Origin of the sequence: Chelatococcus sp. YT9 (genome assembly GCF_018398315.1) — a bacterium.
In the GTDB taxonomy this organism is placed as follows: Bacteria; Pseudomonadota; Alphaproteobacteria; order Rhizobiales; family Beijerinckiaceae; genus Chelatococcus.
Window position 1 is genome coordinate 3,438,185 of record NZ_JAHBRW010000001.1, and the last position, 52,736, is coordinate 3,490,920.

Consider the following 52,736-nt stretch of genomic DNA (forward strand, 5'->3'; position numbering starts at 1 on the left):
ACTTTCCGCAAGTCATCCTGCTGGAAACGTCACTCAGCTTTCTGGGGCTCGGCATTCGCCCACCTCTGACGAGCCTTGGTCAAATGCTGGGCGCCGGCCGCGCCTATCTCATGACCGCTTGGTGGATAGCTATCCTGCCGGGCACGGCAATCTTTTTGACCACCATGTCCATCTCGATCCTCGGTGATTGGGTGCGCGATCGCCTCGATCCGACGCTGAAGTCGGGCTGAAGGCCGATAAAAGGCCTTCACGCGGGCGGCGAGGTTCCGTCCGCATTGCGCCGCGCCATCAAGCAAAGCCCAGGCCGAAGTCTGGTTGAACGACGGCATCTTCCTACAAGAAAATGTGATGGGACTCGGGTAAGCGTTCTCTCCTTTAAATCGAGTTGTCGGTCTTGGCCGAAGAGATTGAGCGCTATCGGGAGGTCGGGATGGGTATGTTGAGGACATCGGCTCTGGCATGCGGACTGTTGATCGGCGCATTCGGCGCTGCCGCGGAAGCGCAGCAGGCTGACATGACGTTTTTTGTCACGAGCACGGGTTCCGGTCAGGGTGCGAATTTCGGCGGGCTCGAGGGCGCGGACCGCCTTTGCCAAACCCTGGCCCAGGCGGTGGGCGCAGGCGCGAAGACCTGGCGGGCCTATCTGTCGACCCAGGCTGTGAACGGCGCAACCGCCGTCAATGCTCGCGATCGCATCGGCCGGGGGCCATGGCAGAACGTCAAGGGTGTTGTCGTCGCCAAAGACGTCGCGGATCTTCACGGCGGAAGCAACAACCTGACCAAGCAGACCGCGCTCACTGAAAAAGGAACAGTTGTCAACGGACGCGGCGACACGCCGAATATCCATGACGTTCTCACCGGTTCTCAACCGGACGGCACGGCTTTCGCGGTCGGTAACGATATGACTTGCGGGAATTGGACAAAGAGCGGTGCCGAAGGTTCTGCGATGGTCGGCCATCACGATCGCATGGGGCTTAACGAGGAGCCGCCAGCCAAGTCTTGGAATTCGTCGCATCCTTCACGTGGCTGCAGTCAGGATGCGTTGAAGACGACTGGCGGGGCTGGCCTGCTTTACTGCTTTGCAGCCAACTGAGCGCCTCGGCGATTTTTCTGACCAGACATGTTCTTGCCGATCGCTTCGGCTTTCGGCGGGGGCATGTTCCCGCCGGCGCCCGTCGCATCGTTCCGAATGCAATGGACAATATAAGGCCACATGGCTCCGGTCCGATGCGCTCGTTAACTATGTAACGGGCGGATTTTGATCTCACTAGATCGTACCCATACGCGAATCTCTTGTATTTCTCTCGCTACAAGCGATAGTTGTCGTGCGCGCTGCGCACGACGCCGGGAGCGCAATGAGAGCGATGATTGAGGGACGACTTCATGACGACCTGGGTGTGGAACGGGGGCACGGGCAGCTGGTCTGATCAGTCGAACTGGACGGCCGAGGGGAGCGGCGAAAACGGTCTCCCCCAAATTGGTGACACGGTCGTCATCGCGAGCGGAAATCCGCAGGTGGAGGCTATCACCCTTCAGGATATCACCATTATCCTCGGCTCGGCCGACAGGAACAACCCCGCGACGTTGACGGCAGATTCGACGATCTTCGCCGCCGGCACGGTCATCATGAACTACGGCGAGACGGCTTTCGCCCGGCTCGAGGTCAGTGGCGATGTGTCGCTGGCCGGTGCTCTGTCGCCTTACGCGAAGGGTGGCACCCTGACGGTGGATATCGCTGACGGCGCGAGCTTCACAAACACCGGCATTGTCACCAGCGGTGAAGTGGCAGCGATCACGATCCTCGGTGAAGGCACTCTCATCAACAATAAGCTGCTTTCAGCGGTGGGAGCCGGCCACCTCGTTCTTGGCGAGGACCTGTCAATCGGCGGCTCCGGCCGAATTGTGCTTGGCGATGGCGGTTTGATTACTGTCAATGGCGCTGTTCCCGCAAGCCAGCAAGTGACATTCAAGGATGGCGGCACTCTCGTCGTGCAGGACCTCGCAAGCTTTAAGGCCGAGATCGCAGCTTTTGCCAGCGGCAACAAGATCGATTTTCCCGCGTTGACCGCCAACGAATTCCATTTCGATTCCACGACGGGCGTCCTGCAGATCGAGGAGAACGGCGTCGTCGTCGGCCAGATGACGTTCTCAGGCGTTTCAGGGCCGGGCATGTTCGAGCTCGCCCCACTCTCTGGCGGTGGGACTTTGCTTGAAGGCTACGTTCCATCGTCTGTCGTGCCGCCGGAAATTGCCGCGCCTGACCTTTTCCCGACCCTGCCGATCGCGCTGCGCGTCGCGCCGGGAGACACGATCACGCTCGAAGATGCGCTCACCCAGGCCTTCGGCAGTGACTTCGGCGGCTACAAGGAATTCTACATTTACTATGCCGGCCAGGAAGTATGGGTCGAGGATCGCTTCTCCTTTTGGGATCCTAAGAATCCGAGCATGAACGAGTGGCTGGTGAATGGCACGCCGATTGGGCCGGGCGAAAACAATATCACCAAGATCACGGCGGATCAGTTGTCCTCGGTGGAGCTGAAAGCCGGTAACGTTATCGGTGCGAATGCTACCATTCTCGTGCCAATAGCTTACGACGACAATGGGAACGCGATTGAATACGCAAATTATAAGCCGATCGTCGTCAATCCGGACCTGATACCGCCTCCGGTCTCGGGGCGTGCGCCGACCGCCGACGATATTGTCGCGATGGCTGAGGCCTACGCCAAGGTCTACTTCAACATTCCGAATACCAACGATTGCTTCAACATCGGCAAGGCGATCGCTGCCTCGGTGGGCGCAGCGTTGCCCGACACTGCCTATAATCTCGATCCAAGCGAGAATGTCGACGGTGGTTTCTGGCGCGTGGCCTACCGCGGCGATCAGGGAGAGCCGGTTCTTGACTGGTCGACGCTCGTTAAGCCGGGTGACATCGTCCGCATGGCATGGCCCGGTGGTGGTGGTCACACGACAACCGTCATCAAAGGGGTTGGGCCAGAAGGCCAGATCCTCGTCTACGACAATGACTCCTTTGTTCCAGGTTTCGAGTCCATCGGCGAGCATTATGCGAACTACGCGCCGGAGACCCTCGCTACGGGCATCACCATTTTTAGGCTTGCCGAGGACGCGCGTTATCTCATCACGGCGACAGATCTGACTGAAACGCTGCAAGGCACGATCCATGATGACGACATACGCCCCAACGGTGGTGCGGACAGCATAACCGGCGGGCCCGGTGATGATCTTGTCCAGGGCCTCACGGCGCAGATGAATGGCATCACCTTCACCGACTTCACGTTCGGCGATACGCTTGGTTTCAACGATCTTTCGTCGCAGAACCTCGTCGTGAACTATACACGAAACGCTGGTGAGATTGTCATTTCCAGCGAAGGTGAAGAGGTGGCGACCGTTACGATCGGCCAGGGGCTCGATGCTCCGATCTTCACCGTTACGAATGATGGCGCGGGAGGCTCGATCATCGGCGTCGTGTCGGGACAGGACCCTGCCGCCGCCGAAATCGCCCCCCTCTACGATGTGCTCGGCCGTCAGCCGGACGCGCCGGGTCTCGATTTCTGGCGGACTGGCATCGAATCCGGCTTGTTGCTCGATGACGTTGCGATGACATTTCTGGAGAGCGCCGAGTTCAAATCAGAGCATGGCGAGCTCAGCGACGGCGGCTTCGTTGAGCTGCTCTACAACACCTATTTCAATCGCCCGCCAGATGTCGAGGGCTATGCCTTTTGGATTGAGGCTCTCGAAGACGGTGCCATTGATCGTGGTACTCTGCTGGTGGGGTTCACGCAGAGCGCCGAATACCACGATCTTCATCAGGTTTAGGGAAGGGTAGCCAACGGCTATGCTGAAGCTGCGCATGCGGGGCGGCGCGGCTTCAGTACGAGGCAGGTTTGGGTTCGCGCAGCATCGCGCCGAATGCGCTGATGAGCGCCTCCGCTGGGCCCCGATGGCCGATGATGCCGACCTCGCGCCCGTGGCGGCCATCATCGTCCACGGGTTTGATGTCCAGTGCGCGTCCAACCGGCGGCACGATGCCCCAGTCTGGCAGCAATGAGACGCCGAGGCCTTCCGCTGCCAGGATGACGATGGTCTCGGGCGCATCGAGCTCGAAAAGTTCGCGTAATTCGAGCTTCCGCTCCGCGAGAAACTTGCTAACGATCTGACCAGTCCAGGCATTGCGATCCATGCGGATGAAGGGGCCTCCTCGCAAGCGCGCGGCGATGCTCAGGCTGGGATCGCTTGGCGGCGCGACGAACACGAGCGGTTCGTTGCGCACGCTCTGCCATGAGAGCGTCTTCGGCAGCTTGAAGGGCGGCCTCACGGCCAGGGCACAGTCGATCTCGCCATAGTCGAGCATCGTGAGAAGCCCCGCCGATGTACCTGGCACCACCTTCATTTCAATGTCAGGATGCTCGTCCGCGAGGCGCTGCAGGGCACGCGGCATCAGCGAGATCAGGGCGGTCGAAATGGCCCCAACCCGCAGTCGTCCGCGCAGCGAGCCGGCCTGCGCGACCTGGTGGAGATCGTCCGCCTGGGCCACGATCTGCCGCGCGCTGCCGAGCACCGCTTGGCCAGCGTCGGTCAAAGCAATGCCCTGTCCACGGCGCACCGTCAACGTGGCGCCGAGGGTTTTCTCAAGGGCGCGGATTTGTTCGGCCACCGAGGCATTGGCCAAGCCGAGATGGCGCGCTGCCGCCGCCAGAGATCCCTTGTCCGCAACGACGCAAAATGTGCGGAGAAAGCGAATGTTCATCAGAGTCCCGTGTTGAAACCGCGCGCGGAAGGCCTCTAGATATGACGGAAATTCCGACATTTGAATACGGAAGTCCTGCGGTTCCTCCGATTGCTGGGGTTGTGTATCGAGCAGATGAGACAAGGAGATATCGATCATGAAACTCGAGGCATCCGCTAAGGGGCTCTTCCCCATCGCCCCCACCCCGTTCAGCCCCGATGGGGCTATCGATTTCAACTCCATCGACAAGCTGACCGATTTTTATGTGGAATGCGGCAGCACGGGCATGACAGTGCTTGGTGTGATGGGAGAGGCGCCCAAGCTCGATGGCGCGGAGGCTATCGACGTCGCCAAGCGTTATATCAAGCGCGCGCCCCAGCTGCCGGTGATCGTTGGCGTGTCCGCGCCGGGCTTCGCGGCGATGCGGAGGTTGAGCCTCGCGGCGATGGATGCGGGCGCGGCCGGTGTCATGATCGCCCCGCCGAACACGCTGCGCACGGACGATCAGATCGTCACGTACTACAGCCAGGCTATTGAGGCGATCGGCTCGGACATCCCGTTCTGCATCCAGGACTTTCCGCTGACCTTCACGGTCGTGATGACACCGGGTGTCATCCGCCGGATCATCACGGACAATCCCTCCTGCGTGATGCTGAAGCATGAGGATTGGCCGGGCCTGGAGAAAATCTCGACCCTGCGCAAGTGGGAGGCCGAGGGTGCGCTGCGCCATGTCTCCATTCTTTGCGGCAACGGCGGACTGTTCCTCGACTTCGAGACCGAGCGCGGCGCCGATGGCGCCATGACCGGCTATGCCTTTCCAGACATGCTGGCTGATCTCGTGCGCCTGACGGTGGCGGGCGAGCGCGATGCGGCGCATGATCTCTTCGATGCGCATCTGCCGCTCTTGCGTTATGAGCAGCAGCCTGGCGTCGGCCTTGCGGTCCGCAAATATGTGATGGCGCGCCGTGGCCTCATCGCCTCCGATGCGCAACGTGCTCCTGCCGGCGGCATGTCCGCGACCGCCAAGGCCGAGGTTGAGTATCTGCTGGCGCGTCTTGCCGCCAAGGACAAGCGCGCGGCTGTCGCCTGAGCCAGAGGAGAGCGATATGGATCTCGGTATCGAGGGGCGCCCGGCGCTCGTCCTAGGCGGTGGTGGTGGCCTCGGCCGCGCGAGCGCCGTCGCGCTGGCCCGTGAGGGAGCCCTGGTGGCGATCGCTGATATTGATCCCGCCGCTGTCAAGGCCTCCTGCGCGGCCGTGGAACGCGTTGGCGGCAAGGCACATGGCATCGTATGGGATCTCGCCGATATCGCCTCCATCGACGGTCATGTGGCAGAGGCGGAGAAGGCCCTCGGCCCGGTGCAGATCCTTGTGAGCTACACCGGCGGCCCGCCGCCGACGCTCGTATCCGGACAGAGCGCCGACGCCTGGCGCAAGTTCTTCGACATGATGGTGGTGTCAGTCATCGGCGTCGCGGACCGGGTGCTGCCGGGCATGCGCGCTGCCAAATGGGGGCGCATCATCACCAGCACGTCGTCGGGTGTCGTCGCGCCGATTCCCAACCTCGGCCTGTCTAACGCACTCCGGCTCTCACTTGTCGGCTGGTCGAAGACGCTGGCGCGGGAAGTGGCAAAGGACGGAATCACGACGAACATCATCGTGCCCGGCCGGATCGCGACAGACCGTATCCGCTTCCTGGACGAGGCCAAGGCCAAGCGCGAAAACCGCTCGGTCGACGAGGTCTCTGTCGAGAGCGTTGGCACCATCCCGGCGGGACGCTATGGCAAACCCGAGGAATACGCCGACGCGGTCGCTTTCCTGGCCAGCGACCGCGCGTCCTACATCACCGGTACCGTTTTGCGGGTGGACGGTGGGCTGATCGGCAGCGTTTGACGGGGCCCGCTTCATCGTCTGAGCTGCAACTCATCCAAACCGCGATGTCCGCATTATGATCTGAGCGGGAGGAGGGGGAACCTCCTCCCGCTTACCTATCCGAGCCCGATCGCGGCCCCTTCGGACGCTACTGCCGTGCGTCGAAGACCATGTTGAACGGTGTTTCCACGGCCACTTTTACATGGTTGAAGCCGCCTTCCTTCATCACGTTGCTCAGGCGCTTCCGGCCGGCTTGCGCGCCGAGCGCAAGCCCCACTTCCTGCGCCATGGATGCGGGCGTGCAGACCATGGTCGAGGCCGCATAGAAAATCCGCCCCACTGGGTTCAGGTTGTCCGCAACGCTGTCACCAGCCTGCGGTTCCACCACCATCCAGACGCCGTCGCGCTTGAGCTCCTTCTTGACATGCGCCGCCGCGCCGGCCGGATCCCCCATGTCGTGCAGGCAATCGAAGAAGCAGACAAGATCATAGGGGCCGCCCGTGAAATCCTTCGCGGTGGCGCGCTCGAAATGGACACGGTCGGCCATTCCGGCGTCGGCCGCGGCCTCCCGCGCCGCGAGAATGGACGGCATGTGATAGTCGAAACCGAAGAAATGTGATTTCGGGAAGGCTTCAGCCATGATCAAGGTCGAAGCGCCGTGGCCGCAGCCCACATCTGCCACGCGCGCTCCGGCTTCAAGCCGCGCCCGAACCCCATCGAGGCTCGGTATCCATTCCGAGACGAGGTGGGCCTTGTAGCCGGTTTTGAAGAAGCGCTCTGTGCCGCGGAACAGGCACATATGGTGTTCATGCCAGCCGAGTCCACGCCCGGTCTTGAAGGCCTCCCTGACGCGGGGCTCGTCACGATATCCGGCCGCGACGATGTCATAAGCGCTCGCCAAAAAGGCTGGCCCATCCTCGTCGGCAAAGACCATGGCCTGTTCCGGATCGAGCGCATAGGTTCCCGCGACCGGATCGAAGTTCACATAGCCCGCGGCGGCTTGGGCCGCGAGCCATTCTTGCACCATCCGTGCGTTGGTTGCGGTGAGCTTCGCGAGCTCATAGGCATTGATCGGTCCGGCTTCCGCCATTGCCCGATAGAATCCGAGTTCGTCTCCGAGCATGACCAGCGAGCCGGTCATGGCGGCGCCGACGTCATCCAGCATCTTGTTCACGAACGCTTGCAGTTTGGTGCCGTCGACTTCGCGTGGTGGTTGGTGAGTTGAACTATCCTGCCTTGCCTCCATCAGAACCTCCCGTGTCTGGGTCTGGAGACCTGTTCGTCAGGAGGCGCCTGGCCGAAGGACGCGTCAAGCGTGAGCAAAGCAATCGCCATCGCGCGCTCGGAGAAGCCGATCGTGACGCAGGAGTTTCGGAGGCCGCGTCGCCTAGGCGGCTGTTCCTCCACGAGCGGTCGGATCAAAGACCCGGTGCTGCCCTCCGTGGTGAACGCATGGAGAACAGATGTGCCACTTTCTGTGTCGGCGGGCTGTGCGTATGTTGGCTAAAGATGGAGTGGGGGAATTGACCTCAACTGCTGAATCTGCAAAGAAACAGCCGCCGGAGACGTGGCCGAGAGGCTGAAGGCGGCGGTTTGCTAAACCGTTATAGGGTTGTAAAGCCCTATCGAGGGTTCGAATCCCTCCGTCTCCGCCATTCCCCTTTTTTGCGCTGTCCGATATTGTCCGAAACGCCTTGCAAAATAAGGCGTTCTGCGCGATCCATCTTCCGAGATAGGCCGCCGTTTTCCGCTCCAAGCCGGAAAAATTCCGGGTAGTTTTCCGGGTATCGGATTCCGGCGACCGGGTATTTCGGGAAACGGCATGCTCACGGACGTCCAGATACGGAAGGCCAAACCCGCCGAGAAGGGTTATAAGCTCACGGATGGAGCCGGACTACATCTGTTTGTTTCGCCTGCTGGCGGGAAGCTCTGGCGCTATCGATATGAGATTGGTGGCAAGGAAAAGCTGCTTTCCCTCGGCCCCTATCCGTCACTGTCCTTATCCGATGCCCGCGAGATAGCGGTTAGGGCCAAGGCGGCTCTCCGCGACGGGAAGGATCCCGCCCTTCTCAAGCGCGAACAGAAGTTGGCGCTGCGGCATGATCCCACTTTAACCTTCCAGGCGCTCGCCGAAGAATGGCACACGCTGCAAAAGCCGCAGTGGGCGCCCATCCACGCGGCCGACGTCCTTCGCAGCTTGGAGCGGGATGTGTTCCCGACGCTGGGTGCGCGGCCGCTCCGCGACATCTCGACGCCCGAAGTGCTTGAGTTGCTACGTGGTGTCGAGAAGCGGGGATCCGGTGAAACCGCGCGGCGCATCCGGCAACGGATCTCGGCCGTCTTTGTGTATGCCATCGCCACCGGACGCGGGGAGACGGATCCCGCTGGAATCGTGCGCGGGGCAATGGCGCCGGTGATCAAGCGTCGCCAGCCGGCTATCACGGACCTCGCTGAAGCGAGGGTCATGCTACAGCGGGTCGACGAAACACCTGGTCATCCCGTCACAAAGCTCGCCATCCGTCTGCTCGCGCTCACGGCGGTTCGACCCGGCACGTTGGCGACAACGCCGTGGTACGAGTTCAATGCTTTGGAGGCCGACGATCCGATCTGGCAGATCCCCTCGGCGCGGATGAAGTTGCTCAAGCAGTTTAAGGATGACGAGGCGCGGGACCATCTCGTGCCGCTATCGCGGCAGGCAGTCGAGACGATCGGGGCGCTCCGCGCGCTGACCGGGCGTGGCCCCTTCGTCTTTCCGAATGGTCGGCATGCGCATAAGCCGATGAGCGAGAATGCAATGGGCTACATGCTCAATCGGGCAGGCTATCATCAGCGGCATGTACCGCATGGATGGCGCTCGACGTTCTCGACGGTGATGAATGAGCGAAACCGGGCGGATCGCCCGGTGATCGATCTCATGTTGGCCCATGTGGCCAAGGATCGGGTCGAGGGTGCCTATAACAGGGCAGAGCACCTGGAGCGGCGTCGGGAGATCGCCCAGGAATGGGCGGATCTGATCATGGCGGGACAGCGGGCGCCAGCCGATCTGCTGGCGCTCCCGCGGAAGATCCTCAAGCGGCCGGCTGTTGCGCCTGAGGGGCGCAGGGGGCAAGCGGAAGGGAATTGATCCAGGCATCAATCTCGCTCTCGCGCCAGCGCACCGCGTTGGGCGCGAGCGCCAGGGGCGCGGGAAACCGACCTTCGCCGATGCGCTTATAGATCGTCGAGCTGCTGAGGCCGGTCTTTTGCTTAACCTCCGCGAGTTTCATCAGCCGGTCGCCGCTAGAAGGGTATGTCATCGTTCAGATCCTCGGAATAGGAGCCGCCCTTGCGATCGGCATAGGCGTTGCTTTTGGGGGAGCTTTCGCGCGTGGTCGTGGTGCCGTACTGGTCAGGATCATCCGCCGCCGGCGGGCCGTTACGCTGGGAATCGAGCAGGGTCAGAGTGCCGCGGAAGCGCGCAAGCACGATCTCGGTCGTATATCGGTCATGGCCGTCGCGGTCCTGCCATTTGCGCGTTTGCAGCTGGCCTTCGATATAGGCCTTTGAGCCCTTGCGGAGGTACTGCTCGGCGATCGTGGCAAGGGCCTCGTTGAAAATCACGACGCTGTGCCACTCAGTACGCTCGCGGCGTTCGCCGGTCGCCTTGTCGCGCCAGGTTTCAGACGTAGCAATTCGCAAGCTGACAATGGGGTTGCCGTCGTTGCTGCGGCGGGTTTCAGGATCCCGACCCAAGTTGCCGACGATAATGACCTTGTTGACTGATCCGGCCATTATGCAGGCTCTCCTTTCTTGATTGCTCGAATCTGTTTGCGGATCCGTTTTGCAGTCCGGCGCAGGCGGCTCGCGTCGCTTTGCAGCGTGGCTGCTGCGGCCTCTTTCTCCGCGGCGGATCGGGTGATGAGCTGCGCGCGGCGCTCAAGATCGGACGCGGCGTCCATCAGGCGGGATCCTTGTTCGCGAGTTTGAGAAGAATGTCAGCGTGGCAGGGCTGGTCGGGCGTGCACCAGCACGCGAGGTTCTTGCCGCGCAAGGCGAGACGAGCACGATCTTTCAGGCTGTCGGTCGCCGTGGCCGCGAATGCTCTCACAGAGGCTGCCTGAGCGTCCGCCTTAGTCTTGAATCGCCACGCCGCGGTGTCGGTTTCAACCCACCATTCCTTCGTGCCTGCCTGTTCACCGGCCGCGATCGTCGCAGGCACCACGCGGAATGGGTTTCCGAAGCCTGACGACCGATCGACCTTCGCTGTGTTCGGCGGCATGCGCCATCCTTTGGTGCGCCGCAGTTGGACACGTTCAGGCATAGTCTCCCTCCCGTGGCGGCGCGGCGGTCAGCCGAACGATTGCAAGCGCCTTGACCAAGCCGTCGCCATCTGGTTCGGAGACCACGGCGCCATGGCTCGGCTCATAGTTCGCCAGCGCATAGGCCGCCGCGATCAGGCGATCATCGGGAACGACGCGAACCGTTTGTTTGCCGTCGATCGGGGCCTTTCCATTCTCGGCCTTAACCAGCCGCGTCGCCTCGATCATCTCGGCCAGGGATACGCCCTGAAGCTCTTCGACTAACGCTGCCATCCCCATCGCGTGGAAACTGCGCTCGCAGATGGCCGCGACGATGGAAAGCGCGCGGGCGTTAGGCATCGCGGGCTGCGGCGCGGCGCCTCGCATTGCATCCAAGGCGCGCTGCATCGCAGTATGGCTCGGCGGCATCTCGGCCGTGTCGCTGGTCGTGGCCACTTTTTCGTCTGCTTTGCCCTTGGCAAAGTCGATGCCGGCATACCATCCACGCGCGGCCGCGCGGATGTTGCTGTTCCGATAATCCTTCTGGATCAGGTCCGCAAAGAAATCGCCATTTTTGGACACGAAGTCTGCGAAGGCGGTCTTTTCTGATAGATCCGCAGGCGGTTTGGGCTGCGGCGCGGCGGCGCTCGCGCGGAGCTGCCCTTCTACGGCGATCATTTGAAAGCCCTGTGGCTCGACATCGACGACATACCGGGGCTTGCCGCGCGTGGTCAGATAAGCGCTAACGACGGTCCCGTGCCAGAGAGCTTCGCCTTTATATTTCTCAACGCGATCACCAGCCTCGAACGCAAAGAGATCCGCCGCGGTCATGGGCGTTTCTCCCGCTTGACGATGATGGCCTCAACCTCCGGCTCTCCGATAATCCTCGCGTTGATCCTGGCTCCCGCGAGAACGCCTCGCAGATTCTGGGTCGTCTCTCGCGAAGCTTGATCGTAGATCTGATCGAGCTTGCATTCATTTCCCCAAGAGCTGGGGCATTCGATTTCGAGGAGAACCCTCACTCGCGCGTGGGCCATCGTCACACTCTCATCGGCATGAGGACGAGCAGCAGGCTGTCATCGTCCGGGGTTGCGATCAGTGTCGGGGAGCCGGCGTCGGCCATGGCGACGGTGACTTTGTGGCTGTCGAGGCTGCCGAGCAGCTCGGCGACATATTTGGCGTTGAAGCCTATGGCGATCGGGTCGGCGGCATAGTCCGCCTCCATCTCCTCGTGCGCATCGCCATTGTCCGGGCTCGTCACGCTCATGGCGACGCGGCCGGCTTCGAACTCGAATTTGACAGCCCGGCCGCGCTCGCTTGAGACTGTCGCCACGCGGTCTGTCGCTTGCGCCATGGCCTCGCGATCGAGCGTCGCGATCTTGTCGTTGCCCTGGGGAATGACCCGCAGATAATCGGGATAGGTGCCGTCGATCAGCTTCGAGGTCAGCACCTCGTCGCCGATGGCGAAGCGGATCTTCGCCGATGACAGCGACACGGCGACATCGCCCGTCGTGTCGAGCATCCGCACCAACTCGCCAACCGTCTTGCGTGGTACGATGACGCCGGGCATGCCAGCGGCGCCTTCGGGCGCGGGTGCCCGGGCACGCGCCAGGCGATGGCCGTCCGTCGCCACGGCCGTGAGCCAGGGCGTTTCGCCGGCCGCGACGTGAAAGAAGATGCCATTCAGGTAATAGCGGGTCTCCTCGGTCGAGATGGCGAAGCGCGTCTGCTCGATCAGCCGCGCCAGAGACTTCGCCGGCATCGAGAAGCTGTGCGGCAACTCGCCGGCGGAGAGGTCGGGGAAGTCTGCCGGCGGCAGCGCAACGACGTGAAACCGCGAGCGGCCGGATTTGACGGTGACGCGTGTGCCATCGGCGTTCACCTCGATGCTTATGCGGGCGCCCTCCGGCATCTTGCGGGCGATATCGTGCAGGGTGGCTGATGGCACCGTGATGGCGCCGGGCGCCTCGATCTCGGAGGCGACGCCTGCGGTTGCCTCCATGTCGAGGTCGGTCGCCTGCAGGGTCAGCCGGCCATCGGCCGCCTTCAGGAGGATGTTGGAGAGGATCGGAATCGTCGTGCGTTTCTCGACGATGCGGTTGAGCGCGGCGAGAGGCTTGAGCAGGGCCGCGCGATCGAGGGTGAGTTTCATTGTGCTCCAGCCTTCGGGAAATGGTGCCGGGTTGCTCTCCCCCCGGCGAAGTCGCGTCCATAAACTCAGACGTTGCAGGCAGGGTCCGCCCCCTGCCGGGCCGACTCACGCGCTCCACGGGCAGCCGTTCGGTCTTGTTGGCGGCCGGCTTCGTCACGCGCATTCGCGCGGGCTGCCGTTAGGCGCGCGCTTCTGGCGTGCCCTCGAAAACGGGTAGCTTGGTGTCGAACTCGACCTGCTCGAGATCGAGTTTCACGCGCTCTCGCAGCACCTGCTCCCATTGGTAGAGTGCGTAGGCCCACATGATATCGCCGCCCTTGACGCGGTAGCGCAGCCGCACCGGGATGCGCACCGCCTCGCCGTCGATGAAGGCGGGCACCTGCAGGATGAACAGCCCCGGCACGACGATCGGTTCGCCCTTGTCGTTGGTGTGCTGCTCATTGAAGACGAGCTGGCTTTCGCCACTCTGGATCTTCACGTGGTTCGCGACCTTCATATCGACGCGCACTGAGAGCCCGCGCGCCAGGTCAAACACTTCGTTGGGCGATGCGACGCGCGTCTTGAACAGCTTCGTGTACTTGTCGATCTCGATTTCAGTGGGCTCGGCAAGGTCAGGCGCACGCTCTTCGAGGAATTCGGCGAAGTCGGCCTGCGAGAGCCCCTTGCCGTTGTTATTGATCCACGCCTCGAATTCCTGGGTGACCGGGTACGGATAATAGATGCGGTGCTCGCCATGCCGGGGGGCATTGTCGAGGGTGTGATAGTCGACGACGGCGGTGAGGCCTGGGCTGGGCCATTCGGTGCGGGCAAAGACGGCGGAACCGTCATCCTTGTGCCGATTGACCAGCTCGACGAAGGCGCGGAGCGTGGTGACCCGCGCCGTCCCTTTGCGGCGTTCCGGGTTGATACGATACCGCTCGATCTCATCGCGCAATGTCGAGATCTTGCCGCCCTGACGACGGTCGATCAGCAAGGGCACAGCTTTGGGCAATCCCTCGCCCATACCGTCCGTCGAAAGCCAGTCGATTTCCAGCGGCCGTCCGCTCGCTTCCAGGGCGAGGCGGGCAATTCTTTCGACGCCTTCACCGCCATCGGGAATGCGGCGTGCGCCCAGCGATGCGAGCGCGGCACTGATCTCGTCGGCGGCCTCGGCCGCCTTGTTTTCGGTCGTCTCTGACATGGAAAAGTATCCTCGGTGGCAGGGAAAGGTCAGGCGCCGGCGCGCTCGCGTTCACGCTCGCTTGCGTCGCGCGGGAACATGTCGTGCTGGCTGGGATGGGAGACGCTGAGGCCGCCGTCGATTGCCCAGAAGGGCGTTGCGGCGAAGGCCTTGTCTTCGGGAAGCTTGGATTTCACGGTCGGCTTGAGATCGAGCCGGCCGCTCTCATAATTGATCGTCAGGGTGACGGTGATGGTCGCCGTGCCCTTTTCGGACGGCAGAGCCTCCAAGGTCTCGACAGCCTTGGTCAAATGCTCGTCACAGGTTTCGGCAAATTTGCCGCGGTTCAAAAGGCCAAGCGTCTCGTCGAAACGACGGATGGTGCGCACGGACAAGGGCAGTCTCCCAGGGTCAGGCCGCAAGCGCGGCAGGGCAAAGACGGTTGAGGCGGTCGCGCCATTCGTCGGCGGCGCGTGCCCAGGGCCAGACGACGATGGCGCCGCGGTTGAGGCGCACCGGCTCGGCCTGCTCGACGATGGGATTCCATGGTCGAGGTGGTGTGGTGAGCAGCTGCCGCCGCTCGGTGGCGAGCATGCGGATATCCATGAGATGAACCGCCGCGACGACTTCCGGCGCCAGCGGCCATGGGACTCCGGCAGCGGCATAGATCGCCGCGTCGGCGCGGAGTTTCAGGCGCTTGATTGCCATGAGCACCGCCGAGCCGCCGAAATGCCCGGCGGTGACGATGCGGGCGGCTTCGGCCAAGGCTTCGGCCATGGGCGATGAGATGTCGCCGAGGTAGGCCTCGTGTGCGTCGTGCAGCAAGAACGCGGCGGCGATATCGCGCCGGCCCGTTTCTGCCAGGACAGCATCAGCGCCGATACAGGAGTGTTGCGCCACCGAATACGGCCCGGTCGGGGTATGCCCAGTGAAACGCGCGATGCGGCCGAGCGCGTCGGGCACGTCACGGCGCAGGTCCACCATGTCCGGCGTCGGATTAAGGAGATCAAAGGCGATGCCGGATCCGGTCTGAAGCCACGGCGAGGTCATCGGCGCCCCCGACCAAAGAGGCGCACAAGAGCGACCACGATCAGGGCGACGATTGTTGCGGCGACTGCATAGCCTGCTGTCGCCATCACCATAGCCGCGAGCACGGGGCGTGCCTCCATGGGTCAGCTTCCGATCAGCGAGGCATAGCCGGTGAGAACGGTGCCGAGGCCGAGGATAAAGGCGATCGCCGCGAATTCGGCGGCCTGCTCGATCCGGCGGGCGATGTTGACGGGAACGCCTGGCGCCTCGGCCTCGTCCGGGAGGGAGGAAACCCGCGGTTCTGGCAGGCAATAGCGCGGTCCGGCGCGATAGGCGGCGTCACAGCCGAGATGATGGATCTCCTGCTGCGAGAAGCCCTGGGCGATCAGGTCCTTTTCGGTGCAGCAGCCCGCGAGAGCGGTGCGCTCGCGCATGACATTGGCCATGGCCTGGGCGCGCGTGGCACGCCATGCGGGGTCGCGAAAATTGAAATTGGGAGAAAGCATACGGGTATCTCCATCAAAGCGGTGTTAGCTCGCACTGATGAAATACCGAATTGGTATATTTCGTCAATACCAAATTGTCATAAAAAACGATTCGACAAACCTTATCGTACCTGCTTTGTTCTCAAACATTAAAGATCAGTGAAGCTTATGGAGCGTGCCAGAATGATCAGCAGTAGCCCACGGCGGACCTTGTTCATGGTAGTTCCCTGCGACAGGGACGTGCGCGGGAATGTGGTGGCTGGGCACCCTATCGAGGCGCCAGACAGCCAAACGGCTGTGAGGCGAGCAGAGCGCCTTGCGAGTCGTCGCGCTGGCGCGGTCGCTTTCGCGCGCACTGGAGACACGGTTTTCGGCGAGTGGGACGAGGCCGTCGTTCTCGGTCGCTTTGGTCGCGTGCCAGATGAGATCGTGGAACGATTGAAAGCAGCTTAGAGCTTTATCTCACCTCGGGCGGATCCAGCTGACAGGCGAGGCCCAATGCACCACTTGATCTCGCATCGTGGGTGCATTCGTGGATTCAAGATCGTAGCGATCCGCTAACTTTCCTGCGACTAGGCGCTTTATTAAAACTCGACCATCATCCAGGCCGACAACGCAAAGCCGGCCTGTCATTGTGGCGTCGGGCGCACGGGGTTCGTCGTCGTAGTAGACGAGCCATCCATGATCTGCGACGCCATACATGCTGTCGCCTTTAATCTCCAAAGCGACAGTCTGATCGCTGGCGCCCGGCGGACGCTCGACTTCCTCCATGAGGCCGTCCCCCGCCTCATAAAAATGCGCCTCCGCACCCGCGCCCACGAAGCCGACCAGCCTCGCCGTACGGGGTCCGAAGAGCAGGGTTACAGGGTCAAGGCCCAAGATGGGCGCCAAGCGCTCTGCCCATTCCCGGGTCATCTCGCGATCGCCTTTTTCGAGCCGCTGAATCTGAGGCTGCGATGTGCCCGCTTGCTCGGCCAACGCCGCTTGGGAGAGGCCTTTGTTGCGGCGCGCTTTAGCAAGATAGCTCATACCAGTTTGGTAAGACGGGACCGTTCGCGCGTCTAATGCCAAAATGGCATTTTTTGGCTTGCGCAAATAATACCGAATTGGCATATTCGGGGACATGAGGCTTCTCGCTTATCTCCAAACTAAGAAGATCAGCGGCGCGGATTTCGCGCGGTTGATTGGTGCGTCGCAGGCGGCCGTAAATCGGTACTGCAACGGACGGCGGATGCCGCATGCCGCTATGCTCTTGAAAATCCATGAGATTACCGGTGGGCAAGTTACGCCTAACGATTTTCTCTTCGAGACCACCGCGCCCCCAACGGTGGCGTCGGCCTCGCCGTCCGCGCTCCCCCAGTCCCGTGCGGGCGGCGAGGTCAACTGCCGAGAGGTGGTGTGATGGGTCTGCATTGCCGCGCTCCGCCGTGATCTGACGCTGGGCACTCAACCACACAATTGTCGTTCCCCCTCCGGGAAAACCCGACGTGTTTTCCCGGCACGGGAACGCGTTTGACCTTGACGAAGGTTCGCCATGTCCACGATCAACCGTGCTGCCTCCGAAGAGTGGTTTCACCGCATCAAGTCCGCGACCCGCGACCTCGTCCGCCTTTGCGGCGGCGTCGTGCGCGCCGGCGAAATCACCAACACATCGAAGTCCGAAGTCTCGCGCTGGCAGTCGGCGAATGACACGGACATCATCCCGATATCGGCGGTGCTTGCGCTGCAAGCCGAATGCGGCGTGCCCATGATCACCACCGTGATGGCGGATCTCGAAGGGCGCCGCCTGTCCGACCCGGAATCAGAGGGGATCGCCGCGTCCACCTCGTGCTTCCGCACCCATCATGCCGAGTTCCTGCGAGCCTCGGCGGATGTCTCGGTCGCGACGGCCACGGCGCTCGCCGATGGGGAGGTATCGGCGGCAGAAGCCGAGATCGTCGACCGCGAGTTGGCGGACCTTGAGCGCGTGGTGGCCACCAAGCGGCAGATGCTGGCCGGCATCAAGGCGCGCAACCTGCGCGCGGTGAGCTGAGCGAATGGACCAGATCCCCACGCGTTTCGCGATAGAGCGGATGCTCGCATCCCGGAAGCAACGTGCGATCACTGTGCGATTTCTGAGAGAGCGGGCGCTGAAACTTTCCGGCGCCGAGCGCGCCAGCGTCGAGAGCCTGGCGGATCTCTTCCAGCATGCCGACAAGCCCTATCCCGAGGTCGTGGATCCGTGGTGGGAACTGGTTCCGTACCGCTGGCAGAAAGACGTCGAGGCCCGCGGCGGCGTGGGCTCTGCGGGCCAGCAATGTGTGGAGAATTGACGTGCGCCGGCGCTTCGCTGTCGTGCGGCTCTGCCATCCCCGCCGTCACCGGATCGCGCGCAGAATGCGGGCAGTCGGCTGGCCGATCTTCGCGATTGCCCGTGCGCTGCGCATGCCGCGCGAGCGTGTCGAATCCGCAATCGGTGGATCCCGTCTCTGGGACGCGGCGACTGTCGCCTTCTTCCGGGAGGCATTGTGATTTCCCTGATTTCTGACGCAGCGCTCGACGAGCTCAAGCGGCGCAATCCATGTGACATGGTCGCGGCAAAATGGGTGAACCTGCGCACCTCCGCGGGCAAGATGGTCGGCCCCTGTCCGATCTGTTCGTCCAACCGCTTCTCGAAATCCGCGGCCCGTTTCGAGGCCTGCGCTGAGAGCTGGGTCTGCGCCGTCTGCCAGGATGGTGGCGACGTCATTCGTCTTGTTCGCCTTGTCGAGGGCAAGGATTTTCGTGGCGCGGTCGAATGGCTGGGCGGGGCGCAGGAACCGGATCCGGCTGCGGCCGCTCGCCATGCCAAGGAACGGGCTGACAGGAAGGCCAAGGCCGAACAGGACGCGGTTAAGTTTCGCGAGCAGGAACGCGCGCGGCTGCATCGCATCTGGGAACATGGCGAACCGCTCGTCGGCTCCCTTGCCGCCGACTATCTCGCTGGCCGCGGTATCGTGGCGCCACCTGGCGCCCGCCTGCGCTGCCATCCAGAGATGTACTATTTCCACGGCGAGACCCGTGACGAGAACGGCCGGCGCAACCCGCGCATGATCCACAAGGGGCCCGCCATGGTGGCGGCCATCGTGGGGCCGGATGGCCGCTTTTCCGGCATCCACATCACCTATCTGGATGCGGCGACGGCGAAAAAGGCCGTCATCATCGACCCGGACTCGGGCGAGATCCTTCCGGCGAAAAAGGTGCGGGGCTCGAAGCGCGGCGGTTACATCCACCTTGGCGGCGACGTGACGCGCGCCCGCACGCTCGATATCGGCGAAGGCATTGAGACGGTGTTGTCCGTGCGCCAGGCGCTCGTGCAGGCCGGGCGGGGTATCGACGATTGCCTGTTCTGGTCCTCGATCGACCTCGGCAATCTCGGCGGCAAGGCCACCCAGACGGTCCCGCATCCGACCCTGACATGGCGCAATGAGCTTGGGCACGTACGACGTCAGCGCTTGCCGGGCCCGGTTCCCGATCTCGACGAGCCATCCATCCCCGTGCCGGACAGGATCGACAACGTGATCCTGCTTGGGGATGGCGACAGTGACCGCGAGCTGACCAAAAATGCCCTGCTGCGCGCCGCCCGTCGCTTCCGCAAGCCCGGCCGCGCGATCCGCGCCGCCTGGGCGGATGCAGGCAAGGATTTCAACGACATGCTGCAAGAGGAGATGGCGGGGTGAGCCCGATCAATCTGCCGCTCTTTGCCTTCGACCTCGTGATGGCTGACCCGCCTTGGCCTTGGGAAGCCTATTCGAGCAAGGGCCTGGAGAAGTCACCCGAAGCGCAATACGCGACTATGAGCTTCTCCGAAATTGAGGCTTTACGGCTCGGCGATCTGCTCGCGCCGGGCGGCGTCATGTTCCTGTGGTGCACTTGGCCGCTCATCGGCCGGCAGGAAGCCCTGATGCGTGCCTGGGGCATCGAGCCGAAAACGGGCGGCGTCTGGGCCAAGCGCACGGCGAGCGGCAAGCTGCGGTGGGGCACGGGCTATGTGCTGCGCAGCGTCTGCGAGCCTTTCCTGATTGGGACCTTGCCCAGATCCGGCGCGCGCGGCGCGTCGCTCGCAAACCTATTCGAGACGATCGAAAATGCCGTTGTTGACGGCCTCGCTCGCGAGCATTCCCGCAAACCCGACGAAGCTTATGCGCTCCTCGAGGCCCTCACGCCGGGTGCCCGCCGCGCCGACATCTTCGCGCGCCAGCGGCGGCCCGGCTGGGATGGTTGGGGCAACGAGCTCGATAAATTCGAGAGCGCAGTATGAGCTTGCTAAGCCGCATTTGCCAGCATGCGCTTCGCCATCCATTCGATGAAGGCGGAACGGGTCAGCTTTTGACGCGCCGCCTCCTCATCGATGGCGGCGAGAATGCCGGCATCAATGGAAAGATTGGCTTTGGCCGGCCGTCCAGATTCGCGGATCAGCGGAACGCTTGCCAAGGTGGCACCTTCAGCGAGCGCCTCCCGTACATCCGCGTCCCGGCGCAGATCCTCAACCGCGCGCGGTGCCGGAACGGCATTGCCGCGAGCCTCGCTCACCTCCGTCCAATCACGCATGGCTTCGCCCGCATTCGCCAAGGCTTCCTCGATGGTCTCGCCCATTGCCGAGCAGCCCGGAAGATCGGGCACGACGACGCCATAGGCGCCCGCTTCACCGTCGATCAGAACTGTATAGCGCGCCATTATCTTCTTCCTTCCTGCCGCGAGGCTGGCTCAGCGCCAGCCCGCGATGTTTGCGATATTGCGGCCAACGCCCGGAGACAAGGTGCGGTGGCGGGGAACCGAGATGATGCCGGCCTTCGACGGGTGCACGTAAATGTCGTGCTGCGCGCCGTGGCGGTCGAGAACCCAGCCTTCCCGCTCCAGCTTGCGGATGATCTTGGCCCGGTTCGTTTCAACATTCGACATCGTCTCGCCTCTCTCTATGCGCCTATATTGGCGCATGAGCCTGCGAACGTCCACGAAAAATGCGCATATATAGGCGCAAAAAGATACGAAAAGGGCTCGCCATGACCGACACTCCGCGGCGGACAGCCGACCTGATCGACAATGCTGAGGTCATTGATGACGAGTGCGAGATCGACGGCGAGGAAGAGACAGGGCAGAAAGGGGTAGAAAGCCATTCGGGCAATAAGCCGCCTCCCACGCCGCGTGCGCTCGGCTATGACATCGAGCGGATGAATGAGGAATTCGCCCTTGTTCTGATGGGCTCCAAGGCAGTCGTTTTTCTTGAGCAGCCAAATGCGCCAATCGAGGACGTGCAACGCGTCCTGACGCTCGATGCTCTGCGCGCATGGTTTGCCAATCGATGGACCGAGATCGTCTCTAACGACGGCAAGATCAAGGCGATTACCTGGGCGACGGCGTGGCTCTCCGACCGCAAGCGTCGCAGCTATCGCGGGATAGAATTTCATCCTGACAAGGATAACGCTCCGGGTACGAAAGATTATCTCAATCTCTGGTCCGGCTTCTCGGTCACACCCCGAAAAAAGAAGGACGGTTACGCGGTCCTGCGCGACCATATGCTCAATAACGTCTGCGACGGGAACGAGACGATCTTCCGGTGGCTTTTCGGATTCTTCGCGCACATGTTGCAGCGACCGCGCGAGAGGCTAGGCGTGGCAATCGTGTTGCGCGGCCTCATGGGATCGGGCAAGACCAAACTCGGTGAGGTCATGGGCTCGCTGATCCAGCGGCATTACTTCCTCGTTGATGACCCCCGCTATGTCACGGGGCAATTCAACGCTCATATGGCGACCTGTCTTTTGCTCCAGGCTGACGAGGCGGTCTGGGCGGGCGACAAGACAGCCGAAGGCAGGCTTAAAGGGCTGGTCACGTCGCCGATACAGCAGATCGAAGCGAAGGGAGTGGATCCTATCAGGCTGAAGAATTATCTGCGCCTGATTATGACCTCAAACAATGATTGGGTCGTGCCGGCTGGCAAGGATGAGCGACGATTTTGCGTGCTCGACATCAATCCGCGCTGTGCACAAAACCATGATTATTTTCGCGAGATGGATGCGGAGCTTGACAGCGGCGGCCGTGAGGCGCTGCTGTACGATCTCTTGCATTTCGACCTATCCTCGGTCGATTTACGCAAGATCCCCCGCACTTCAGCCTTGTTAGAGCAGAAGATCCGCTCGCTCGATTCGGTCGAAATGTGGTGGTTCGAACGTCTCATGTCGGGCACAAGTACGCGCGGTGGCGAGAGTTGGCTGCGCGTTATCCCTAAATCGGTGCTCGCTGATGACTATATTGCCGTCTCCGATCGCGTTGGTGTCAAGCGAAGAGCGGCTGACACGGAAGTCGGCATGAAGTTGGCAAAGCTTGTGCCAGGCATCATCACTGAGCGCAGTTCCTGGGACGGCGCAGACGGATCTCAGCGGCGGGTTTGGTGTTGGCGATTGCCTTCGGTCGAGGATTGTCGAGCCAGTTTCGAGGAAGCCCTGCAACAACGCGTGGACTGGCCGTGAACCTCGCCGCGAGAGAGACAGGGTGCTCGGGGTAGAAGCAGATTTCGTGAAGGTCCAACCTAGGTTGGACAGGATTGAGCAGGTTGGACAGGAATAGACGATATTTATCAATGTGTTGCCAACCTGTCCAACCTGTCCAACCCATTTCCTTACGTGCGCGCAGGCATGCGCGCGAGGCATGGCTAGCCGACGCTCCCTGTCTCGCGGGCTAATTTTCACAAACCTCAAAACCGGTTGGACAGGTTGGACAGGTTGGACAAAGCATTCGCGAGTAATGCTTTCAGGGTTGTCCAACCTTCTTCTTTTTACTTCTTAAGGTTGGACTGGTTGGACAGCGGAGATCGGTCGATGACAAAGCGAACCATGGATATCGAGGCTGTGCTGCGTTGGGCCTATCAGGATGAACTTCCCAAAGCCGTGCTGGGTGATGACCGGCAGTTCCCGGATGGAGTGCGGTCGGGATGGGCCGGCATTGCGAGCTATGCGCAGCTGCTCACCCTGATCGACTATAACGCCTATGGCGTCTTGCCTGACCTCGCCGCAGTCGGCGAGCCGCACCCGGACGCCTTACGTGTGGCGGATGCCGTCGAGGCGCTGGTGTCGTGCTCTGTGGCGATCCCCGATGGATGGTCGCCGTTGGCCGACATGGGCGACCTCGGCGCCGAGGGTGACCGCGTTGTCGAGATCGCGGCGCTATGGGCGCAGGCACGGGCATCTGCCTCGGCTCTGGTCGTGACCCGGGCGATCCTCGGAGGGGAGCCCTGTTGGCAGGGCGACGTGCCGGAACGCAAGGTGCGGTGCGGTGCGAACGGCCGTCCGATGTGGTTTCGCAAGTCGCTCGTCATGATCAGCGAGGGAGACCCGGCACTCGGGATCGAGCCGGAATATGTGGAAGCGGTCGTTGATGGCTTCAACGCGAAGCGGCGGCGTCCGTATGCTGATGCCTATCAGGAAACGTTTCTCGATCCAGATCCTCAGCCGCTTGCCATATCGCGGGCGGAATATGAGATCTGGCACGCGGCACTGCGGCTCCTCTTCGATTCGCTCGTGGGTACGCTCGGAAGCATAGAGGTGACGCCATCTCGTCGATCAGCGCGCCCCTGGGAGCCATCCAGCGCTCGCGACGTAACGGCCCGCCCGCAGATTTTTTCCGTTGATTCGGTAGGCGTTGTAGCGACCTCCGAAAGAAAGTTTCCTTGCGTGGCTTGACGTGCGACTGGAACTTGACTCAATACTTGTCACGCTGAAAAAGATCAGAGAAACCCGGTGCCGAACGCGCCGGGTTTTTTCGTTCTCGCAGGAGGTGGTGATGTAATGCCGTCTCGCCCGCAAGTCTTTCGGCCATCAACCTACAAGGGCAAACAGCAGCGCGACCGCGAGCACGATGCCAAGCGCAGAGACGAGAAGCCATGGCGCGCTTGGTACAAGACGGCGGCATGGCAGGCCGCCCGCAATGCCCAGCTCAACAGCCAGCCGTTGTGCGAGCGCTGCCTGCCGAGGGATGAGATCGTGCCCGCCACCGTCGTGAACCATCGCCGCGCGCATCAGGGTGACTGGTCGCTGTTCATCGACCCGAGCAACCATGAGAGCGTCTGCAAGCCCTGCCACGACGGTGAAATTCAGCGCGAGGAGCGGCGATGTCTCCGATCGTCCGCCACCACCTAACCCGGCGGCGGATAGAGATCATTCCCGTAAGTCCACTCAGTCCGGAAGCGATTGTTCTGCCCTTGGACTAGGACCTGTGCGTCGTGGCCATTCTTTCCAGACACGTGAGCCGCATCGACCGCACTGCGGATAGCTTCCCTCTGTGTCCTATAAGGGCCGTAATGCTTGCCCTCGAAGCTGACTTTCCATTCACCCTGATGGAGAACGACGAAGTACTGAGCTCGAGCCATTTCCCCCCCCTCTCTCATTCCCGGCGGCAATATTACCACAAACAGCCGCAACGTCAGGGGGGGCATCAAAAGTCTGGGTGCCTCGACATCCGGACCGGCGCCCTAGTCACACGCATCTCGTCGCAGGTTTCCGAAAACTTTTTTGTGAGAGGCACTTATGGCGCGTAGAGGACCGAAGCCCGAGCCCGCGAGCGTGAAGCTTGCCAAGGGCAATTCGGGTCGGCGTCCTATTGGCGCTGACCCTGTCATCATCGACGACAGCGGCGCCAATGTCGCGCCGCCGGCATGGCTGAAGGGCGATGCGCTTGCGACCTGGCAGAGGACGGCGCCGCGCGTCGCTTCGATGAAGCTTCTCGGGCCGCTCGATGCCGAGCCCTTCGCGCGGTACTGCCAGAATTTCGCCCGGTGGGTGAAAATGCAGAAGATCCTCGACAAGGATGGGGAGTTTTACGAGAGCGAGAGCCAGCACGGCAAGTTGAAGCGGATCGAGCCCGCCTTCGCGATCGCCGATCGGCTCGAAAAGCACCTGGCGTCGGCGGAAGATCGCTTCGGCCTCAACCCGGCCGAACGGCAGCGGATCTTCGCGGCGCGCGCCGCGACGGGCGCGCCGGGCGATCTCTTCGATCGTCCGAGCTCACCGCAGAAGCCGGCCGATCAGGCGGACGGCGAGCCCGCGCCGAAGTCGAAATCGGCGATCGGATACCTGCAGTAAGTCATGGCGGTGCAAAGCGGGCCGGCGCGACGGGCTAAACCCCGATCGCGGCCGGCGGGCGTTCATCCTGGTGCGATCTGGGACAGCCGGGCGCGTGCGTGGAAGGACGGCAACTATTGGTTCGATGAGCGCGCCGCGGCGTCAGCGGCCGCATTCTTCGCGGACCATATCTGCCTGACCGAGGGTGAATGGGCCGGTCGGCCCTTCGTCCTGGAGCCGTGGCAGGAGAACGACATCATCCGCCCGCTATTCGGGTGGAAGCGTGAAGACGGCTTGCGGCGATATCGTCGCTGTTATGTCTGGGTGCCGCGCAAGAACGGCAAGACCGAGCTCGCCGCCGGTATCGCCTTGCTCTTGCTCCTGGGTGACAGCGAGCAGGCTGGCCAAGTGTTCTCGATCGCCACCGACAAGGATCAGGCCCGGATCGTCTTTGACAAGGCGACCGCCATGGTCGGCAAGTCGCAAACCCTGTCGGCGGATCTCGTCTGCCTGAAGCCGTCGATCTACTGCCCGGCGTTGAACGCGTCCTTCAAGCCGCTGTCGGGCAAGCCTGGCGGCAAACATGGGCTCTCGGCGTCGGGTCTGATCGGTGACGAGATCCATGAATGGGTATCGGGTGAACTCTATCAGTTCATCCACGATTCGGAGGCGGCCAGGCGCCAGCCTTTGGAATTCTTGATCTCGACGGCCGGCAAGAAAGGCGGCTACGGCGAGGAGGTCTGGGAGGAGTGCCAAAAGATCCTCGACGGCACGATCGACGATCCAGAGACGCTTGTGGTGGTCTATGCCGCTGACCCGGAGGATGATTGGACGAAGCCGGAAGTCTGGGCGAAGGCCAATCCAAACCTTGGCGTCTCGAAAAAGCTCGACACCCTGGCGGCGGATGCGCGGCGCGCGCAGCAGCTGCCGCGCCTGGAGAACGACTTCAAGCGCTATCATCTCAATCTGTGGACCGAGCAGGCGGTCCGGTGGTTGCCGATCGATGCCCTCGATGACGATGGCAATCGCTTTGGCTGGGATCATTGCGTCGGCCCGATCGATTGGAAGGATCTCGACGCCAGGCTCATCGGCAAGCGCTGTTTCGGCGGCCTCGATCTGTCGTCGACCACCGATCTTTCCGCACTCGTGTGGTGGTTCCCAATACAGGAAGGCCTCGACGCGCCCGTTGTCCTCGTCCGGTTCTTCAAGCCGAAGGATCTGATCAAGGCTCACAGCGCCCGCGACAAGCTGCCTTATGACCGCTGGGTCAAAGAAGGTGCGCTGTTGGCGACGCCGGGCAATGTCGTCGATTACGCCTTCATCCAGGATCAGATCTACCGCGATGCCGAGCGTTACCGCATCGCCTTCCTGGGAGACCAACGCCGCGAGACCGGGCAAGGCGGCCTCGCCATCGACCGTTGGAACGCCACCGAGACGACGGTGAAGCTCGAGCAGGAGGGCTTACCGGTTGTGATGTTCGGCCAGGGCTTCGCCTCGATGGCCGCGCCGACGAAGGAGCTTGAGCGTCTCGTTTTGTGCAATGGCTTCCATCATGGCGGGCACCCGGTCTTACGACGCCATGCCCAGGTGGTCGCGGTAGAGACAGATCCGGCCGGTAACATCAAGCCGGCCAAGAACAAGTCGACAGAGCGCATAGACGGCATCGTCGCGCTCTGCATGGCAATCGGCATCGCGGCGAAAGACACGGGCGATTTTCGCTCGGTCTATGAGTCGCGCGGCATCCGGATGGTGTGAGGACGGATGGGGATTCTCGACTTCTTCCGCCCGCAGACCGCGGCGCCGACGCCGCGCCCGCAGGGCTCGGCCATCCCGGCTGAAGGTGGCACCTGGCTGTCGCTGGACGATCCGCGCCTGATCGAATGGCTGCGGATGGGCGACGTCTCGTCGACGGGCATCACGGTGAACGTCGACAAGGCCCTGAAAAACCCGGCTATGTTCCGGGCTGTCAGCCTGATCAGCTTTTCCATCGGTATGCTGCCGTTGCAGCTGATCGATGATGACACGAAGGAGAAGGCGACAGAGCACCCGCTCTATCGCATCCTCCATCGCCGCCCGAACGGCTGGCAGTCGGCTTTCGACTTCCGCACGCTGATGCAGCTGCGCGCCTTGTTGAAGGGCAACGGCTATGCCCTTGCGGTGCGGTCGACGGACGTCCGCACCGGCCGGCCGAAGATTTCGCAGTTGGTGCCGCTCGATCCCGATCGTGTTCACCCGCGCCAGCTCGATGATTGGTCCGTTGTCTATAAATATCAGCCGGCGAATGGGGCGGCGCGCGAGTATAAATCGCGGGACATCCTGCATCTGCGCGGGCTGTCGCTCGATGGCATCCGCGGCATCTCGCTCGTCAAGCAGGCGGCCGAGTCGATCGGACTGGCACTCGCGGCCGAATTGGCAGCGGGCAGGCTCTTCAAGAACGGCTCTTTCGTCGGCGGCGCCCTCACGCATCCCGCGCAGCTGTCGGATGACGCCTTCGAACGGCTGAAAAGTAGCCTCGCCGAAAAGGAAGGTGCGGAGAACGCGGGCAAAAACCTCATCCTCGAGGAGGGGATGAAATATGAGCCCTATGCGCAGAACGCACGTGATGCCCAGCTCGCTGACATCCGCAAGATGCAGGTTGAGGAAATCGGCCGCATCACTGGCGTTCCGCGCCCGCTGCTAATGGTGGACGAGACCTCCTGGGGCTCCGGGATCGAGGCCCTTGGCCGGTTCTTTGTCCAATTCGCGCTGGGGCCGTGGTTTGAGGCCTGGCAGCAGGCTATTGAGCGGACCCTGCTCGATGGCGACGGTGAAGATCGCTATTCGGCGAAGTTCAACGCCGGCGCCTTGCTGCGCGGTTCGATCCAGCATCAGGCCGATTTCTTCGCCAAGGCCCTCGGCTCCGGCGGTGCGCCGGCCTGGATGACGGCCAATGAGGTGCGCGATGTCCTCGACATGCCGCGCCGGCCGGATGGCGACACGCTGAATCCGGGCTCGATGGGGCATAACGGCGGCCCGCCGCTCGACGACGACACGACCGATCCTGACGACAAGGCTGCGTCCGGGACATCTCGAAAGGCCAATGACGATGACGACGATGCATAAGCGATATCGTTTATTCGCCAAAGCGCGGCCAGGCGCCATGCCCTTGCCGGTGCGCCAGGACGTGCATGCCTTCACCATGCCGCAGGTCTTCGATCGCTGGTCGGCGGACGCGGCCGGGGTGCGCGCCCTCGAAAAGGGCGACAACGTCATCGCGATCTTTGACACGATCGGCGAGGACTATTGGTCCGGCGGCGGTGTCACGGCGAAGAAGATCGCCGCGCAGCTGCGGGCGATCGGCGACCGCCCGATCGAGGTGCAGGTGAATTCGCCGGGCGGCGACATGTTCGAAGGCATCGCCATCTACAACGTCCTGCGCGAGCACCCGCAGGATATCACCGTCAAGGTGATGGGCATGGCGGCCTCGGCCGCCTCGATCATCGCCATGGCTGGCAATCGCGTCGAGATCGGCGCGGCATCCTTTATCATGATCCACAATTGCTGGGTGATGGCGATTGGCAACCGCCACGATATGGCCGAGACGGCAGAGTGGCTTGAGCCCTTCGATCAGGCGATGGTCGATCTCTACGCCGCGCGTACCGGCCAGAAGGCGACCGATATCGCCAAGTGGATGGATGCCGAAACCTTTATGTCGGGATCCCAGGCAATTGAGCGCGGGTTTGCCGATGCGCTCTTGCCGGCAGACGTCATGACGACAGATGGCGATGCCCAGGCCCGCGATCGCGAGATCAACGACCTCCGCGCCATGGAATTGCAGCTCGTTTCCGCGGGCATGACGCGTTCGGACGCGCGCGCTCGCATCAACAAGATCAAGGGCACGCCAGGCGCTGCCCTCGATACCGCCACGCCGGGCGCTGGCGAAGATTGGTCCGGCCTCGTCGGACTGCTCGACACCCTTCGCAAATAGGACATCCTCCATGAAAACGTATTTTGTGGCGGGGGCCATCGCCCTCGCGCTGTCGGCGTGCGTCGTATTCGCCATGGCCGATCTTTCGACCGCGCATGCTGCTGCGCTCGCGATCGTCGCGGCGCCCGCACATACGATGCCGCTCAACCAGATGCTCGGATCGACGGCTCTGAAATCGCGTCCGCGCGCCGTCACCATCATGCCGCGCGCCGACGTGAACGACCCGAAGGCGATGATCGCGGCGTTGAACACGGCTTTTGACGAGTTCAAGAAGACTTACGACGACAAGTTGAAGGCCAAGGTCGACGATGTTGTGCTGAATGAAAAGGTGACGCGCCTCGACCAGGTCGTTGCCAACTTTCAGGGCACAATCGACGATCTCAATGCCAAGATCGCGGCGGCCAACGCCGGCGGCAGCGTCATCGGCGATATCCCGCCCGATCCCGAATATGTCGCGGCCTTTAAGGCGCATATGCGCAAGGGCGACGTCTCCGCGGCGCTGACCAAGGGCACCGATGCGGATGGCGGCTATCTCGCGCCGGTCGAATGGGACCGGACCATTCAGGGCAAATTGAAGCGGGTGTCCCCGATCCGTGCCAATGCCCGGGTCATCAACATCACCACCGCCGGCTTCAAGAAAGGCTATACGGATCGCGCGGTCGGGTCCGGCTGGGTCGGCGAGACTGCTGCCCGGCCCGCAACCACGACGCCGCAGTTCGCCATGCTCGACTTCGTGCCTGGCGAGATCTATGCGAATCCGCCGGCGTCGCAGGGCATGCTCGATGATGCCGCGATCGATCTCGAAGCCTGGCTCGCCGGCGAGGTCGATACCGAGTTTGCGCGCCAGGAGGGCATTGCCTTTCTCTCCGGCAACGGCGTCAACAAGCCTCATGGCATCCTCACCTATGTGACGGGTGCGGCCAATGCCGCGCGGCATCCTTGGGGTGCCATCCCGATCGTCAACAGTGGGTCTGCCGCCGCCTTCACCTCGGATGGCTTTATCGACCTCTTCTATGATTTGCCGTCCGAGTACCGCGCAAACGCGAAGCTTTACACCAACCGGCAATCGCAGTCCCAGATGCGCAAGCTGAAGGATGGGCAGGGCAATTATCTCTGGCAGCCGTCCTTTGCGGCCGGCCAGCCGGCAACCGTCGCCGGTGAAGCGATCGTCGAAGTTCCGGACATGCCCGCGGTGGGGGCTGATGCCATCGCCGCCCTCTATGGCGACATGGAAGAGACGTATCTCGTCATCGACCGTATCGGCATCCGCGTCCTGCGCGATCCCTTCACGAACAAGCCCTTCGTGCACTTTTACACCACGAAGCGTGTTGGCGGCGGGGTCAACAACCCCGAGGCCATGCGCGCCTTCAAGATCGCGGCCAACCCGTAAGCCGTGCCGTGGCGGGCCACGGCCCGTCACCCTTCGCCCGCCACCACCGCAGGAGGCCAATCATGGCAGAGAAGAAATCCGGGAGCGCCAAGACCGTCGATCCCGCCGTTACCAAGCCCGCCGTTCAGAATGATGAAACTGGCGCGGAGGCCACCGGCATCGAGCCGGCCACCGAGTTCGACCCGTCCGGCGCGCCACATCAGGTGCCGGATATCGACGTGGACCATCCCGCCGTCGACAACGACCCGCGGGCGAACACCACGGCCGATCAGAACCGCATTGATTTCAATGACCCGACGCTCTCCGGCGCCGAGGCCGTCGCCAAAAACCTGAAGCGATAGGACGCCTCCATGTTCGTCGTCGTCGTTACGCCGCCCGCGCCCGTGGTGACCCTCGCCGAGGCGAAGGCCCATCTGCGCGTCGACTTCAGCGACGACGACGATCTGATCAGCAGCCTCATCGACGCGGCGACGCAGTGGATCGATGGGCCGCAAGGGTGGCTGCGGCGCTGTCTCGGCGAACAGACGCTTGATGCGATCGCCCCAGGCTTCGCAGCCTTCACGCGGCAAAACGGACCGGTGTTGTGCCTGCCGTATCCGCCGATCATCGCGATCGAGAGCATAACCTACCTTGATCGTGACGGCGCGTCGCAAACCCTCGATGTCGAGGCCTATCGCACTCTTCCTGGCGGGCTCGCACTCCCGGCGCTCGGCGCGGTCTGGCCGGTGGCTGGCGTCCATCCGGACGCCGTGCGTATCCGGTATATCGCCGGTCACCGCGCCCAGCCGGGCACGGGAGGCGCACCCGCCACGAACACGGTGCCGGCGCCCATTCGTCAGGCCATCTTGCTGATGGTCGCGGCGCTCTATGAGGACCGCGAGGCGACGTCTGACGACATTCTCGGCACGCGCACGGTGAAAGCTCTGCTCGCGCCCTTCCGTCTCATGAGGGTGTGATGCCCTGGGTCTATTTTACCAAGGATTTCGACTGGTATCCGCGCGAGCTCAACGGTCGCTTCTGCCTTGCCTACAAGGCCGGCGCGATCGCGCTCGTCACCACACCCTGCGCCGTGGCGGCGAAGGCCGCCCGCAAAGCGGTCGCGACGCGCAAGCCGAGGGACAAGGCCCATGAGCGCCGGTGAGCTGCGCGAGCGCGTCGCCTTCGATACGCGCGGCACCGTCGAGGATGACGTTGGCAACACCGTTGATGACAGTTGGAATGAGGCCTTCGTGATTGCGGCCCGGATCATGCCTCTGAAGGGCGGGGAATCGGTGATGGCAGACCGCCTGCAGGGCGTGCAACCCGTCATTATCCGGGTGCGCTACAGCGCCGCCGCGGCCGACATCACGCCCGCCTGGCGCGCCCGCAACGCCCGCACCGGCACCGTTTACAACATCACCTCGGCCGCCAACATGGACGAGCGCCGGAAATATCTCGACATCCTGGCAACCGCAGGGGGCGCCGATGGCTAAGATCGAAGGTCGTGACCGCCTCCTCGCGAAACTGGCCGCTTTGCCGCCGGCGGTGCGGTCCGCGATCAAGCAGGCCTTGGCGCAGGGGGCTGACGAGATCGTCGCCGATGCCAAGCGTCTCGCTCCAAAGAAGACGGGCAAACTGCGAGATAGCATCAAGCAGACATGGGGCGGCGGAAAAGAGCGATACGCATCGCTTTCCGCGGGGGCGAAAGGCGACCCGGATCTGACCGTCGTGATTTCAGCGGGCAACAGCTCCGTACGCTACGCTCATCTCGTCGAGTTCGGAACCTCGCCGCATATCAACGGCGGCATGTTCGAAGGCTCGGAGCATCCCGGAACCGAGGCGCAGCCGTTCTTCTTTCCGGCCTATCGCGCCAATCGGCGGAAGGTGCGGGCTCGCATCTCCCGAGCGACCACGAAAGCCGCCAAGCGCGTTGCATCAGGGGCAGAGTGATGGAAGTCACCCACGCTTTGCAGGCCGCCGCGGTCGCCGCCTTGAAGGCGAGCCCCGCGGTGACGGCGCTTGTTGTCGGTCGCGTGCTTGATCGCGTGACGGATAAGACCGCCTTCCCTTACATCAATCTCTCAGGCTTTCAGCTCGTTCAGCATGACGCGGATTGCATCGACGGGGCGGAAGTCTTCTTCGATGTCCATGTCTGGTCTCGGACGGTGGCGCGGACGGAATCAGCCGATATCGCTGGCGCCGTGCGGGAGGTGTTGCACAACGCCACGCTCCTCCTCACCGATGCGGAGCTGACCGAACTCGAGCATCGCGACACCCGCTATATGCGCGATCCCGATGGCGTGACCAATCATGCCGTCGTCACCTTCCGGGCGCTGGTCGAAGCCCTTTAATCTCCGGAGATATCAATGGCACAGGCACAAACGTTCCGATTTTCGGGCGTCCGCGTCCTCGTGGGCGACGGCGAGACGCCGACCGAAGGCTTCGCCGCGCCCTGCGGTTTCACCGAGCGCTCGCTGTCGCTCTCCAAGCAGTTCGGCGAGACGAATACGCCGGATTGCGCTGATGAAGACGCTGCATCCTTCGTCGAGCGCGACGTGACCTCAAAGTCCGCCTCGATTACCGGCCAGGGCGTCTTGGCGGCGGATGCCGTGCCTGTGTGGCAGGACCTCTTTGAGGGCGACACGTCCCAGAATTGCCGCGTCGAGCTATGGCGCACGGGCGCCAAGGTCGGCACCTATGCCGGCAAATTCCACCTGGAAACGCTGGAAATCGGCGCGACCAAAGGCGAGCGGGCAACCATCAACGTCACGCTCCAGAGCGACGGCGCCGTTGCCTATACGGCGGGCGCGTGATGGACGGCGAGAACCGCAACGGGGCCGTCGAACTCGACTTTGGCGATGGCACCCATCGTTTTCGCCTCGGCATGGGGGAGCTCGAGGAGCTGCAAGAAAAGACGGGCATCGGGCCATTTCGGCTCGTGACCAGACTGCTCGACGGCGAGTGGACGGTTGTCGAAGTGCGCGAGACGCTGCGGCTCGGTCTGATCGGCGGCGGGCTCGAGCCGCTGAACGCGCTGAAGTTGATCCGCCGGTATGTCGTGGATCGTCCCGACTGGGTGGCGAATGCAGCCATCGCGCAGGTCGTGGTGATGGCCGCTATCGCTGGCGCGCCGGAAGAAGAGCCGGGAAAAGGCGGCGCGCCGGAGGCCGCGAGCGAGGACCCGATCTCCCAGACGGCCGCCTCGCCTTCGGCGCCTACTATGGAGCCGCCGCCGCCTGTGGAATCGCCATCTCAGACTTCCGGCGTATGACGCTGTGGCAGTTTACCTCGGCGGTCGATGGGTGGCTTTCCGCGCACGCGCCGGACAGTGATAACAAAGATCTGTCCGATGCAGAGGTGGAAGAACTATTGCAGATGCTCGCCAGCACTAACGGATAGTATCGACGTAACTCTTAAATGCGTTGGTGTTCGGCCACTTCATAGCGCGATCACCCACGTTGGCTTCTACGTGCCGGTCATCAAAAAGCGTATAGGGAATTCCCTTATACGCTTTCTGGGCAACGACCCCATCGCTGAAAATTAGCCGCTCCGGATTGAAACGGTGACCGCAAAAGCGACAAACCTTCGCATCGCGGCGGACAATCTCTGCACATTCTGGGCATTTCTTTGAGTCACGTGCGGCTTGGCGTTGTTCTTTCTCGATGTAGGCAGGCGCTCGTAGGCTGGGGACCGCGATGAGGGCGAGGAGGCTCACAATTGGCAAGAGCAGGCCTAGAAAAAACCATCCAACGAAGCTGCGTCCCTTAGACGATGCAACAAATGCGCAGATGAACGCGCAAACGATCCACGCGAGAAAAAACTCCATCACTTCCCCCAAGGCTTGCCAACATGGCGACTGATGTAGAGCGCTTGACCGTATCGCTTGAGGCGAACGTTAAGAAATTCGAACGCGAACTGGCAAGAGCACGCGGTGTCGCCGTCAATTCGATGCGGGATATTCAGCGGCAGGCCACGGGAATCGAAAGCTCCATTTCGAAGTCGTTCGGCAGAATCGGCGGCGTGATAGCGGCGGCGTTTTCGGGTGCCCAGGCAGCAAGGGCCGTTGGCAGTGCGGCTGCTCAGTATGTGGACCTCCGCAACACTTTGAAGGTCGCCGGGCTTGAGGGGCAGGCGCTGGAAGGCGTGTTCGGCAGCCTGTTTCAGATCGCACAGAAGAACGGCACGGCCATAGCGCCGCTTACCACGTTGTATGCCCGCGCGGCACAAGCCCAGGGTGAGTTGAAGGCTTCCTCGGCGGAATTGATGCAGTTTACCGATGGCGTCTCCCTTGCGCTCAGGGTCGCGGGGACGGATAGCGCGCAAGCGAGTGGCGCGCTGTTGCAATTGTCGCAGGCGTTGGGCAGCGGCGTCGTGCGCGCGGAGGAGTTCAATTCGGTCAACGAGGGGGCGCGGCCCATCTTGCAGGCCGTCGCCGCGGGACTGAAGGAGGCCGGTGGGTCCGTCTCCAGTCTGAAAACGCTTGTCAACGACGGGAAGGTATCTTCGGAGGCATTCTTCCGCGCCTTCCTTGCCGGAATGTCGACGCTCGAGGCGTCTGCGAGCAAGGCGACAGGTACCGTCGGTCAAGGTGTCGAGCGCGTTTCGAACGCTTTCATCCTGCTTATTGGCAAGCTCGATGAAACGATGGGTGCGTCTCAAACCGCCGCGACAAACCTTAACGCTGTCGCCGAAGCGATCGGCCAAATTCCGAAATACATCGACGCGGCTGTCAAAGGGCTGGGCTCATTGCAGTCTTGGCTCAACTCGGTGGGCAACAGTCCTTTTTGGGGAAGGATCGCCACGGCTCTCGGCGGCGATATGTCGCCGGAAGGCCTGCGAAAGATCGGCATCACGCCGATCGTCAACGGTAAGGTTCTAGACCAAGATCGCGTTGAATCGGCTTTTCGAGCGGCTCAGAGCGGTTCCGCTGGAAGCATGGCGACTTATGCCAAGGGCCTCTATGGTCCTCAGCTACCAATCGGCTGGAAGGCGCCCGTCGCAAAGCAGGTTTCCCTTGCCGACTATGCAGTCCCCGGCGGAAAGGGCGGCGGTGGGCGCGGTGCCGGCGGCAAGTCGGCTGGCGCGAAGTTCGGAGACCAGATCGCGGACGTTGAGCGGCGGATCGCGGCGCTGAAGCTGGAAGAGGAAACCCTCGGTCAGACTACCGCAGCTCGCGAACGTGCCCGCGTCGCGCTGGAACTTGAGCAGGCGGCCAACAAGGCGGGCCCGGGGATCTATGAGAAAAACCGCGTCGCGATCGAACGGGTCGCCGAAGCCTACGGCAAGCAAAAGGAATCACTCGAAAAGGCCGAAGAGGCGCAGAAAGACTTTCGCGATCTGCAGCGAGCAGCGGGTAACGAGCTGTCTTCGTTCTTCTCCGATGCCATCTCCGGCGGAAAGAATGCTGAAGAGGCGTTGATGAACCTGACCAAGCGGATCGCCGAAGCGGCCTTCCAGGCCGCGCTACTCGGCGAGGGGCCTTTGGCCAGCCTCTTCGGGACGAAGGGGGCCAATGGCGCGACCGGTGGCCTAATCGGCTCTCTGTTTGATGGCATGAAGCTTTTCGACAGCGGCGGTTATACTGGCGCCGGGCGCAAGTTTCAGCCAGCCGGCGTGGTGCATAAGGGGGAGTATGTCTTCGATGCTGCCGCGGTGCGCAAGATTGGCCTCGGCAACCTCGACGCGCTGCGGCGAGGTTACGCGAACGGCGGAGCGGTCGGCATGCCCTCGATGCCGTCTTTGCCGAGCCTCTCGCGGCTTGCCGCGCGCAATCGGGTCGGCGCTCCTGTCGTCAACATCATCAACCAGTCTGGTTTGCCAGTCTCGACGCGCGAGACACAGGGCGGAAGCGGCCCGGGCGTTGAGGTGTTGATCCCAGCACTTGAGAACATCATGGCCGATCGCCTGGCACGCGGGCGGGGCTCGGTCGCCCGGGCGAACGCGGCCGTCGCCACCCGCACCAATCTGAGGGGCTGAGCATGGCATTGCCGACCTGGCCGGCGACCTTGCCGCATGTGCCGCTGCTGGCGAGCCTCGGCGCACCGACACCCTTCGCGGCGCCGGCGCGGACCGAATTCGAGGATGGGCCTGATCGGATGCGTCGCCGGGCCTTCACCCGTCTCGTGAAAGAGCCAGTCCAGATCCGCATGACTCGCGTGCAATTCCAAGCTTTCGAGACGTTCTATTGGGACACGCTCAATGCCGGCACGGGCCATTTCATGATGGAGGTGGTATTGCCGCAAGGCTGCGAGACGCGCCGCGTCTATATCGATGGAGCGGATTATTCAGCGCCGCGGCTTGGCACGAAATACATGCTGGCCATGACCTTGTGCATCTTCCTCGACAGCTGATCGATGTCGCTCACCGAAGCCATGGAAGAGAGCTACGCGTCGGCGGCGCGCGGCGACATCATCTATGAAACCGTGGAGATGGATCACGTCGCCTTTGCCGCGCCGGTGCGCGTCATCACCGGCGTCGACGAGGCCATGTCCCTGCCGCTGGCACTTGGCGGGCCGACTGTGCTCTTTGAGCCCCTGCAGGTCTCCATCACCCTGCCGGGTGTGACCGAGGACGGGCCGACGCCGGCCAAGGTCAGGATCGACAACGTGTCCGGATTGCTTTTGCCTTATCTACGCGAGGCGATTCGCGCGACGGCGCCGATCAAGGTGATCTATCGGGCCTATACGACGGCGGATCTCACCCAGCCCGGCGACGTGATCAACGACCTTGAGCTCAGATCTGTGACGCTCAACGAAACCTATGCCGAAGGCTCGCTCGGTTTCCGGGAGATCGAATTGCAGGCCTTCCCGCTCAAGACCTATGACGACACCTTTTATCCGGCGTTGCAGCTGTAATTAATAGCAGTTTGTCGTCGTCGTATTGCCCATCCGATTTGAGGTGCAACTCATGGTTACGTTTTGCGAGGGGCGCGGGGCGGTCGCGATGCTGTAGTCGATCAGAGCGTCGCTTGCAGAATTGAAAGCCCTTCTGCGTCTTTCCTGCTTCGCCAGAAGTTCACGGCGAAGTTCAAGACGGCACGCAATATAGGCGTCGGAGCCCGGCGCCGCGCCGAGGCCACGACAGTAAGCATCATCTTTGGGTTCTGCATCGCGCTGCTCTTTGGCGCTGATGCACCCAGACGCACAAAGCAGAACCAGAATTGCGATGCCATGACGTATCAACATGATGCTAAGCCCAATCTTGTTTCGTGCATCAACGATAAAGCCAAACCTTCTGCGATTAAAGGAGCTATGGATGGTGCTGAAACGGGCCCGTACGTCACCGCGCTGATCAACCAGCCCTGGGACCGCGGCGGGCTGCATTGCTGGCGCCTCGTGCGCGACGTGCAGCGTGATCTGTTCGGCCGCGATCTGCCGCCCGTGTTCGATACGGCGCCGGATCGCCGGGCCACCAAGGCGGAAGCCTTCGCCGACCATCCCGAGCGCGCCCGCTGGCGTGAGATCACGGCGCCAGCGCATGGGGCGGTCGCCCTGATGGCGCGCAAGGGCGCCCGCCCTGACTTCGTCGAGCATGCCGGCGTCTGGCTCGACCTCGACGGCGGCGGCCTTCTCCATGTCGACGCGCCGCATGGCGTCGTCTTCGACGGCCTCGTTGAACTCGCCAGCGTCCGCCGCTGGGCAACCCCGCAGTTCTTTTTGCCGATCTGACATGACGCTCATCATCAGACAGAACGTCGCGGGCCGCCCGGTTGCCGCGCCGCTGCCGCTCGACCGCAGGCGGCGCCGGCTGTCGACCGTGGTCGCGCGCCATGCCGACCGCGGCCGGCCGCATGTCGTCTCGGTGCATCGCGCCGGCGAGCCGCCGGCCGTCTGCGACGCGACGGTCAGGCTGCGCAATGCCTGGCGCCATACGCTGGTCGGCCCGAACGACACGGTCATCATCACCTATCTGCCGCTCGGCGGCTCGAGCCGCGGTGGCGGCGGCGGCAAGGCGATCGGCGGGGCGATCGCCATGATCGCGCTCGCCATTGCCGCGCCCTATGCTATCGGCGTGATCGGCGGACTGTCAGCGGGGCTCGGCTCAGTGCTCGGCACCACGGCGGGCCTGACACTGACCGGCAAGCTGGTCGCGGCCGGCGTCGTCGCCGGCGCCGGCTTCCTCCTGTCCAAGGCAACGCAAGCTAAGGCGAACAAGGAAGCGACGGACCGTCCGGTCTATGGCGTGTCGGGCGGCGGCAACGTCCCGCGTCCGGGCGACCGCATCCCCGTTGGCTATGGCACCTTCTGGACGCAGCCGGATCTCTCCCAGCCTGATTACTCGGTCTATGAAGGGGAGGATCAATATCTCTACAAGCGCATGACGCTCGGCTTGGGCAAGTACCAGATCGAAGAGATCATGGTCGGCAACTCGACGCTCTGGACGCGCGGCGGCGGGGTGCAGCCGCCGTTCAATGACAGCGTCGTCGAGATCATCAATCCGGGCGGCACGTCCTCGATCGTCCCGGGCACCGTCGTGTCCGCCGATGGCGTGCTCGGTTCGGAACTCGCGCGCGTCGATGAGAACCCGAACTGGTCTGGGCCCTATGCCGTCGCGCCGGTCGGTGTCGATGTGTCGAAGATCCAGATCGACATGTCATTCCCCTCCGGCCTGTCGGGGCAGCGCAGCGACGGCAAAGCCATCCCGGCGCCTTACAGCTATCGCTTTGAATATGCGCCGGCCGATGACGATGACAATCCGACAGGCGATTGGCAGACGCTCGTCACCAATACCGCCACCGGCTATTCGACCAAGGCGCTGCGCTACACGTTCTTCTTCGACGTGCCGCCTGGGCGCTACATCGTGCGCGGCCGCAACGACTATCCCGACCAGTCCGATTACCAGGTCGTGAACGCCATCGCCTGGGATGGCCTGCGCGGCTGGGTGATGGACACAACCGTCCGGCCGCATGTCACCGAGGTCGCCTGCCGCATCAAATCCGGCAAGTCGCTCGCCACCACCAACTTCTCCAACATCTATGTCAGGGCCTCGCGGATCCTGCCGGTGTGGAACGGCACGGAATGGGTCGAGCAGGTCACCCGCAAGGCCGTGCACGCCTTCGCCGATGTGCTGCGGGCCGACTATGGCGGCAACCTCGTCGACAGTCAGATCCACCTGGCGCGTGTCATCCACTACGGATCGACGCTCGCCGATCGCGACACTTTCGACGGCGTCATTCGCGGCCCGGTGTCCGTGTTTGAGGCGGCCTCGACGGTGCTCGGCGTCATCCGGGGCGAGCCGGTGCGGATCGGCCGCACCTGGTCGATCGTCCGCGATGAGGCGCGCGCCGCCCGAAAGCATCTCTTCACCCGCCGGCAGATTGTGCGGGGCTCGACGGAAGCGGAATTCCCGGTGGCGCGCGAGGATGGCCTCGCGGATGTGATCGTCGAGTACAACCCGGATGCCGACCCGCGCAAACGCCGCGAGGTGCGGGTGACCTTCGGGGCGCAGTCGCTCACGCCGAACCGCGTCGCCATGACGGGCGTCGGCTCCTGGGCCCACGCCCACCACCTCGCCACATGGATGGCGGCAACGGCGTATTTTCGGCGCGAGCGGCGGCGGCTGACCGTCGAGCATGAAGGCCGGCTCGTCATGCGCGGCGATCCCGTGCTCGTCGATGCATGGTTCATGACCAATGCCCGCGCCGCCGGCGTGCTCGCGCGCAATGGCTGGGCCATCACCCTCGACACGCCCGTGACCGTTGGCGCCTCGACCTATGCCGACTTCCGCGATCGCCGTAACCGCGAATGGGGCCCGGTGAAGGTGACGGCCGGCGGGGATGGTCGCACCATCATCGTCGACAGTGCCGATGCCGCGGCGGTGGCTGATTTCACCGGTGTCAGCTTCGCCTCGATCTTCGCGGCCGATGGTGAGGACATGACCTCGGTCGTGATCGGCGCCCTCGACGAGCTGCGCGATCCGTTCCTGATCGCCTCGGTGCAGCCGCAAAGTCGCGACCGCGTGGCGATCGAGGCGCTGTATGATGCGGAGGAAGTCTGGACAGCCTTGGGCGAGGCGCCGCCGCCGGAGCCACCCTTGCCGAGCGACCGGGATACCGATCCCGGCGCTCCGGTCGTGCCCTGGGTGCGGGCGCAGGCCGTGCAGCGCACCACCTCGCTCGATATGGATTGGTCGGTCGGCCAGGCGCGCGGGGCGACCTCCTACGTGGTCGATCTCTCCTATGATGATTGGGCGACGCTGGAGCGGGTCTCCGAAGGGCTCTCGACCTCCGGCAGCTATCCCATCCGCAATGTCGAGGGGCAGGTTGTCGATGTGCGCGCCTATGCGGTGAGCCCGGAAGGCGTCGCCGGCCCGCCCGTCTTCACGACCTTCACCACCTTCAAGCCGGTCCTCGACATCGACACGACCGATTGGATGGTCGATTTCGAAAACCTGAAGCAAGAGCTGCGCCATCAGATCGAACGCATCTCCGGTATAGGCGCCGATTCGATCGCCCATTGGCGTGACGACTTCGAGGCGCGCCTGCAGGCGCTCGCGGAGTTGCAGGCGACCACCACCGGCCATGAATATGCCGAGCGCCAGACGATCAAGCTCGATCTGACCGCGGTCGATGAGAGGAACGCCGAGGCCGTCGACGAGGGTGTGCGGCGGACCTTCGCCGCGATCGATGAGGAGCGCACCGCGCGCGTCGCCGCCGATCAGGCGATGGCGCAGACGACGGACACGATCGCCGCAGGCATCAGTAATGCGGTCTCCGGCGTGATCCAGGAAAGGCTGGCGCGTGTCGCCGCCGATGAGGCCTTGTCCCAGGCGACGACGGCGCTCGACAGCCGCCTGACCGATGCCGAGACCGGGATCTCCGGGCAGGCGACGGCGGTCAACCAGCTGACGACGCGGGTGACCGCGGCGGAAGGCGGCATCACGGCGACGGCGACCCAACTGACGACGCTCAGCGCCACGGTCAATGGCCACACGTCGAGCCTGACCCAGCTTAGCGAGGTGGTGAGCGGGCCGAATGGGCTCACCGCGCAATATGGCGTCGTGCTCAATCTCGATGGCGAGACCGGAGGCTTTGTTCTCAGTGGTGCCAAAAAGCTTGATGGCAGCGCGACATTTACGTTCGGCATTCGCGCCGACCTGATTGTTGACGGCACCATCACCGGCAACAAGCTGCGGGCCTATGACATCATCTCGCAGTCCGCCCAGATCCGCGACTTGACGGTCAACACGCTGCAGATCGCCGACAACGCCGTGACGGTGCCGGTGGCGGCGAGCGGCAGTGTCAGCCCACCGGCGGCGACCGCGGTCGATGTGGTTTTGACCAGCATCGGCTTCACCGGCATCGCCGGCAAGTCGATCATGATCAACGCGACCTTCATCGGCACGGTCGGGGCCTCGCCCGAAGTGGTCAACTTCTGGCAGTGCCATCTCTACATCAATGACACCCTGGTCGGCTCTCTCAACGGGGCGACCTATGACAGCGTCTGCGCCGTGCAGGGAAGCCTGTCCTGGGCCTGCACCGGCGGCTGGGATGTGGTGCCGATCAAGGTTGTCTTCACGACGGGCGGCGTGCCCCGCTCCCTCAACGGCAATCTGGTCGCCACCACGGGGAAGCGTTGAGCCATGAAGCGCTTCGTTCATTATGACCCGACGTCACTTCGGATCATTCAGGACAACGTCGGCCTCGATCTTGTCGAGCGGCCGGGCCTGGCGATTGCGGAACTGCCCGGCAATACGCCGCTGGGCATCACGGATGACACCCACCGGATCGATCCGGAAACACTCACCGTCCTGCCGCGGCCGGGCGCCTTCAGCTGGGGGCAGGCCCTGACCGTCGAGGCCGTGCGCATTCTGCGCAACGGCGAACTCATCGTGACCGACGCCTTCATGGTGCCGGATCGCCCGATCTCCTCCGAACTCCGCGAGGCCTGGGCCACCTATCGCCAGGCTCTGCGCGACCTGCCCGACGCGGGCGATGCCGCCGCCATGGTCGCGGCCTGGCCAATCCGGCCCGATGGCATCGACGCCGTCATTCATCTGCGCACCGACTGAGGACACCCATGGCGTCTTACAACGCTGGCACGCTGGCCGCGATCACGGCCGGCGAGCGGACGGTTACGTTCGCGACGGCCTCGCTCATGTCCAATGCCTCGAAGGATGACTTGCTCGTCTTCCGGGGCGTCACGGGTGTGATCGACGAGATCGTCAGCAACACCGAACTGACGTTGCTCTATCCATGGGCCGGCGAAACAGCCGTGATGGCGACCGACTGGAGCATCCAGCAGCTGTCGGGACGCTGGAGCACCGCGCTCGCGCTCAATGAGCGGTTGCAGGAGCTCGTGCAGCGCGTCGACACCGATGTGACGGGCTTCGGCGCCGGCGCGCAGCAGCTGGAAGGCGACGGCTTCGACCAGTCGCGCGAGCTGAAGGACTATCTCGGCGACAGCATCAACATCGCGCAATATGTCCGCGATCCCGGCGATCCGACCAAAGCCTTCTCCCAGCTGATGCGCGCCATCGAAAAGGCGGTGGCGCTCGATCGGCCGCTGATGGCGACCCGCGTCATGCCGGCGATCGAGATCGGCACGAACAAGATCATCGTGCCGAGTGGGCTGAAGTTCATCGCCTCGGGCCGGCCGCTGCGCATCAAGCACACCCATTCCGTCGCCTTTGAGGGGAATGCCGTCGAGGACGTCACAATCCAGAATCTGCTGTTTATCGGCGCGCATAACGAAGCGAGCGGCGATCCGAACGGCTATACCTGCCAGTTCAGCGACAGCAGTGATCTTGACCTGAAGCTGCGCTTCATGAACGGCAATTCCGGGCTGTTGCTCACCGATTGCCTCGAGGCGCGGGCGGATGTCCAGGCGCTGAACATGGTCGCCAATGGCGCCGCGGTGAAGGGCTGGAAGTCGAAAGCGATCACGCTCGCTATCGACGTCCTCAACGCCAAAGGCTTTGGCCTCTATGGCTCGGACGGCGGCTGCAACGTCCATGTGACCTCGCTGCGCAAGCGCTACAACGAAGCGGCGATGACGCAGTATCTGCTCGATTCGCGCTCCTACAATCTCTTCCAGTGGGGCGGCGCGGTCGATTCGCCGAACAATGTCTGGCGCTATCACCTCGGCCTCGAGGGGCTCGGGCTCACTGTCTGGACCTCGCACTGGACGGTCGATTACGTCTATATCGAGCGCACGGCCGATAACGGCATCTCGCTCAGCGGCGACCACAACATTGTCAAGAGCGGGCTTGTCACCGGATGCCGCCACGACGGCGTGCATTCCTACGGCCAGACCAACGACGCAACCGGCGTCACGGCTCGCAACTCCGGCTATCGCAGCTCCACCAACGGGTCAGCGATCGCCGGCTATGGCTTCAACGCCTCCGGCTCGGCCGGGGCGATCCCCTATGCCGTCACCTTCAACCAGTGCCGCTCGGAAGGAAACATCCGCGGCGACTTCAACTTCGACGGCGGCACCTTCACCGACGTCTGGACGGCGGGCGGCATCCCGACGCGGCAATATTGCTATTGGGAGGATGGCACCTGGGGCTATGTCTTCTACTCCGGTGGCCCAGTGCCGGCCGCCTTCGGCACCGTGTCGCCGGCGGCGGCGGGCTGGGCGTTCAATGAGGCGGTCAACGCCTCCGAGCAGGCGATCTGGAGCGATGGCGTCACGGCCTGGCGCTATCGCTCGCGGGCGCCGGCGGGCGGCGGCACCTATGCCACGCAATGCCGTGTCGACCCCACCTGCATCGCCACCCATAGCAATGCGGCGCTGCGCTATATCGACAGCGCGCCGGCGGTCGCCGGCAACATCTTTGCCACCGGCAGCGGCACGGCGCTGAAATCGACCAATGCGGACGCGACGCTGTCGACCTCCGGCACCTTCAAGATCACGGCGAACGGCAGCAACGTCACCAACCGGCCTGTGCTGGAGTTCGCCCGCGCGAACGGCACTTACAGCGCGCCGACCGATGTCACCGTCTCGGCGATCCTCGGTGAGATCCGCGCCTCCGGCTATCTCGACAGCGCCTGGCAGACGGCCGGCTATATCAGGGCGGTCGCAGGCCAGATCTCCGGTGGCCAGATCCGGCCGTCATGGCTGTTCTTTTACAAGGATGCGGTCGGGGCCCACCAAGAGGCGCTGCGCATCAACTATGACGGCGCGCTCTGGGCAGACGCCTATGCCTATGACGCCGAACAGGAGCTCACGGCGGTCACCGGCAATGCGATCGCCATCAGCCAGGCCATGGTCAGCGTCAATCCGGCTGAGGCGGTGTCGATTTCCCAGATCACGACGGCGATCGTCGGATCCTTCATCGTCAATATCCGCAACCCTTCGGCGAACGCCGTCACGATCGTGCACGGCAACAACGGCATTCGCCTCAATGGCAAGGCCAATCTCGTGTTGGCGCAGCATCAGTCCCTGACGGTCCGCCGCGTCGGCAACACCGGCAGCGTCTGGCAACAGATGTAATTCACCAGCCATCTCCGATGGATGCCTTGCAGGACGCTGATTATGGCAAGCACAAACAATTGCAGTGACGGGTTTGTTAATCGGTCAATTATTCTTCGGTTTAACATGTGGAACGTTTTCGATTAGGGCTTTGTCAATTGCAGCTGTTCCTAAGGGCACATCCTTCATTAAAGCCAAGATCAAATCGTAAAATTGTTCCGCGGTGAACCCATTTCCCAGCGATCGATATTTATCTATGCAGTCCTTATTGGAGGAAAAATGAACCGGTATCGCGGAAAGCGCCGCATTAAATTTCGCCGTAGGCGCCGGGTCATTTCGGCGGTCTTCAGTTAAAACAAATCTGTAAGAGACAAGATCTTCTATAATTTTCTTCTTCTCAATTGCAATTCTGTCGTCATTTGATTGCTTTATATCTTTCCTGTACTGATAATACTGGTACGCTATGGCTATAATTGCTGCGCTAAGGGCGAATAAACCATTCCCAATTACATCGCTATTCATTTAAGTCCCCCAAGAAGCAAATGAGATTTCTAAAACCAAGTATTACGCTTAGTTCCAGTACGTCAACATCATAGCAGGGAGAGCAGAGCGAACAAGGTTTAGCAAGCGATCGAAACCGAGTTCCCGCCCTTCATCGCAGTTGTAACTTCCGCCGCCTCACAGGCGGCTTTTTTATGGGAGATCCCGCATGGCCAATGTCTATGTGGAATACGGAATCGCGTTCTCACCGGCAATCGCGCAAGGGCTTCATGTCGCGGCGCCGGGAGCATCCGAGGTGTTGGCGATTTCGGGCGTCAACGCGGTCTCGCAGGCCGCGCCGACATCCTTTGGCATCAACGGTGGCAACTACACGATCGCCCGCGTGACGGCCACCGCGGATGTTTGGCTTTCCTCCGGGCTGACACCTGACGCCGGGGTGGCCCCGCGTCGCGTGCTTCTAGCGGGCGCTTCGATCGACCTCATCATTCCCGCCGGCCACAAGATTGCAGTGAAGGCGCTCGACTGATGGGCGGGCTCTCCCTTTCCGCAGGGCTCGGATTGAGCCGCCGCACGCGGCGCGCGGGGCCGCGCTATGATCCTGACGCGGTCGCGCTCTTCGCCTATTTTGCAGCGCCGCCGGCCGACGCCTATCGCCGGCTCATGAGTGACTTCAACGTCGCGCTGAAGGATCACGGCGCCTGGCCGTATATCGACTTGATCTATGACCTCGGCGCCATGGATGCGACGGCCTGGGCGCGCAACCTGCGCAACCCCGCCGCCAATGTCCTCACGCCCGTCAATAGCCCGACCGTCGTGCCGCGTGTCGGCGGGGCGGGTAACGGCACAACGAGCTACTTCGATACGGGGTTTTCGCCGGCCAATGCCGGCGGGCGCTTCGCCATCAATGACGCCTCGATGTGGGTGCAGACGCCTTCATCAGGACAATCGACCTCGCCGATCTGCGGGGCCGGTACGGGCTATGTCACCTCGATCACGCCCCGCAACGCCTCCGATCAGACCGTCGTCGCCATCAACACGGTGACGTCGGGCTACATCGTCACGATCCCCGGCACGACGGATGGCGCCGGATTGTGGGGTGTCCAGCAGCTCGACGCCGCCACCAAACGCGTCACCCGCAACGGGGTTGGCCTCGGCGCGGATATCGCGCTTCCGGCCGAAGGGCGGCCAACCGGCAACATCCGCCTTGGCGGGCGCTCGCCATCGTCGTTCAGCGCCCAGACCGTGCGCTTTTTTATGGCCGGCGCCAGCCTTGCGGGCGAAGGCGCGGCCATCGCTGCCGCCTTCGCCGCGTTGAAGAGCGGCATGGACACGTTAGCCTGAAACCAAAAACTAGGATCAAGAGGCAATAGCGCCCCGCCTGCTGTCAACGATGCGCAGGAGATGGCTTGCCAAGATGAGCATCTCGCCCGCTTCCGATGTGTCCCGAAGCAACACTGTGCGATGGCTCACAGGGTTCTTGTAGGAGCCAATCGCACCTGCAAACAAGGAGGACAATGCAGCGCGCTCCGCGTGCAATACATTTCGGTCGCTTAAGGGGCCCTCTTCTGGATGGAACGCTTTGCGCATAAGATCCACGCCGAGATCCCGATCCGTGTAGCCCCCTACAAGCCTGACTGCCTCCTCTACCGCTTTAAATGCTTCGAAAACCGCTGTTTCATAATTTCCGCGAATAAAATTTCGCCATGCACTTCCAGATATTGACGGATGAAGCAACGATCGCGGTAAAAGGCTGGCCTTCCTATACTCAGCGAAATCTTCCTTTGTTGCAACCGACCGACCACGCCTTGTAATATATAGCCACTGATCTCCTGTGGAAGCGATAAGCCCCTGTGCGCTTAACCAAGACCAAGCAGCCCCTATAGCTTGTGCAATTTCTTTCTTTCTAGCAATAGGATAAGGTGGATTTAAAGAATTCAGATTATTTACGAAATTATGGAGGTGTACGTCTCCGCCATCTTCGATCAAAGCTTGAAGTATAACTCCCGCCAACTCCTCGGGCTCCATATCTATAAGAATATCGACGTCTGGGATCCTGCGAGCAAGCCTTCCTACCATGTCGAGCCCCTTTACGAACAAGCTGAGGTTCATAGTGCTAGTTCGAAGCGCGATGAGCAAGCTCGAGAAGCAAACGAACTAATACGGAGTATCGGATGAGACTTTTGCTGATCGCGGCGCTGGTCGCTGCGGGCGTGAGCGCTTGCGCGTCTCGCGACAACACCGATTGGGCGGGCGTCGCCAAAGGCGTGCGCCATGTCGTCGAGCGGGGTGACCGGTAATGGCGCGCCGCACGAATGACGAAGGCGTCGACTTCATCAAACGCTGGGAGGGCAAGCGGCTCACCGCCTATCTCGATAGCGTCGGCGTCCTGACCATCGGCTACGGCCACACATCGAAAGCCGGTCCGCCAACCGTCACCAAGGGCATGACGATCACGGATGCCGAGGCCGAACGCATCCTGCGGGCCGATCTCGCCAAGTTCGAACGGAACGTCGAGCGCCTGGTCAAGGTGCCGCTCAGCGACTTCCAGTTCGCGACCCTCGTGAGCCTCGATTTCAATACGGGTGCCCTGGCGAAATCGACCCTCCTGAAAAAGCTCAACCGCGGCGACTACAACGCCGTGCCGGGCGAGCTCATGAAATGGGTGAAGGGGAAAGATCCCAAGACCGGAAAGAAGGTAACGATCGGGGGCCTCGTCAACCGGCGCGCGGCCGAATGCGGCCTTTGGGCCAAGGGCGAATTCGTCTCCTCCAACTATGTGAAGGCCATGCCAGCGAAGCCGCCGCTGCTGACCGGTGAAAATGTCACCGTCGCTGCCGGCGTCCTCGGCTCACTCGCCACCGCCGCGTCGTCGCCCGGCCCGCTGCAATGGGCGCTCGCCGCCGTCATGGTCGCCGGGCTCGGTGCCGGTGTGTGGTGGCTCATTCAGCGCCGGCTGGAGGAAGCGGCATGATTGCCGCGGCGCTCACGGATTGGCGGCTGGCCGTCGCTGGCGCCTTGCTGCTCGCTGCCGGCTATTTCGCCTGGGAGATCAATGACCAGGCCTATGACCGCGGTCACGGCGATGCCCTGCGTGACATTCAGCGGCAGATCAGCACATCGGAAGGAATGATCAATGACGAGATTCGCCGTGCTCGCGACGCTGCTCGCGATGCCGCTCGCCGGGTGTGCGAGCGACAAGCTGATCCAAGCGCCTGTCGCTACCCCTGAGGCGGCTCGCGGCCGTGTCGCCTTCTGTGACGTGGCCAATCCCATGGAGGCGGTCGCGGGCGATCCCGCGCGCACCCAGGTCCAGAAGGCGGGCCACAACGGGACGGGCACCTATCTCTGCGGCTGGGATCGCTGAGATGGCGCGCCGTCCGCACCATCCAACCACACCCGGGCTGGCGCCGGAGGGGGAAGCGTACTTATCGATGGGGCAGCTGCAAAATCTGGTGAATTCGGCCGCCGAACGGGCGGCGCTGGCGGTCGCCCGGCAAGTGCTGACCCGCGAGGAAACCGAGCGCCTGGCGCGGGATGTGGCGAAGGACATCGCCGAGGATATCGCCACCTCGGCCGCCAGCAAGTCGCTCGAGCAATTCATGCTGCGCATCGGGATCGAGGAAAAGGACCTTGCCAACGTCCGCAAGGATTTTTCGTGGATGCGCTCGGCCCGGGAGATCAGCGGCACGATGGCGCGGCATGGGATGCTCTCCGGCATCGGCCTCCTCGTCGTCGCGCTCGGCACGGCTCTGTGGGTCGGCATCACGCGGGGGATGATTAAATGAAGCGCTTCATGCCAAAGCCCGCCCAGGTCGCCGGCGGCCTTGTGTGGCTCGTTGCCGTGTTTCTCGGTGCGGTTCTGTTCTTCAACGTCACACCGACCCTCGAGGCGCGCTTTGCGCCCGTCCTCGTGGATCAAGCGATTGCTGACGTCAGGCGAGAAGGTGAGCGGGTCTGCTGGAAATGGCAGTGGCGCAAAGCCCGCTATGCCTATCCGAGCTCAATGACGTGGAATGTCGTCGTCGACGGCACGGCGGTCGAGCAGACCGTTGTCGTGACCCGCGAGCGGGACGGCAATATCATTCGGAATGCCCGGGCAGCCTCGTTGGGCCCAGGTTCAAACCAGCTTTGCGCGCCGATTCCGATTGATCTCATCAATCTGCCGGCGCTGACGATTCGGGGGCAAATCGCCTACACCATGCCGCACGGCCTGTGGACGATCTGGCAGGAGATTCCGGCGGTGAAGGTGCCGCCGTCGTAGGGGTGGCGGGGTCTCTGGGCGCGCAAACGCCCATCAACCACGGGGTTCAACTTGGCGGCTGATCCCGTGAAGCCTCAGCAAAGCAAGAAGGCTACCCGCCGTGCGCACCGGTGCGCGGGCTGACCATAGCCAGATTGCGAGCAACCACAAATGGAGTCGTTTGAAACCCGCCGGGTGCATCCCGTGCGGCCGGCCGCTGCCTATATCGGCGGCAAAAAGCAGTTAGCGGGGCAGTTAGTCGAGCGGATCGAAGCCGTGCCTCACCATACATATGTGGAACCATTCATCGGCATGGGCGGCGTCTTCCTCCGGCGCACGCGTGTCCCGAAAGCGGAGATCATCAATGATCTCTCGGGCGACGTGGCAACCTTTTTCCGGATCCTGCAGCGCCACTATGTGGCTTTCATGGATATGCTGCGGTTCCAGATCACCAGTCGCCGAGAGTTTGAGCGCTTGTCGGCTTGCGATCCTTCGACACTTACCGACCTCGAGCGAGCGGCCCGCTTCTTATATCTCCAGCGCACTGCCTACGGGGGTAAGGTAGCGGGCCGCAATTTTGGCGTGTCGCCAGGAATGCCGGGCCGATTCGATGTGACGAAGCTCATGCCGATTCTCGATGAGCTGCATGATCGCCTCGCAGGCGTCATCATCGAGAACCTCCCATACCATGAGCTGATCTCGCGCTACGATGGGCCTGGCGTGCTGTTCTATCTCGATCCGCCCTATTGGGGATCCGAGGGCGACTACGGCCGAGACGCGTTCTCAAAGTCAGATTTCGCCCAGCTCTCTGTACAGCTCGCGGCTATCGAAGGTGCGTTCATTCTTTCGATCAACGACACTCCCGAGGTCCGCGACGTTTTCTCCTGCTTCAACCAGGAAGTCGTAAGCCTGACGTACACGATAGCGAACGGCGATGGAAAAGAGGTCCACGAGCTTATTATAACCCCGGCTGGCTTCCCAGATCGGGTTGTTGCTCAGCCCGATCTTTTTTGACTGGAGGTGTACCTGCGCGTCGGCTCTGCCATTTGAGAATAGGCGTTCCAGGATTTCCGTCAGAAAAGCTTTCCCTCTCCACCAACTTTGATCATTCTTTCCAGCTTCTTGTCTGGCGTGTAGGATCCAAACGCGGGCTTTCTGCGTCCCCCGAAGCTGGTGACCTTAGGGTTAGCCTTCCCGGTTACCTCGTGGAAAAACAGCTGGCAAATCTTCATGCCGGGGTAGATGCCGATGGGCACTTCACCGCAGTTAAACAATTCTAGCGTGATGCAGCCGGAGAACCCGGGATGTATGCCAGCGGCCGTCTCTATAATTAGCCCCATCCTTCCCAAGGATGATTTGCCCGATATATATGAAGCTACGTCATTGGGCAGCGAAATCCATTCAAATGTACTTGCTAGAGCAAATCTATTCGGATGAAGCACAAATTTCTGTCCAAATGGTACGTAGTAAGTTTTGCCTTCGCGAGAGCTAAACTCGTTCTCGTCGCGCGCAACAGCTAAGTCTATAAACGTCGTCTTTGTTTGCTGTAAAAGAGTAAACCACCTCCCCAATCTTAGATCAATTGAGGTTCGCCCGATCTGAGACGGGTCAGTTTCTGAAGGATCAGGAGAAATCACGATTCCTTGGACGAGGCCATTCTTGCCATCGTCCATTCGTGCGCAAATATCACTAGTGCTCAGCATCTAGAGACTCTTAAACTCGTGGATCTCGGCAGACTTAATGACAAGATCAGTTAGGAATGGCACTAGACTAACTCCCTGACCGGACAGCGCACTGTTCTTTTGCTCGTCGCAATATACTGACCAGGCAGCGTTAATGAGGTCACCCAAAGAGAGTAGCCGCGCCGAAGGAATGCCCCTAGCAAAACATTCTATGGCGTGTGCTTCTCCATCGGATGTTAGGCAAGGATGCATTTTGCTATTGACGTGTGTGCGAGCCAAAAGAAAGGTCTCTTGGACCCGGGTTGAAACCGCCAAGTCGGCCATTTCGACTGTGAAATCTGTAGCTTTGACGCCCGAAGGTTTTTCGGACACGAAGCGATCCTCAAATCCGTCTGCTTCTATCCCCATTTCTACAGCGTAACGTGCAAGATAGGCCACCCTCGTCCTCGTGTCAGGGTACTCGCCGCCGCGATGCCCCCCGAGACTGGGCGCTAAAAGATAGTCGAATGCAAGTAGATAAGATCGGCCAAAAAGACAGAGTCCAATAAAATCGCAAAATAACTCTTCAGTTTGACGCAAAGCGAGACTCACGCTTTTGCGAATTATGGGCTGCACAAACATGTCATTTCTGACGTCAGCGCCCTTAAGGGAAAAAATAAGCTCAAATCGACTTCGTTGGCCCTCGAAGGCTTCGTATACCGCATTCTCAACATCCAGCTTCACCCGCTCATCAAAACTGCAGGCGCGCCAAATATTATGACCAAGTTCGTGCCCAGCCGTTGGAAAAACCAAAGCATTTTCAGATTCGGAGGCGGGCAACCCAATCATGATATAATTCGGGAGCTCGTCCAATCCGTAGGGGTACGTAAAAGGCGAGTATTGCCAATCAGATGATAATATTAAACGCGCATTATCGCCGATTGTCTTGTTGGCAATCATCTTGAAGGGATGATATAATTCAAACAAATTTCGCGTGCTTGTAGATCTAGTTATAAATCCTAAAAGATCGGTCGTTCTGATCATATAATAATTGGCTTGTCGGAGTAGTGACATCTGAAGCTGGGCTGGGTATGTACCATAGTCGGCCAATCTCCGAACCATTTTTTCCAAGCGAGCTCGAAGTTCATCAACGGCTAGCTTGCTGTCGTAGTTTGGGTATTCTCCCCCAGCGACGACACCAACCTGAGCTATCAGGCGCTCAAGTTTGACTCGAGCATTATGTGCCCGATCAACGAGAATTTGCGACATAGCGAGATTGCGGATCCGCGTTGTGAATGAGGTCCATGCGCTGAGAGAGCGCTTCTTCATGCACCGCGATACAAAAATCGCGAAGGGCGTTAAGAACCCCTGTTTCGTTCCCCGGCGTAGCAAATTCCGCTAACACATGCCTTACATTCTTTGCGAAATCTTCAACAGTGTCAGGTCGCTCGCCGGATATGGTTTCCAAGGCCGATTCATATATCGGCAGGTAGGTGAGGTCCATCCTATGCTGCGATGGTCCACGCCCTGTCGTGATGGTGTTAAGCAGACAGCTGATGAGGTGGTTTACAGAGTCAAGCCCGGGCGCGCGGCCCCTGATTACATTCTCCACCTCGATCGCAGCATCAAGCGCCAGTTCGCTCAACTCCACAGATGTCATCCGAGGGGCAGAATTCGCCATATTGGCGACCGACAGGCCATTCGTCATAGCGGTTTACCCCAGAGTTCCAGCGTATGAGTGCAAAAGCTCATCGTCCGACCGAATCAAACCGTTGCACGTGGTGCATTCGAGATCA

At 62.1% G+C, this 52,736-nt stretch carries 66 protein-coding genes and 1 tRNA gene (1 of these 67 cut by a window edge); 44 read left to right on the forward strand and 23 right to left on the reverse strand.

Features of this window, described 5'->3' with window-relative positions; genetic code table 11:
- From KIO76_RS15855 to KIO76_RS15865, 3 genes are all read left to right on the forward strand, one after another.
- On the forward strand, window positions 1-230 hold the end of the coding sequence (locus tag KIO76_RS15855) for an ABC transporter permease (RefSeq protein WP_213324164.1). Its footprint begins 652 nt before the window's first position; the window shows 230 of its 882 coding nt (coding positions 653-882); its start codon lies off the left edge, out of view; the stop codon is at window positions 228-230.
- 200 nt (window positions 231-430) lie between these two features.
- Window positions 431-1,093, forward strand: a complete 663-nt coding sequence (locus KIO76_RS15860) for a hypothetical protein (protein ID WP_213324165.1) — start codon at window positions 431-433, stop codon at window positions 1,091-1,093.
- Window positions 1,094-1,383: 290 nt separating this feature from the next.
- Window positions 1,384-3,834, forward strand: a complete 2,451-nt coding sequence (locus KIO76_RS15865) for a DUF4214 domain-containing protein (RefSeq protein ID WP_213324166.1) — start codon at window positions 1,384-1,386, stop codon at window positions 3,832-3,834.
- Between the two features lie 52 nt (window positions 3,835-3,886).
- Here KIO76_RS15865 and KIO76_RS15870 read toward each other — a convergent pair whose 3' ends face one another.
- Entirely contained in the window at window positions 3,887-4,765 is an 879-nt protein-coding gene (locus KIO76_RS15870; protein ID WP_213324167.1) for a LysR substrate-binding domain-containing protein, read from the reverse strand.
- A 136-nt stretch (window positions 4,766-4,901) separates the two neighbouring features.
- On the opposite strand from KIO76_RS15870, the gene KIO76_RS15875 reads away from it, so the two are divergent.
- A complete protein-coding gene (locus KIO76_RS15875) occupies window positions 4,902-5,834 on the forward strand; it encodes a dihydrodipicolinate synthase family protein (RefSeq protein ID WP_213324168.1) in 933 nt (310 codons plus the stop codon).
- A gap of 16 nt (window positions 5,835-5,850) precedes the next feature.
- Complete coding sequence (locus KIO76_RS15880) at window positions 5,851-6,636, forward strand: SDR family oxidoreductase (protein ID WP_213324169.1); 786 nt, start codon at window positions 5,851-5,853, stop codon at window positions 6,634-6,636.
- A gap of 127 nt (window positions 6,637-6,763) precedes the next feature.
- Here KIO76_RS15880 and KIO76_RS15885 read toward each other — a convergent pair whose 3' ends face one another.
- A complete protein-coding gene (locus KIO76_RS15885) occupies window positions 6,764-7,861 on the reverse strand; it encodes a class I SAM-dependent methyltransferase (RefSeq protein ID WP_213324170.1) in 1,098 nt (365 codons plus the stop codon).
- A gap of 315 nt (window positions 7,862-8,176) precedes the next feature.
- Here KIO76_RS15885 and KIO76_RS15890 point away from each other — a divergent pair.
- Together KIO76_RS15890 and KIO76_RS15895 are read left to right on the forward strand one after the other, a co-directional pair.
- Window positions 8,177-8,270, forward strand: a tRNA-Ser gene (locus tag KIO76_RS15890).
- 167 nt (window positions 8,271-8,437) lie between these two features.
- A complete protein-coding gene (locus tag KIO76_RS15895; protein ID WP_213324171.1) occupies window positions 8,438-9,739 on the forward strand; it encodes a tyrosine-type recombinase/integrase in 1,302 nt (433 codons plus the stop codon).
- On the opposite strand, the gene KIO76_RS15900 is transcribed toward KIO76_RS15895, so the two are convergent.
- The 12 genes from KIO76_RS15900 to KIO76_RS15950 all read right to left on the reverse strand — a co-directional run bounded on the left by KIO76_RS15900 (window position 9,684) and on the right by KIO76_RS15950 (window position 16,842).
- Window positions 9,684-9,911 carry a helix-turn-helix transcriptional regulator gene (locus KIO76_RS15900; RefSeq protein ID WP_213324172.1) on the reverse strand — a complete coding sequence of 76 codons (228 nt, stop codon included), beginning with the start codon at window positions 9,909-9,911 and terminating at the stop codon, window positions 9,684-9,686. The genes KIO76_RS15895 and KIO76_RS15900 overlap by 56 nt on opposite strands.
- Window positions 9,895-10,386: a single-stranded DNA-binding protein gene (ssb, locus tag KIO76_RS15905; protein ID WP_213324173.1), complete on the reverse strand. Its 492-nt coding sequence runs from the start codon at window positions 10,384-10,386 to the stop codon at window positions 9,895-9,897. Before ssb ends, KIO76_RS15900 begins: the two co-directional genes overlap by 17 nt.
- On the reverse strand, window positions 10,386-10,553 hold the full coding sequence (locus tag KIO76_RS15910; RefSeq protein ID WP_213324174.1) for a hypothetical protein: 168 nt from the start codon (window positions 10,551-10,553) through the stop codon (window positions 10,386-10,388). Before KIO76_RS15910 ends, ssb begins: the two co-directional genes overlap by 1 nt.
- The gene (locus KIO76_RS15915; RefSeq protein WP_213324175.1) at window positions 10,553-10,915 is read right to left on the reverse strand and encodes a DUF4326 domain-containing protein; all 363 of its coding nucleotides are present in this window, start codon (window positions 10,913-10,915) and stop codon (window positions 10,553-10,555) included. The genes KIO76_RS15910 and KIO76_RS15915 overlap by 1 nt, the downstream gene beginning before the upstream one ends.
- A complete protein-coding gene (locus KIO76_RS15920; RefSeq protein ID WP_213324176.1) occupies window positions 10,908-11,723 on the reverse strand; it encodes a hypothetical protein in 816 nt (271 codons plus the stop codon). Before KIO76_RS15920 ends, KIO76_RS15915 begins: the two co-directional genes overlap by 8 nt.
- 208 nt (window positions 11,724-11,931) lie before the next feature.
- Complete coding sequence (gene dnaN, locus KIO76_RS15925; protein ID WP_213324177.1) at window positions 11,932-13,044, reverse strand: DNA polymerase III subunit beta; 1,113 nt, start codon at window positions 13,042-13,044, stop codon at window positions 11,932-11,934.
- A gap of 178 nt (window positions 13,045-13,222) precedes the next feature.
- Window positions 13,223-14,224, reverse strand: a complete 1,002-nt coding sequence (locus tag KIO76_RS15930; RefSeq protein WP_213324178.1) for a DUF2303 family protein — start codon at window positions 14,222-14,224, stop codon at window positions 13,223-13,225.
- 29 nt (window positions 14,225-14,253) lie between these two features.
- Window positions 14,254-14,592 carry a YfdP family phage-associated protein gene (locus KIO76_RS15935; protein ID WP_291975520.1) on the reverse strand — a complete coding sequence of 113 codons (339 nt, stop codon included), beginning with the start codon at window positions 14,590-14,592 and terminating at the stop codon, window positions 14,254-14,256.
- A gap of 22 nt (window positions 14,593-14,614) precedes the next feature.
- Window positions 14,615-15,253 carry a hypothetical protein gene (locus tag KIO76_RS15940; protein ID WP_213324180.1) on the reverse strand — a complete coding sequence of 213 codons (639 nt, stop codon included), beginning with the start codon at window positions 15,251-15,253 and terminating at the stop codon, window positions 14,615-14,617.
- Window positions 15,250-15,372: a hypothetical protein gene (locus tag KIO76_RS31395; protein ID WP_283771443.1), complete on the reverse strand. Its 123-nt coding sequence runs from the start codon at window positions 15,370-15,372 to the stop codon at window positions 15,250-15,252. The genes KIO76_RS15940 and KIO76_RS31395 overlap by 4 nt, the downstream gene beginning before the upstream one ends.
- Before the next feature lie 3 nt (window positions 15,373-15,375).
- Window positions 15,376-15,738 (reverse strand): hypothetical protein, encoded by a 363-nt coding sequence (locus KIO76_RS15945; RefSeq protein ID WP_213324181.1) that lies wholly within the window; start codon window positions 15,736-15,738, stop codon window positions 15,376-15,378.
- 441 nt (window positions 15,739-16,179) lie between these two features.
- Window positions 16,180-16,842 carry an XRE family transcriptional regulator gene (locus tag KIO76_RS15950; protein ID WP_213324182.1) on the reverse strand — a complete coding sequence of 221 codons (663 nt, stop codon included), beginning with the start codon at window positions 16,840-16,842 and terminating at the stop codon, window positions 16,180-16,182.
- Here KIO76_RS15950 and KIO76_RS31775 point away from each other — a divergent pair.
- From KIO76_RS31775 to KIO76_RS15980, 6 genes are all read left to right on the forward strand, one after another.
- On the forward strand, window positions 16,841-17,119 hold the full coding sequence (locus KIO76_RS31775) for a helix-turn-helix domain-containing protein (protein ID WP_213324183.1): 279 nt from the start codon (window positions 16,841-16,843) through the stop codon (window positions 17,117-17,119). The two genes, KIO76_RS15950 and KIO76_RS31775, sit on opposite strands and share 2 nt — an antisense overlap.
- A gap of 132 nt (window positions 17,120-17,251) precedes the next feature.
- Entirely contained in the window at window positions 17,252-17,749 is a 498-nt protein-coding gene (locus KIO76_RS15960; protein WP_213324184.1) for a hypothetical protein, read from the forward strand.
- A 4-nt stretch (window positions 17,750-17,753) separates the two neighbouring features.
- The gene (locus tag KIO76_RS15965) at window positions 17,754-18,029 is read left to right on the forward strand and encodes a hypothetical protein (protein ID WP_213324185.1); all 276 of its coding nucleotides are present in this window, start codon (window positions 17,754-17,756) and stop codon (window positions 18,027-18,029) included.
- Between the two features lies 1 nt (window position 18,030).
- Entirely contained in the window at window positions 18,031-18,228 is a 198-nt protein-coding gene (locus KIO76_RS15970) for a hypothetical protein (RefSeq protein ID WP_213324186.1), read from the forward strand.
- Window positions 18,225-19,415, forward strand: coding sequence for a DUF7146 domain-containing protein (locus tag KIO76_RS15975; protein ID WP_213324187.1), 1,191 nt, complete (start codon window positions 18,225-18,227; stop codon window positions 19,413-19,415). The genes KIO76_RS15970 and KIO76_RS15975 overlap by 4 nt, the downstream gene beginning before the upstream one ends.
- Window positions 19,412-19,996 (forward strand): MT-A70 family methyltransferase, encoded by a 585-nt coding sequence (locus tag KIO76_RS15980; RefSeq protein ID WP_291975280.1) that lies wholly within the window; start codon window positions 19,412-19,414, stop codon window positions 19,994-19,996. Before KIO76_RS15975 ends, KIO76_RS15980 begins: the two co-directional genes overlap by 4 nt.
- A gap of 5 nt (window positions 19,997-20,001) precedes the next feature.
- Here the strand turns inward: KIO76_RS15980 and KIO76_RS15985 are convergent, their stop codons facing one another.
- Window positions 20,002-20,412, reverse strand: a complete 411-nt coding sequence (locus KIO76_RS15985) for a type II toxin-antitoxin system HicB family antitoxin (protein WP_213324188.1) — start codon at window positions 20,410-20,412, stop codon at window positions 20,002-20,004.
- A gap of 30 nt (window positions 20,413-20,442) precedes the next feature.
- Window positions 20,443-20,637, reverse strand: coding sequence for a type II toxin-antitoxin system HicA family toxin (locus KIO76_RS15990; RefSeq protein WP_213324189.1), 195 nt, complete (start codon window positions 20,635-20,637; stop codon window positions 20,443-20,445).
- Between the two features lie 101 nt (window positions 20,638-20,738).
- On the opposite strand from KIO76_RS15990, the gene KIO76_RS15995 reads away from it, so the two are divergent.
- The 3 genes from KIO76_RS15995 (at window position 20,739) to KIO76_RS16005 (ending at window position 23,867) form a co-directional block, all read left to right on the forward strand.
- A complete protein-coding gene (locus KIO76_RS15995) occupies window positions 20,739-22,202 on the forward strand; it encodes a primase-helicase family protein (protein WP_213324190.1) in 1,464 nt (487 codons plus the stop codon).
- A 348-nt stretch (window positions 22,203-22,550) separates the two neighbouring features.
- The gene (locus KIO76_RS16000; protein ID WP_213324191.1) at window positions 22,551-23,411 is read left to right on the forward strand and encodes a hypothetical protein; all 861 of its coding nucleotides are present in this window, start codon (window positions 22,551-22,553) and stop codon (window positions 23,409-23,411) included.
- 105 nt (window positions 23,412-23,516) lie between these two features.
- Window positions 23,517-23,867 (forward strand): HNH endonuclease, encoded by a 351-nt coding sequence (locus KIO76_RS16005; protein WP_213324192.1) that lies wholly within the window; start codon window positions 23,517-23,519, stop codon window positions 23,865-23,867.
- On the opposite strand, the gene KIO76_RS16010 is transcribed toward KIO76_RS16005, so the two are convergent.
- Window positions 23,864-24,163: a DUF2188 domain-containing protein gene (locus tag KIO76_RS16010; protein WP_349629389.1), complete on the reverse strand. Its 300-nt coding sequence runs from the start codon at window positions 24,161-24,163 to the stop codon at window positions 23,864-23,866. The two genes, KIO76_RS16005 and KIO76_RS16010, sit on opposite strands and share 4 nt — an antisense overlap.
- Window positions 24,164-24,254: 91 nt before the next feature.
- Here KIO76_RS16010 and KIO76_RS16015 point away from each other — a divergent pair, with 91 nt between their 5' ends.
- From KIO76_RS16015 to KIO76_RS16075, 13 genes are all read left to right on the forward strand, one after another.
- Entirely contained in the window at window positions 24,255-24,809 is a 555-nt protein-coding gene (locus tag KIO76_RS16015; RefSeq protein ID WP_213324194.1) for a phage terminase small subunit P27 family, read from the forward strand.
- Window positions 24,810-24,812: 3 nt separating this feature from the next.
- Window positions 24,813-26,543, forward strand: coding sequence for a terminase large subunit (locus tag KIO76_RS16020; protein WP_213324195.1), 1,731 nt, complete (start codon window positions 24,813-24,815; stop codon window positions 26,541-26,543).
- 6 nt (window positions 26,544-26,549) lie between these two features.
- Window positions 26,550-27,890, forward strand: a complete 1,341-nt coding sequence (locus tag KIO76_RS16025; RefSeq protein ID WP_213324196.1) for a phage portal protein — start codon at window positions 26,550-26,552, stop codon at window positions 27,888-27,890.
- Window positions 27,883-28,755, forward strand: coding sequence for a head maturation protease, ClpP-related (locus KIO76_RS16030; protein WP_213324197.1), 873 nt, complete (start codon window positions 27,883-27,885; stop codon window positions 28,753-28,755). Before KIO76_RS16025 ends, KIO76_RS16030 begins: the two co-directional genes overlap by 8 nt.
- Before the next feature lie 10 nt (window positions 28,756-28,765).
- On the forward strand, window positions 28,766-30,145 hold the full coding sequence (locus KIO76_RS16035) for a phage major capsid protein (RefSeq protein ID WP_249729617.1): 1,380 nt from the start codon (window positions 28,766-28,768) through the stop codon (window positions 30,143-30,145).
- A gap of 62 nt (window positions 30,146-30,207) precedes the next feature.
- Window positions 30,208-30,486 (forward strand): hypothetical protein, encoded by a 279-nt coding sequence (locus KIO76_RS16040; protein WP_213324198.1) that lies wholly within the window; start codon window positions 30,208-30,210, stop codon window positions 30,484-30,486.
- A 9-nt stretch (window positions 30,487-30,495) separates the two neighbouring features.
- Window positions 30,496-31,101, forward strand: coding sequence for a head-tail connector protein (locus KIO76_RS16045; RefSeq protein ID WP_213324199.1), 606 nt, complete (start codon window positions 30,496-30,498; stop codon window positions 31,099-31,101).
- Window positions 31,101-31,286: a hypothetical protein gene (locus KIO76_RS16050; RefSeq protein WP_213324200.1), complete on the forward strand. Its 186-nt coding sequence runs from the start codon at window positions 31,101-31,103 to the stop codon at window positions 31,284-31,286. Before KIO76_RS16045 ends, KIO76_RS16050 begins: the two co-directional genes overlap by 1 nt.
- On the forward strand, window positions 31,273-31,617 hold the full coding sequence (locus tag KIO76_RS16055; RefSeq protein WP_213324201.1) for a phage head closure protein: 345 nt from the start codon (window positions 31,273-31,275) through the stop codon (window positions 31,615-31,617). The genes KIO76_RS16050 and KIO76_RS16055 overlap by 14 nt, the downstream gene beginning before the upstream one ends.
- Window positions 31,610-32,074 (forward strand): HK97-gp10 family putative phage morphogenesis protein, encoded by a 465-nt coding sequence (locus KIO76_RS16060; RefSeq protein WP_213324202.1) that lies wholly within the window; start codon window positions 31,610-31,612, stop codon window positions 32,072-32,074. The genes KIO76_RS16055 and KIO76_RS16060 overlap by 8 nt, the downstream gene beginning before the upstream one ends.
- Complete coding sequence (locus KIO76_RS16065; protein WP_213324203.1) at window positions 32,074-32,475, forward strand: DUF3168 domain-containing protein; 402 nt, start codon at window positions 32,074-32,076, stop codon at window positions 32,473-32,475. The genes KIO76_RS16060 and KIO76_RS16065 overlap by 1 nt, the downstream gene beginning before the upstream one ends.
- A 15-nt stretch (window positions 32,476-32,490) precedes the next feature.
- The gene (locus tag KIO76_RS16070) at window positions 32,491-32,937 is read left to right on the forward strand and encodes a phage tail tube protein (RefSeq protein ID WP_213324204.1); all 447 of its coding nucleotides are present in this window, start codon (window positions 32,491-32,493) and stop codon (window positions 32,935-32,937) included.
- The gene (locus KIO76_RS16075) at window positions 32,937-33,395 is read left to right on the forward strand and encodes a gene transfer agent family protein (RefSeq protein ID WP_213324205.1); all 459 of its coding nucleotides are present in this window, start codon (window positions 32,937-32,939) and stop codon (window positions 33,393-33,395) included. Before KIO76_RS16070 ends, KIO76_RS16075 begins: the two co-directional genes overlap by 1 nt.
- Window positions 33,396-33,512: 117 nt before the next feature.
- Here the strand turns inward: KIO76_RS16075 and KIO76_RS16080 are convergent, their stop codons facing one another.
- Window positions 33,513-33,950 (reverse strand): zinc ribbon domain-containing protein, encoded by a 438-nt coding sequence (locus tag KIO76_RS16080; RefSeq protein WP_213324206.1) that lies wholly within the window; start codon window positions 33,948-33,950, stop codon window positions 33,513-33,515.
- Between the two features lie 23 nt (window positions 33,951-33,973).
- Between KIO76_RS16080 and KIO76_RS16085 the strand changes: the two genes are divergently transcribed.
- The 7 genes from KIO76_RS16085 (at window position 33,974) to KIO76_RS16115 (ending at window position 44,559) form a co-directional block, all read left to right on the forward strand.
- Window positions 33,974-36,100 (forward strand): tape measure protein, encoded by a 2,127-nt coding sequence (locus KIO76_RS16085; RefSeq protein WP_213324207.1) that lies wholly within the window; start codon window positions 33,974-33,976, stop codon window positions 36,098-36,100.
- Window positions 36,101-36,102: 2 nt separating this feature from the next.
- A complete protein-coding gene (locus KIO76_RS16090) occupies window positions 36,103-36,474 on the forward strand; it encodes a hypothetical protein (protein ID WP_213324208.1) in 372 nt (123 codons plus the stop codon).
- Window positions 36,475-36,477: 3 nt separating this feature from the next.
- Window positions 36,478-36,978, forward strand: coding sequence for a DUF1833 family protein (locus KIO76_RS16095; protein WP_213324209.1), 501 nt, complete (start codon window positions 36,478-36,480; stop codon window positions 36,976-36,978).
- Between the two features lie 396 nt (window positions 36,979-37,374).
- Complete coding sequence (locus KIO76_RS16100) at window positions 37,375-37,791, forward strand: glycoside hydrolase (protein ID WP_213324210.1); 417 nt, start codon at window positions 37,375-37,377, stop codon at window positions 37,789-37,791.
- A gap of 1 nt (window position 37,792) precedes the next feature.
- Window positions 37,793-41,701 (forward strand): host specificity factor TipJ family phage tail protein, encoded by a 3,909-nt coding sequence (locus KIO76_RS16105; protein WP_213324211.1) that lies wholly within the window; start codon window positions 37,793-37,795, stop codon window positions 41,699-41,701.
- A gap of 3 nt (window positions 41,702-41,704) precedes the next feature.
- Window positions 41,705-42,133 carry a phage tail assembly chaperone gene (locus KIO76_RS16110; RefSeq protein ID WP_213324212.1) on the forward strand — a complete coding sequence of 143 codons (429 nt, stop codon included), beginning with the start codon at window positions 41,705-41,707 and terminating at the stop codon, window positions 42,131-42,133.
- A gap of 8 nt (window positions 42,134-42,141) precedes the next feature.
- Complete coding sequence (locus KIO76_RS16115; protein WP_213324213.1) at window positions 42,142-44,559, forward strand: hypothetical protein; 2,418 nt, start codon at window positions 42,142-42,144, stop codon at window positions 44,557-44,559.
- 84 nt (window positions 44,560-44,643) lie between these two features.
- On the opposite strand, the gene KIO76_RS16120 is transcribed toward KIO76_RS16115, so the two are convergent.
- Window positions 44,644-45,060 (reverse strand): hypothetical protein, encoded by a 417-nt coding sequence (locus KIO76_RS16120; RefSeq protein WP_213324214.1) that lies wholly within the window; start codon window positions 45,058-45,060, stop codon window positions 44,644-44,646.
- A gap of 187 nt (window positions 45,061-45,247) precedes the next feature.
- Here KIO76_RS16120 and KIO76_RS16125 point away from each other — a divergent pair, with 187 nt between their 5' ends.
- Window positions 45,248-45,565, forward strand: coding sequence for a hypothetical protein (locus KIO76_RS16125; protein ID WP_213324215.1), 318 nt, complete (start codon window positions 45,248-45,250; stop codon window positions 45,563-45,565).
- Window positions 45,565-46,380, forward strand: coding sequence for a hypothetical protein (locus tag KIO76_RS16130; RefSeq protein ID WP_213324216.1), 816 nt, complete (start codon window positions 45,565-45,567; stop codon window positions 46,378-46,380). Before KIO76_RS16125 ends, KIO76_RS16130 begins: the two co-directional genes overlap by 1 nt.
- A 15-nt stretch (window positions 46,381-46,395) precedes the next feature.
- Here KIO76_RS16130 and KIO76_RS16135 read toward each other — a convergent pair whose 3' ends face one another.
- Window positions 46,396-47,148 carry a TIGR02391 family protein gene (locus KIO76_RS16135; RefSeq protein WP_213324217.1) on the reverse strand — a complete coding sequence of 251 codons (753 nt, stop codon included), beginning with the start codon at window positions 47,146-47,148 and terminating at the stop codon, window positions 46,396-46,398.
- A gap of 62 nt (window positions 47,149-47,210) precedes the next feature.
- Between KIO76_RS16135 and KIO76_RS31400 the strand changes: the two genes are divergently transcribed.
- The 6 genes from KIO76_RS31400 (at window position 47,211) to KIO76_RS16160 (ending at window position 50,293) form a co-directional block, all read left to right on the forward strand.
- Window positions 47,211-47,336, forward strand: coding sequence for a hypothetical protein (locus KIO76_RS31400; protein WP_283771444.1), 126 nt, complete (start codon window positions 47,211-47,213; stop codon window positions 47,334-47,336).
- The gene (locus tag KIO76_RS16140) at window positions 47,336-48,010 is read left to right on the forward strand and encodes a lysozyme (protein WP_213324218.1); all 675 of its coding nucleotides are present in this window, start codon (window positions 47,336-47,338) and stop codon (window positions 48,008-48,010) included. The genes KIO76_RS31400 and KIO76_RS16140 overlap by 1 nt, the downstream gene beginning before the upstream one ends.
- Before the next feature lie 162 nt (window positions 48,011-48,172).
- Window positions 48,173-48,403: a hypothetical protein gene (locus tag KIO76_RS16145; RefSeq protein WP_213324219.1), complete on the forward strand. Its 231-nt coding sequence runs from the start codon at window positions 48,173-48,175 to the stop codon at window positions 48,401-48,403.
- Window position 48,404: 1 nt separating this feature from the next.
- A complete protein-coding gene (locus tag KIO76_RS16150; RefSeq protein ID WP_213324220.1) occupies window positions 48,405-48,824 on the forward strand; it encodes a hypothetical protein in 420 nt (139 codons plus the stop codon).
- Window positions 48,821-49,300 (forward strand): hypothetical protein, encoded by a 480-nt coding sequence (locus KIO76_RS16155; protein WP_213324221.1) that lies wholly within the window; start codon window positions 48,821-48,823, stop codon window positions 49,298-49,300. The genes KIO76_RS16150 and KIO76_RS16155 overlap by 4 nt, the downstream gene beginning before the upstream one ends.
- A gap of 150 nt (window positions 49,301-49,450) precedes the next feature.
- Window positions 49,451-50,293: a DNA adenine methylase gene (locus tag KIO76_RS16160; protein ID WP_213324222.1), complete on the forward strand. Its 843-nt coding sequence runs from the start codon at window positions 49,451-49,453 to the stop codon at window positions 50,291-50,293.
- 59 nt (window positions 50,294-50,352) lie between these two features.
- Here KIO76_RS16160 and dcd read toward each other — a convergent pair whose 3' ends face one another.
- From dcd to KIO76_RS16175, 3 genes are read right to left on the reverse strand one after another with little or no spacing between them, the layout of a single operon-like run.
- Window positions 50,353-50,982, reverse strand: coding sequence for a dCTP deaminase (gene dcd / locus KIO76_RS16165; protein WP_213324223.1), 630 nt, complete (start codon window positions 50,980-50,982; stop codon window positions 50,353-50,355).
- Window positions 50,983-52,209 carry a hypothetical protein gene (locus KIO76_RS16170; protein WP_213324224.1) on the reverse strand — a complete coding sequence of 409 codons (1,227 nt, stop codon included), beginning with the start codon at window positions 52,207-52,209 and terminating at the stop codon, window positions 50,983-50,985.
- Entirely contained in the window at window positions 52,190-52,648 is a 459-nt protein-coding gene (locus KIO76_RS16175; protein WP_213324225.1) for a hypothetical protein, read from the reverse strand. The genes KIO76_RS16170 and KIO76_RS16175 overlap by 20 nt, the downstream gene beginning before the upstream one ends.
- Window positions 52,649-52,736: the final 88 nt, after the last annotated feature.

What these genes read in the sequence shown, in the direction of transcription:
- KIO76_RS15860 (WP_213324165.1), top strand. Translation starts at nt 431, where the DNA reads ATGGGTATGTTGAGGACATCGGCTCTGGCATGCGGACTGTTGATCGGC.
- KIO76_RS15865 (WP_213324166.1), top strand. Translation starts at nt 1,384, where the DNA reads ATGACGACCTGGGTGTGGAACGGGGGCACGGGCAGCTGGTCTGATCAG.
- KIO76_RS15870 (WP_213324167.1), bottom strand. Translation starts at nt 4,765, where the DNA reads ATGAACATTCGCTTTCTCCGCACATTTTGCGTCGTTGCGGACAAGGGA.
- KIO76_RS15875 (WP_213324168.1), top strand. Translation starts at nt 4,902, where the DNA reads ATGAAACTCGAGGCATCCGCTAAGGGGCTCTTCCCCATCGCCCCCACC.
- KIO76_RS15880 (WP_213324169.1), top strand. Translation starts at nt 5,851, where the DNA reads ATGGATCTCGGTATCGAGGGGCGCCCGGCGCTCGTCCTAGGCGGTGGT.
- KIO76_RS15885 (WP_213324170.1), bottom strand. Translation starts at nt 7,861, where the DNA reads ATGGAGGCAAGGCAGGATAGTTCAACTCACCAACCACCACGCGAAGTC.
- KIO76_RS15895 (WP_213324171.1), top strand. Translation starts at nt 8,438, where the DNA reads ATGCTCACGGACGTCCAGATACGGAAGGCCAAACCCGCCGAGAAGGGT.
- KIO76_RS15900 (WP_213324172.1), bottom strand. Translation starts at nt 9,911, where the DNA reads ATGACATACCCTTCTAGCGGCGACCGGCTGATGAAACTCGCGGAGGTT.
- ssb (WP_213324173.1), bottom strand. Translation starts at nt 10,386, where the DNA reads ATGGCCGGATCAGTCAACAAGGTCATTATCGTCGGCAACTTGGGTCGG.
- KIO76_RS15910 (WP_213324174.1), bottom strand. Translation starts at nt 10,553, where the DNA reads ATGGACGCCGCGTCCGATCTTGAGCGCCGCGCGCAGCTCATCACCCGA.
- KIO76_RS15915 (WP_213324175.1), bottom strand. Translation starts at nt 10,915, where the DNA reads ATGCCTGAACGTGTCCAACTGCGGCGCACCAAAGGATGGCGCATGCCG.
- KIO76_RS15920 (WP_213324176.1), bottom strand. Translation starts at nt 11,723, where the DNA reads ATGACCGCGGCGGATCTCTTTGCGTTCGAGGCTGGTGATCGCGTTGAG.
- dnaN (WP_213324177.1), bottom strand. Translation starts at nt 13,044, where the DNA reads ATGAAACTCACCCTCGATCGCGCGGCCCTGCTCAAGCCTCTCGCCGCG.
- KIO76_RS15930 (WP_213324178.1), bottom strand. Translation starts at nt 14,224, where the DNA reads ATGTCAGAGACGACCGAAAACAAGGCGGCCGAGGCCGCCGACGAGATC.
- KIO76_RS15940 (WP_213324180.1), bottom strand. Translation starts at nt 15,253, where the DNA reads ATGACCTCGCCGTGGCTTCAGACCGGATCCGGCATCGCCTTTGATCTC.
- KIO76_RS31395 (WP_283771443.1), bottom strand. Translation starts at nt 15,372, where the DNA reads ATGGAGGCACGCCCCGTGCTCGCGGCTATGGTGATGGCGACAGCAGGC.
- KIO76_RS15945 (WP_213324181.1), bottom strand. Translation starts at nt 15,738, where the DNA reads ATGCTTTCTCCCAATTTCAATTTTCGCGACCCCGCATGGCGTGCCACG.
- KIO76_RS31775 (WP_213324183.1), top strand. Translation starts at nt 16,841, where the DNA reads ATGAGGCTTCTCGCTTATCTCCAAACTAAGAAGATCAGCGGCGCGGAT.
- KIO76_RS15950 (WP_213324182.1), bottom strand. Translation starts at nt 16,842, where the DNA reads ATGTCCCCGAATATGCCAATTCGGTATTATTTGCGCAAGCCAAAAAAT.
- KIO76_RS15960 (WP_213324184.1), top strand. Translation starts at nt 17,252, where the DNA reads ATGTCCACGATCAACCGTGCTGCCTCCGAAGAGTGGTTTCACCGCATC.
- KIO76_RS15965 (WP_213324185.1), top strand. Translation starts at nt 17,754, where the DNA reads ATGGACCAGATCCCCACGCGTTTCGCGATAGAGCGGATGCTCGCATCC.
- KIO76_RS15985 (WP_213324188.1), bottom strand. Translation starts at nt 20,412, where the DNA reads ATGGCGCGCTATACAGTTCTGATCGACGGTGAAGCGGGCGCCTATGGC.
- KIO76_RS15990 (WP_213324189.1), bottom strand. Translation starts at nt 20,637, where the DNA reads ATGTCGAATGTTGAAACGAACCGGGCCAAGATCATCCGCAAGCTGGAG.
- KIO76_RS15995 (WP_213324190.1), top strand. Translation starts at nt 20,739, where the DNA reads ATGACCGACACTCCGCGGCGGACAGCCGACCTGATCGACAATGCTGAG.
- KIO76_RS16000 (WP_213324191.1), top strand. Translation starts at nt 22,551, where the DNA reads ATGACAAAGCGAACCATGGATATCGAGGCTGTGCTGCGTTGGGCCTAT.
- KIO76_RS16005 (WP_213324192.1), top strand. Translation starts at nt 23,517, where the DNA reads ATGCCGTCTCGCCCGCAAGTCTTTCGGCCATCAACCTACAAGGGCAAA.
- KIO76_RS16010 (WP_349629389.1), bottom strand. Translation starts at nt 24,163, where the DNA reads ATGCCCCCCCTGACGTTGCGGCTGTTTGTGGTAATATTGCCGCCGGGA.
- KIO76_RS16015 (WP_213324194.1), top strand. Translation starts at nt 24,255, where the DNA reads ATGGCGCGTAGAGGACCGAAGCCCGAGCCCGCGAGCGTGAAGCTTGCC.
- KIO76_RS16020 (WP_213324195.1), top strand. Translation starts at nt 24,813, where the DNA reads ATGGCGGTGCAAAGCGGGCCGGCGCGACGGGCTAAACCCCGATCGCGG.
- KIO76_RS16025 (WP_213324196.1), top strand. Translation starts at nt 26,550, where the DNA reads ATGGGGATTCTCGACTTCTTCCGCCCGCAGACCGCGGCGCCGACGCCG.
- KIO76_RS16030 (WP_213324197.1), top strand. Translation starts at nt 27,883, where the DNA reads ATGCATAAGCGATATCGTTTATTCGCCAAAGCGCGGCCAGGCGCCATG.
- KIO76_RS16035 (WP_249729617.1), top strand. Translation starts at nt 28,766, where the DNA reads ATGAAAACGTATTTTGTGGCGGGGGCCATCGCCCTCGCGCTGTCGGCG.
- KIO76_RS16040 (WP_213324198.1), top strand. Translation starts at nt 30,208, where the DNA reads ATGGCAGAGAAGAAATCCGGGAGCGCCAAGACCGTCGATCCCGCCGTT.
- KIO76_RS16045 (WP_213324199.1), top strand. Translation starts at nt 30,496, where the DNA reads ATGTTCGTCGTCGTCGTTACGCCGCCCGCGCCCGTGGTGACCCTCGCC.
- KIO76_RS16050 (WP_213324200.1), top strand. Translation starts at nt 31,101, where the DNA reads ATGCCCTGGGTCTATTTTACCAAGGATTTCGACTGGTATCCGCGCGAG.
- KIO76_RS16055 (WP_213324201.1), top strand. Translation starts at nt 31,273, where the DNA reads ATGAGCGCCGGTGAGCTGCGCGAGCGCGTCGCCTTCGATACGCGCGGC.
- KIO76_RS16060 (WP_213324202.1), top strand. Translation starts at nt 31,610, where the DNA reads ATGGCTAAGATCGAAGGTCGTGACCGCCTCCTCGCGAAACTGGCCGCT.
- KIO76_RS16065 (WP_213324203.1), top strand. Translation starts at nt 32,074, where the DNA reads ATGGAAGTCACCCACGCTTTGCAGGCCGCCGCGGTCGCCGCCTTGAAG.
- KIO76_RS16070 (WP_213324204.1), top strand. Translation starts at nt 32,491, where the DNA reads ATGGCACAGGCACAAACGTTCCGATTTTCGGGCGTCCGCGTCCTCGTG.
- KIO76_RS16075 (WP_213324205.1), top strand. Translation starts at nt 32,937, where the DNA reads ATGGACGGCGAGAACCGCAACGGGGCCGTCGAACTCGACTTTGGCGAT.
- KIO76_RS16080 (WP_213324206.1), bottom strand. Translation starts at nt 33,950, where the DNA reads ATGGAGTTTTTTCTCGCGTGGATCGTTTGCGCGTTCATCTGCGCATTT.
- KIO76_RS16085 (WP_213324207.1), top strand. Translation starts at nt 33,974, where the DNA reads ATGGCGACTGATGTAGAGCGCTTGACCGTATCGCTTGAGGCGAACGTT.
- KIO76_RS16090 (WP_213324208.1), top strand. Translation starts at nt 36,103, where the DNA reads ATGGCATTGCCGACCTGGCCGGCGACCTTGCCGCATGTGCCGCTGCTG.
- KIO76_RS16095 (WP_213324209.1), top strand. Translation starts at nt 36,478, where the DNA reads ATGTCGCTCACCGAAGCCATGGAAGAGAGCTACGCGTCGGCGGCGCGC.
- KIO76_RS16100 (WP_213324210.1), top strand. Translation starts at nt 37,375, where the DNA reads ATGGATGGTGCTGAAACGGGCCCGTACGTCACCGCGCTGATCAACCAG.
- KIO76_RS16105 (WP_213324211.1), top strand. Translation starts at nt 37,793, where the DNA reads ATGACGCTCATCATCAGACAGAACGTCGCGGGCCGCCCGGTTGCCGCG.
- KIO76_RS16110 (WP_213324212.1), top strand. Translation starts at nt 41,705, where the DNA reads ATGAAGCGCTTCGTTCATTATGACCCGACGTCACTTCGGATCATTCAG.
- KIO76_RS16115 (WP_213324213.1), top strand. Translation starts at nt 42,142, where the DNA reads ATGGCGTCTTACAACGCTGGCACGCTGGCCGCGATCACGGCCGGCGAG.
- KIO76_RS16120 (WP_213324214.1), bottom strand. Translation starts at nt 45,060, where the DNA reads ATGAATAGCGATGTAATTGGGAATGGTTTATTCGCCCTTAGCGCAGCA.
- KIO76_RS16125 (WP_213324215.1), top strand. Translation starts at nt 45,248, where the DNA reads ATGGCCAATGTCTATGTGGAATACGGAATCGCGTTCTCACCGGCAATC.
- KIO76_RS16130 (WP_213324216.1), top strand. Translation starts at nt 45,565, where the DNA reads ATGGGCGGGCTCTCCCTTTCCGCAGGGCTCGGATTGAGCCGCCGCACG.
- KIO76_RS16135 (WP_213324217.1), bottom strand. Translation starts at nt 47,148, where the DNA reads ATGAACCTCAGCTTGTTCGTAAAGGGGCTCGACATGGTAGGAAGGCTT.
- KIO76_RS31400 (WP_283771444.1), top strand. Translation starts at nt 47,211, where the DNA reads ATGAGACTTTTGCTGATCGCGGCGCTGGTCGCTGCGGGCGTGAGCGCT.
- KIO76_RS16140 (WP_213324218.1), top strand. Translation starts at nt 47,336, where the DNA reads ATGGCGCGCCGCACGAATGACGAAGGCGTCGACTTCATCAAACGCTGG.
- KIO76_RS16145 (WP_213324219.1), top strand. Translation starts at nt 48,173, where the DNA reads ATGACGAGATTCGCCGTGCTCGCGACGCTGCTCGCGATGCCGCTCGCC.
- KIO76_RS16150 (WP_213324220.1), top strand. Translation starts at nt 48,405, where the DNA reads ATGGCGCGCCGTCCGCACCATCCAACCACACCCGGGCTGGCGCCGGAG.
- KIO76_RS16155 (WP_213324221.1), top strand. Translation starts at nt 48,821, where the DNA reads ATGAAGCGCTTCATGCCAAAGCCCGCCCAGGTCGCCGGCGGCCTTGTG.
- KIO76_RS16160 (WP_213324222.1), top strand. Translation starts at nt 49,451, where the DNA reads ATGGAGTCGTTTGAAACCCGCCGGGTGCATCCCGTGCGGCCGGCCGCT.
- dcd (WP_213324223.1), bottom strand. Translation starts at nt 50,982, where the DNA reads ATGCTGAGCACTAGTGATATTTGCGCACGAATGGACGATGGCAAGAAT.
- KIO76_RS16170 (WP_213324224.1), bottom strand. Translation starts at nt 52,209, where the DNA reads ATGTCGCAAATTCTCGTTGATCGGGCACATAATGCTCGAGTCAAACTT.
- KIO76_RS16175 (WP_213324225.1), bottom strand. Translation starts at nt 52,648, where the DNA reads ATGACGAATGGCCTGTCGGTCGCCAATATGGCGAATTCTGCCCCTCGG.